The following is a 57,671-nucleotide window of genomic DNA, read 5'->3' on the forward strand; positions in this document are numbered from 1 at the left end:
GAGATTCAATCGTCAACGCGTCACCCAAAAAGGCAGAAGTAAACGCGAGACTCAGACAGTTTACAAGTGCCGCTTCAAGTCCTTGAATGTAAACACTTTTCCGGGGCGCCAGGATCGCTTCGGTGGGTCAACGATGTGTATAACCGCATGACCTTCACCCCCCCACCGCCAAAACCCGATCCCCAGCAATCGTAGTCCGATGCAACTCCCGATCAAACCCATCATAGTCATTCATCGCCAGATGCTGCGTACACCGGTTATCCCACACCGCCAACGCCCCCCGCGTCCACCGGAACCGGCAAGTAAACTCCGGCCGCACCGCATGGCAGTAAAGGAACTGCAGCAACGGCGCACTCTCCTCCTCGGTCATGCCTTCGAAACGCAGCGTATAGGTGCTATTGACATAGAGCGCCTTCTTCCCGGTGGCGGGGTGGATGCGCACCACCGGATGCATGACCTCGCTACTGGCGCGCTCGTCGGTGCGTACATCCATCTTGTGCGCGGGATCGCCATTGTTGACGACCGCGCCGCCGGCGCCGTATGAACGCACCGGGCTATGCACGGCACGCAGCTTGTCCAGAACCTGCTTCATGCCGTCCGACAGCGCATCGTAGGCGCGATACATATTGGTCCACATGGTGTCGCCCCCATAGGGCGGAATCACGCGGGCGTACAGCGCGGACCCCAGCGGCGGGATTTCCGCATAGCTCATGTCGGTGTGCCACAGCCCGCCAAAATTGCGTTTGGTCTGCTCGGTCCTGCCCTTCATCACCGGCAGGATCTCGGGATGCCCTTGCAGCGCGCGGATGAACGGCACTTCCAGCAGATCGCCAAAGCGCGCGCTGAATGCCTTGTGCTGCTCGGGCGTCAGTTCCTGGTCGCGAAAGAAGATCACCAGGTTGTCGTGCAGCGCCGAGCGGATCTCGGCGAAGGTCTCGTCGGACAGCGGCCGGGCAAGGTCGACGCCGCGGATTTCCGCGCCGAGCGCGCCGGCAATGGGGTGGATATCGATAAGGCGGTATTGCGACATGGCTTGTCTCCTTGGTGGTGGATGGGTTGTGGCTTTACTGGACCGTGATATTCGCGCTGCGCACCAGCGTGCTCCACTTGCGCGATTCCGCTTCGATATAGCGGCCGAAAGCCTGCGGCCCGGCGCCGGAGACGATGCCGCCCATCTCGTCGAGCTTCTTGCGCACGTCGGGCATCTTCAGCACGGCCTCCAGTTCGGTGTCGAGCCGGGCGACGATGGCCTTGGGCGTGGCCGCCGGCACCAGTACGCCAAACCATCCGGCGATCTCGTAACCCCGCAGGCCGGCTTCCGCCATGGTGGGCACATCGGGCAGCTGCGCGGAGCGTTGGGCGCTGGTGATGGCCAGCGCGCGCAGCTTGCCCGCCTTCACCAGCGGCAGCGCGGAGGGCATGTTGTCGAACATCACCGGCACATGCCCGGCCATGGTGTCGTTCAGTCCCGGCGCGCTGCCCTTGTAGGGGATGTGGGTCATCTTCACGCCCGAGGTGGTGGCGAAGAGCTCACCCGCCAGGTGCAGCGAGGTGCCGGCGCCCGGCGTCGCGTAGCCCAGCGGGGCTGGCTGCCGCCTGCCGTAGTCGATCAGGTCGCGCACCGAATGCACCGGCAGCGCTGGATTGACCACCAGCAGGTTAGGCACCGCCATCAGCATGGTCACCGGGGCCAGGTCCTTGAGCGGGTTGTAGGGCAGGTCCGGATACAGCGAAGGGTTGATGGCGATGGGGCCGATATTGCCCATTACGATGGTGTAGCCATCGGCCGGTTGCTTGGCCACGTAGTCCGTGCCCACGTTGCCGCCGGCACCCGCCTTGTTTTCCACCACCACCGGCTGGCCGAGCCGCTCTCCCAGCTTCTGGCCGACGATGCGCGCGAGCATGTCGGTCGAGCCGCCGGGCGGATATGGCACGACCCATTTGATCGGCTTGGCTGGCCAGGCATCGGCGGYCTGTGCGGCCGGGGCCAGCAGCGCGAGGGCGAGGATGGACGCAAGTGCGGGGGCGATGGTCTTCATCTTGTCTCCTGTGTGAGCGGTGAGGCGCGGTGCTTGCCGCCGCCTTCTTTCTGCTTTAGTATGTTCACCTAATGAACGAAGCGTGCTCTAGGTGAACGAAATAGCGGATGAAGAATAATAGATCGATCCAGCGGTGTCTAGCGATCCTGCAAGCGTTCCGCCACAACGGCCGGCCAACGCTGGCGGAGCTATCGCGCGCGGTGGACCTGCCGCACCCCACCGTGCTGCGGTTCCTGCTGACCTTGGAAGAGGATGCGTATGTGGCGCGGGAAGGCAATCGCTGGCGTCTCACCACGCGTATCTTCGAGATCGGCTTTGCCGCGCTGGAAAGCCTGGGCGTCACCGATGCCGTGCAGGAGGGGCTGCAGAAACTGGCCGACGCCTACTCCGGCACGGCCAACCTTGGCGAGGCCAATCCGGAGGGCGTGATCATCATCGGCCGGGCGATGGCGCCGGCCGAGCGGCGCCGGCTGGTGGTCATGAACCTGCGGGTGGGCAGCGTGCTGCCGGCGGGCAGCGCGCTGGCGACGGCCTTGCCCTTGCCGCCCGGCGAGTGGAGCGTGCTGGCCTACCCGGAGAGCAATCAGGTATCGGTTGCGGTGCCTCTGCCGGCAGCTGGCTCGCGGACATTGTCGCTGGGCATTTCCACCTCGGCGGGCGAAGCCACGCCAGAGCGCATCCCCGCCGAGATCGTGCCCGCGTTGCAGCAGGCCGCGGCCAATATCAGCCGGCTGATCGGGCTGGCCCCGGTATGACGGGGTTAGAATCCACCTTTGTTTTTCCTATGCAGCGGAGTCCACGTGCTGGCTGAGCAGCGGCAAAAATTCATTCTCGACCAGCTCGCCGCCAGCGGCGCGCTGGCGATCAGCGAACTGGTGAGCGAACTCGATGTCTCGCGCGAGACCGTCCGCCGCGACCTCAATGCGCTGGCGGCGCGCGGCCTGCTGATCCTCACCCACGGCGGCGCGCTCACACCCGAGCGGGCCGAGCCCGACACCCAGACCCGCGCCGCGGTCAATGCCGAAGGCAAGCGCGCCATCGGCATGCGCGCGGCGGAGCTGGTGCCCGACGGCGCCTCGCTGATCCTCGACTACGGCACCACCACCCACACCGTGGCCCAGGCCCTGCATGGCCACCATAACCTGCTGGTCTACACCAACGACATCACCATCGCCATGCTGCTCGGACGGCGCAACGGCAATCGTGTAGTGGTGCTTGGCGGGGAACTGCAGGATAACGAGGACGCTACCCACGGCTGGGACACCATCGAACAGCTGTCGCGCTACCACGCCGACTTCGCCTTTATCGGCACCGGCGGCATCACCGCCGATGGCCAGATGAGCGATTTCTCGCGCTCGGCCGCCGAGTTGCGCAGCCGCATGCTGCTGGCCGCCAGCGTGGCCTGCGTGGTGGCCGATCACACCAAGTTCGGCCGCAACGCCGGCGTGCTGGTCAAGCATTTCGACAAGGCCGCCTACCTGATCTCCGATATGGCGCCGGAACCTGAACTGGCGGCGGCGCTGAAGGAACGCGGGCCGGTGCTGCGGATCGCCTGAACGGGCGCGCCTAGGTGAGGCCGGCCACAAGCCCGAGGGCTGCCTCTTCCATTGCCTCAAGCGGCATGGGCGCGGCGGGAAAGCCCCGGCGCTTGCGCAGCCCGGCAATTTCATAGTCGATGCCGTGGCAATCCACGCCCAGCACGCGAACGCCGGCCGGGGCGGCCAGGGACATCGCTTGCACGAGTCCAGCCTCGGTGTCCGGCGGCACCTGCGGCAATGCCCGCCATGCATCGTCCCCGATCCAGCCCATGCGCGCGACGCCGCCGATAAACCGGATGGTTTTCGGGCTGATGCGGAAGAAGTGGAAATCCAGGGCCAGCAGAGGCTCGGCAGCCGGTTCATAGCGCAGGTATCGCGCCAACTCGGCTGGCCCCGGCTCGAAGCGGGCCGCATCGCCTGCCAGCGTCAGCCGGCGCGCGTTCTGCACGTCCGTGGCGCCCGGTTGCAGCACGGACAGGCTCACTCGCGGATCGGCCAGCAGATTCCGGGTGTGCTCGGCCAGCGCGCTGACGCAGATAACGGGTGCGTTGGCGTGGTCGGCCACGAAGGGCACGACCGTGGCATAGGGGTAGCCGGGCAGGGCGGCAGCGTTGGTGGCCAGGGTGCCGTAGGCCGCCTCGTGGATAAGACTGACCGCCTGATCGATGGGAATTTCCACGCGCTTGAGCCTCGTCCGGGAGCAATCCGCCGATTGTACGGCGCGCGGCTTCCCGCTGCGATCCGCTCCATGTGGCCGTTGATCGCACAAAAATACATGCAAGCGGCCTTTATATGTCTCCTCATCAAAGGTGTTTTGACTGTCGTGCGTGGCCGCGCCAATGCTAAGCTTCGCCCCTGGCGATACATCCAGTCCCAATCCTGAATGTATTGACATGCTCCGGCGGCGGCTGCCGCCGGACTTTGCCGCGTTTGCGCGCCCGAGCCGTTCCGGGCGCACCGTGGCATCCCTCGGCACGCCCGCCGGACAGGTATCCGTGGCGGCCGTCTCCTGCCAAGCACCAGCACATCGAATCGAAGAGACACTTGTGACATCCGCTTCCCTTGAAACATTCCTGGCCGGCGTTGCCCGGCGCGACCCCGATCAGCCCGAATTCCTCCAGGCCGTGAAGGAAGTCATGATGACGCTGTGGCCCTTCGTCGAGCAGCATCCGCGCTACGGCGAGCAAGCGCTGCTGGAGCGGCTGGTGGAACCCGAGCGCGTGATCCAGTTCCGCGTGGCATGGACCGACGACCGCGGCCAGGTCCAGGTCAACCGCGGCTTCCGCGTGCAGCACAGCTCCGCCATCGGCCCCTACAAGGGCGGCATGCGCCTGCACCCCACCGTGAACCTCTCGGTGCTCAAGTTCCTCGGCTTCGAGCAGACCTTCAAGAACGCGCTGACCACGCTACCCATGGGCGGCGGCAAGGGCGGCTCCGACTTCGACCCCAAGGGCAAGTCCGACGGCGAAGTCATGCGCTTCTGCCAGGCCCTGATGACCGAGCTGTACCGCCACCTTGGCCCGGATACCGACGTGCCCGCCGGCGATATCGGCGTGGGCGCGCGCGAGGTGGGCTTCATGGCCGGCATGATGAAGAAACTGTCCAACAGCTCCGCCAGCGTCTTCACGGGCAAGGGCATGGCCTTCGGCGGCAGCCTGATGCGGCCCGAAGCCACCGGCTACGGCACGGTGTATTTCGCGCAGGAAATGCTCCATCGCCGGGGGCGCGGCTTCAGCGGCCTGCGCGTTCTGCTCTCCGGCTCGGGCAACGTGGCCCAGTACGCCGCCGAGAAAGCCATCGAACTCGGTGCCAAGGTACTCACGGTATCGGACTCCGGCGGCGTGCTGCACTACCCCAAGGGCATGAACAGCGAGCAACTCGCCGCGCTGATGGCCTTCAAGAACGAATCGCGCGGGCGCCTGGCCGATTTTGCCGCGCAGCAAGACCTGCACTTCGAAGCCGGCCGTACACCCTGGCACGTACCGGCTGACGTGGCGCTGCCCTGCGCCACGCAAAACGAGCTGGACGGCAACGATGCCGAACGCCTGCTCGCCAACGGCGTGTTCTGCGTGGCCGAAGGCGCCAACATGCCCTCCACGCTGGACGCCGTCGACCGCTTCCTCGCCGCGCGCATCCTCTACGCGCCGGGCAAGGCCAGCAACGCCGGCGGCGTCGCCACCTCGGGCCTGGAAATGTCGCAGAACGCCATGCGCCTGTCGTGGCACCATGCGGAGGTCGACGAGAAACTGCACGCCATCATGAAAGACATCCACGGCAACTGCATCCACTACGGGCAGAAGGCGGACGGGTATATCAATTACGTGGAAGGGGCCAACGTCGCCGGGTTTGTGAAGGTGGCGGACGCGATGCTGGCGCAGGGGGTGGTTTGAACGCGGGCTTCCGCGGGTAAGCCGGGGAGCCTGGTGGTAAGCGAAGCGGGATGGGCGGTGGTGCCATCCCGCTTTTTATTGGGTGTATCGCCGAATCGCAGGATGGGCAGCGTCACGCTGACGGCCAGGGCGGGTCCTCCCAAGTCGAGACGCCGTGCGCATTAGAGGAACGGCAAAATGTTCGCCATCGCGCGCGTCACGTAGGTCTCCTTTTCCCCCACTGGCGCGTTGAAACCTTCAAAGGTCAGGATGGCGATGTGCATGGGAGGCCTCGTGCGAGTGGAGACGTTGTATTGCGCCGTCGTGGAACCGATAATCAATACATTCAAATAATTGTCATGGATACGTTCAGGCATGCCTCAGCCCCGCTACAAGCAACTGGTCGACCGTCTCGCGGCCGATATCCGTGCGCGGCGGCTGCGTCCCGGGACGCAACTGCCAACGCACCGCGAGCTCGCGGCTCGCGAAGGACTGGCGCTGGTCACGGCCACGCGCGTCTACGCGGAGCTGCAAGCGATGGGGTTGGTGAGCGGGGAGACCGGTCGCGGCACGTTCGTCAAGGAGGCGCTCCCTCGCGGACAAGGCATTGACTTGCATGCCTGGAGCGCTGACACGGTGGACCTGAGCTTCAACTATCCCTCGTTGCCGGATCAGGCAGACCTTCTCCGTGCAGCGCTGCGCCAGCTCGCTGCCGCAGGCGATCTGGAGGCCCTGCTTCGATACCAGCCCCACGGCGGGCGCGAGCACGAGCGGGCGACCGTGGCGCGCCACCTGGCTAGCCGGGGGCTGGCGGCATCGGCCGAAACCGTATTGCTCGTGAGCGGCGCGCAGCACGGGCTGACGACAACCGCCATGGCCTTGCTCGAGCCCGGCGACGTGGTGGCCGTGGACGCGCTGACGTACCCGGGATTCAAGCTCGCCGCCGAAGTCAATCGGCTGGAACTCGCCCCAATTCCCGCCGCAGGACATGGCCCGGATCTGGACGCATTGGCGGCGCTGTGCAGGCGACGGCGCGTACGCGCCGTGTACGCGATGCCGACGCTCCATAACCCGCTCGGCTGGGTGATGAGCGCAAGGCGGCGTCGGGAACTGGTCGCCATGGCTCGTCAGCATGGACTGATGCTCATCGAGGACGCGGCCTACGCGTTCCTGGCGGAAGGCGCCCCACCGCCTTTGGCATCGCTGGCCCCGGAGACGACGGTCTATGTGTCCAGCTTCTCGAAGAGTGTCGCCACCGGGCTGCGCGTCGGCTTCGTCTGTGCCCCGCGCGAATGGGTTCCCAGGCTGGAACGGGCCATCCGGGCCACGACCTGGAACACCCCGGCAACCATGACGGCTATCGCCTGCGGCTGGATCGAGGACGGCACCGTGGCCAGGCTCGAAGCCGAAAAACGGCGGGATGCCACGCTGCGGCAGGGCCTTGCCACTGAAGTCCTGGGCGGGCTGAAAAGGATCAGCCATCCCGCGTCGTACTTCGTCTGGCTTCCTCTGCCACAGGAAGTTCGGGCAGACGCGATCGCGATGGCGTTGATGCGCGAGCATATTTCCGTGTCGACGGCCCATCCGTTCGCGACGGCAGCGCATGTGCCTCATGCCATCCGGTTGGCACTCGGCTCCGTCGACCTGTCCACGTTAAAGCAGTCCCTGGAAACGGTGGCCCGTGTTGTTGCCGATCAGGCCTACTGACCCACGGATGCGGCGATGAAATCCGACAGGCAGGATTCGCTGGCCAAATCTCTTCGGGAGGCTGTCTGGCAGGTTCCGCACCAGGCGGCCGGGAGCGGCCATTCGAGGCCGCTCCTGCAACCGTGCCGCGTAATCGTACGGGGCCGCGTTCGGTAGTCCGGCCGATGGGGTGTTTTCCCTGTGTCTTGCATGTTGCGGCAGGCGATACACTCTGGCATTTCGGACGCCTTGACCGGACCTGATCCATGCCAAAACTTCTCTCGCTCTATCCCGCTATCGAACCCTATGAAACCGGCACGGTGGATGTCGGTGACGGCCACGTGGTCTACTACGAACGCGTTGGAACGCCCGGCGCCAAGCCGGCGGTATTCCTGCATGGTGGTCCTGGTGGCGGCATATCGGCCGATCACCGCCGCCTGTTCGATCCGGCGCGCTACGACGTCATGCTGTTCGACCAGCGCGGCTGCGGCCGGTCCACGCCGCATGCGGAGCTGGAAGCCAATACCACGTGGCATCTGGTGGATGACATCGAGCGCCTGCGCAAGCTGGCCAACGCCGACCGCTGGCTGGTCTTTGGCGGCTCGTGGGGTTCGACGCTCGCGCTGGCCTATGCGCAGAAGTATCCGGAGCGGACCAGCGAACTGGTGCTGCGCGGGGTATATACCGTCTCCCAGGCGGAGCTGGATTGGTATTACCAATACGGCGTCTCGGAGGTGTTTCCCGAGAAATGGGCCCGATTCCAGGCTCCCGTTCCGGAAGCCGAACGCGGCAACATGATGGCCGCCTATCGCAAGCTGCTGACCGGCAGCGATATGGAGAAGCGGCTGGAGGCGGCCCGCGCGTGGAGTGTATGGGAGGGGGAGACGATCACGTTGCTGCCCGATCCGGCCAACAGCGCGAAGCATGCCGACAGTCATTTCGCGCTGGCGTTCGCGCGGTTGGAGAACCACTACTTCACGCATCGCTGCTGGCTGGAAGACGGGCAGTTGTTGCGCGACGCGCCTCGCCTTGCCGGCATTCCGGGTGTCATCGTGCACGGCCGCTACGACATGCCGTGCCCGGCTCGCTATGCCTATGCGCTGCACCAGGCGTGGCCGGATGCCGATCTGCATCTGATCGAAGGCGCCGGGCACGCATGGACCGAGCCCGGCATCCTTGATCAGCTGGTTGCCGCTACCGACAGGTTTGCGGCGGCGGGGGCATAGCCGGGCGCTGGCAGCCTTGGGGCGCGGAGGCTGGTAACTCGCCACGACCGCGCCGCTCCCTTTCAGTTGCTGCTCACGGAGACCGTGTGGCGTGCGTCGCAGTGCTGCCGGCGCAGATTCTCCGTGGTTTCGCCAGTGCCGTCCGCACGCCAGCCCGGCGGCATCATCACGTAGTTGATCGCGGTCCACACATTGCCCGCCGACGCGATATCCCGGGCGAGGCTGACCCAGTGTTCGAACTGGTTGACGAGCGGATTGCGCGAGTGCGTCGGCGTCACGAGGCCGTAGCGGCAAGGTTCGTCGGCGCGTTCTTCGATATAGGTGCCGAACAGGCGGTCGAACACGATCAGCACGCCACCGTAGTTCGCGTCGAGGTAGTCGACGTTCGACGCATGGTGCACCCGATGCGCGGACGGCGTGTTGAATACGTATTCGAGCCAGCCGAGCTTGGGCATCCACGTGTTGTGCAGCCAGAACTGGTACAGGAGGTTGAACATCAGCGTCGCGAGCACGACCTCCGGGCGCACGCCGAGCCAGACGAGCGGGGCGAAGAACATCGCCGTGCCGGTCAGCTTGCCGGTCCAGCCGAGCCGGTAAGCAGACGACAGCGTCAACTGGTTCGGCGAATGATGGACCGCATGTGTCGCCCAGAAGAACCGGATGCGATGCGAGGCGCGGTGGTACCAGTAGTAGCAGAACTCCTGGCCGACAAACAGCAGCAGTACCATCAGCGCGCTGTTGATCGAGACCGTGAAGAGGCGATGTTCCCAGACGAAAGAGAAGATCGGCGTCGCCAGCGAAAGCGGCAGCAGCGCGAACAACTTGCGGCCGGCGAGATCGGCCAGCGACAGCCATGTTTCACTCCAGTCGAACGGCGTGCCGCTGTTGCGGTGCTTTCGCGTGAGCACGCAGGCCTCGACCAGCGAGACGGCGACGATGAACAACGTGACATAGAGCGTGATTTTTCCGGTAGTAAGCATGATGAGCACAGGTAAGGTCGGGGGGAAGGCGCGCCGTCTGCGGGAATGACCGCCGTCGCGCCGGATGAGCCAACTCTAGTGGGCGGGCGCGGCCAGGAACAGGCGGAAAGTATTTCGCCCGATGTCACCGAATCGGTCCGCCAGCGGGGGAGGCTTGCGGGCGCGGCGGATGGCAATCGGCGCGCACCGTCTCTGCGGTCCGGTGTAACACCGCGACATTTTTTCCAAGGCGATTAACTGGCGATGTCGTCCTATAGTTCGTCCCGTTGCCACGCCGCGGTGCGTGACCTGACCCGAACCGAACCAGAAGGACATCCGATGAAACCCCGTTACCTCCTCACAGCGACCGCCTCGCTGATCTTCCTCGCCAGCACCCCGGCCTTCGCGGGCTGGTCCGGCCACGGCACGGCCTATACGCCGCACGGCGTCTATAACGGCGCGCACTATGGATCATGCGGAGGCGGAAGCTGCTCGCATGCCGGCGGCGTCGTCGGTCCCTACGGCGGGCTCGCGACAAACACCGGCACGGTGTCCCGTACGGCGCCGGGGCAGTTTTCGAACTCCGGCACGGCAACCGGACCGAACGGCCGATCGGTTCAGCACGCTGGCGACACCAGTTGCTCGGGCGGTACGTGCTCGCATACGGGCAACCTCACCGGGGCCAACGGACAGACCGCTTCCACGGCGGGCAGCGTGACACGCGATGCGCCGGGGCAGTACTCGTCATCCGGCACGATCACCGGTTCGAACGGCAACACCGTCAGCCACGCGGCATCGACCAGCTGCGCCGGCGCTACGTGCGACCGCTCGGGGACCGCGACCGGTGCTTACGGCGAAACCGTCACGCACTCGGGCTCCGCGACCCGCGTTGCGCCGGGTGTCGTGACGACCGCGGGCGGCACGACGGTCGTGCATGGCGGGACCGTGACGACTGGTGGCACGGTGACGACCGTAGGTGCCACGGTTGCGGTCGGTGCCGCGCCGGTGGTCATCGCGCCTGCGCCGGTGGCTTATGTGCCGCCTCCGCCGGTAGCGTATGTGCCGCCCCCGCCGGTGGTCTATGTGCCGCCGCCCCCGCCGCCGAAGACGGTCTACGTCGCCCCGCCGCCGCCCAGGGTGGTGTACGTCGCGCCGCCGCTGCCGCCGAAGGTTGTGTACGCGCCGCGTCCCGTCTACGTGACGCGGGCGCCAGCTCCTGCGGTAATGGTGCCGGGACACTGGGTCGGCCGCGTCTGGGTGCCCGCGCACTGGGCGTGACCGCAGTATCGGATCGATCACCCACGCCGCCGGCGAGGGTCGGCTAAACCACGGAGAAAGCCATGAAGAAGATGATCGCGATGCTTATTTTGTGTATTGTTTCAGCAGGTGCGTCCGCCCAGAGCGTCGCGCCGCCCGCAGGAAACAGCGCAAGGGTTGAGCGTGCGATGCAGCAATTGCAGACGCGCTTCGCCACTGCCAACACGACGCACGACGGCAAGCTGACCCGAGACCAGGCAGCGGCCGGCATGCCGATGGTCGCCAGCCGCTTCGACGAAATCGACACGCAGCGGGCCGGCTACGTCACGTTGCCGCAGATCGAGCAATACCTGAGTCAGAAAATGATGGCCCGCTGATTCCCGGCCATCGCCGGAGACGCGCCATGGAGCAGGTGAACAGGATTATCGTGCTCGATGATGAAGCCGAGTTGCGCAACATGCTGCAGCGGTTCCTGACCGGGCACGGTTTCCAGGTGCGCGTGATCGCCGACGGCAAGCAGCTCGACCGCTATCTGCAACGCGAGCCATACGACCTGCTGGTGCTGGACCTGATGATGGAGCCGGAAGACGGCCTGACCATCTGCCGCCGGCTGCGCGCCACGGGACAGACGCTGCCGATCCTGATGCTGACCGCGAAGGGCGATCCGGTCGACAGGGTGGCCGGGCTCGAGACCGGCGCCGACGACTATCTCGCCAAGCCGTTCGTGCCGGACGAACTGGTGGCACGGATCCGCGCACTGCTGCGCCGCCAGAAAATGGCGGCGGGCGATCCGACCGTGACCTCGCAGACCCTGCGCTTCGGCGAATTCGAGTTCGATGTCGGCAAGCAGGCGCTGCTGCGCCGCGGCGAACCGGTCGAGGTGCATTCCGCGCAGATGCTGCTGCTGCATGCGCTGGGCTCGTCGCCGAACCGGGCGGTGAGCCGCGATAACCTGCTTGCGCGGGCCCGCGGCCGCGATCACGACGCGCTCGACCGCAGCATCGACGTACAGATCCTGCGGCTGCGCCAGATCGTCGAAGACGATCCTTCCAAGCCGCGCTTCATCAAGACCGTGTGGGGTGTCGGCTACATGCTGGTGGCCGGCATCGAGTCGTAATGCGGCTCGCGCTGCCCCGTTCGCTGCTCGCGCGCAACATCGCCTTGCTGGTGGGGCTGGTCATGCTCACGCAGGTCTGTTCGCTCATTGTCTTGCTGCATTTCGTGCAGCGCCCGCACATCGAACGCGCGGCGAACATCTTTTCCGATTACGTGAAGCTGCTCGACGGCGTGTTTGCCGCCATGCCGCCCGATGAGGGCCGCGCGGCAGCCGCGCGGCTCGGTGGGCAGGCGCAGCCGCCGGAGCATGTGGTACAGGATCCGCACCCCAGTCCGATCCGTATTTTTCGTACGTATCAGCGCGACGTCTTCGTCGATGCATTGCAACGCTATCTGCCCCCGGACATGCCGGTGCGATGGCAGACGGGCGACGGGGAGCGGCTATGGATTCGCGTGCACGTCGCCGGCACGCCCAGCTGGATCGCCTTGCCGGTGGCCGAAGACGCACAGGCGAGCGGCATCACCGCCGCGCTCGTGCTTTCAGTGGCCTTCGCGTTGCTCGCGGCGCTGACGGGCTATCTGATCCAGCTGCATATCAACCGTCCGCTGCAGGACCTGGCGCGGGCCGCGCGTCACCTCAGCGCCGGCGAAGCCCCGGTGCCGCTGCCCACCGACGGACCGACGGAAATCGCCCAGGTAAGCAGCGCGTTCAACCAGATGACGCAGGCATTGCAGCAGGCCGATGCGACGCGCACGCTGATGCTGGCCGGCGTGTCGCACGACATCCGCACGCCGCTGACCAAGCTGCGTCTCGCGATGGCGATGGCGATTCCGCGCGGCGCCGACGAACCCTTCGTGGCATCGGTGGAAGGCTATCTCGATCAGATCGACACGATCCTTCAGCAGTTCATGGACTACGCGGGCAGCGGCGAACGCGAGGTGCCGGAGCCTGGCGATCTCAATGCGCTCGTCAGTCAGCTGGCGGCGGATTTTGCGGGGCTCGGGCATGAATTCGAGCTGTCGCTCGGCGACATACCGGCGATTTCGTTCAGGCCGGTGAGCCTGATGCGCCTGCTGATGAACCTGATGCAGAACGCGGTCGTCTACGGCCGAACCGGCCTTTTCATCCATACCTGGGCCGAAGGCAAGTCGGCGTATGTGGCCGTATGCGACCGGGGCAGCGGCCTCGGCGCGGAGGAGCTTGAGCAGCTCAAGGCACCCTTCAGCCGCGGCAGGAACGCGCGCGGCCATTCGGGCGGCACCGGCCTCGGGCTCGCGATCGTCGAACGCATCGCGCGCCTGCACGGCGGCTCACTGCAGTTCCGTGCACGCGACGGTGGCGGTCTCGAAGCGGTCGTGGCATTGCCGCTTGACCGGCATTTCGCGTAAGGCCGAGCTCACGCATCCACGCATCGACGCAGCCATGCGTCCCATATGCCCGAGCGCAAGGCAAGGGTGACATCGGGCGACATAATTGCCGCATGGGGGGCGTAGCCGGTTTCTCCCATACTGGCTTCAGCGGGTTGCGGCTGACTCCGATAGCCAATGAGCCGCACCCTGGCAGGCGTGATCTCCGATGGCTTGTGATCCTGCGGATCGAATGATTGTCGGCGACATTCTTACGGCTTTACGGCTTTACGGCAATTGACGGCACGATGGTGCCGAGGACGGATCGACATGCAGACTTCATTCAAATCCCTCGCAGACCGCGCCACGCGCGTGGCGGTTGCAGCTTTCGCGACGGCATCGCTCTTGACGGCGGGCTGTGCCTGGGGCGATACAGGTGTGAATCAAGGCGTGAATCAAGGCGTGAGCCAGGCCAGCGTCCAGGCGCAGGTGCGCGCGGACGTCATCTATGTGTATTCGTTCGATGCGAGCCCGGATCAGGTGAAACTGGACAGCGGCATGGGCCAGAAGCTGAAGACGATGGCCGCTGGCGGTTCGGCCGCCAGCGAGCAGTCCCAGAAGGCGCGCGAAGCGCGTGAGCAGGTGTCTGACGAAATCGTGCGCAAACTGCAGTCGATGGGGCTGCACGTGGTACGCGCGGACGGCCCCGTGCCCGCGGACAGCAATGCGCTGATCGTCGAGGGAGGCTTCCAGAAGATCGATGAGGGTACGCGCCGGCGTCGCTTGCTGGTCGGTCTTGGCGCCGGCAAGAGCGAGGTTCGCGCATCGGTCCAGATCATGTACAAGCCCGCGAACGGTTCGCCGGTGCTGCTGCGAAGCTTCTCCGCCGATGCGGACAGCGGCCACATGCCGGGCGTGGCCGAGACTGCCGGCGTCGGCGCGGCCGCGGGCCATCTCGCGGAGTCCGCCGCGGCGGACTCGGGCCTGCATGGCATGTCCGAGGCGAAGCGCGACAGCATTTCCGCGGATGCCGCGCGGTTGGGCGATTCGATTGCGAAACAGGTGGCGGCCGCGATCTCTGCGAACGGATGGATGCCGGTCGGGCAGGCGGATTGAGGGGAGCATGCGAGCAATGCGCGGCCGCTGCCTGGACCAAATGGCTGATCCCGGATACGGATTTGATCTGGGCGACTTGTCTGGTCTTGTGACTTGTTGAGGCGGCAGGCCGCGCTATGTCGCTGTTTGTTGTCTGGCATGCATGACCGCTGGCCAGCTGCCATCCGCAATCAGGGCATGCACGGTTTCCACCAGCAGTTCCTGCACCGCGGACGCCGCAATCGACAGCGGCATGGTGGCCGAGCGGCACAGGTAGACCGGGCGTGAAACGGCTGGCTGACCGATGCGTGCTGCCGACAGCAGACCTTGGAGCACTTCGGAGGAGACCGACGCGTAGGAGAGCACCGTGTAGCCGATACCCGCCGACGCCAGTGCAATCAGCTCCGGGATGGTATTGACTTCGGCCAGGATGCGCAGGTCGACTTCGTGTGCCCGCAGATAGCCGTCGAGGAGGGCGCGAAGTCCGTGCTCACCGGCAGGCAGGATCATTGGATACTTGCTCAGGTCCCGGAAGCGGACAGTCCTGGTCAGCGGCATGGCGCTTTTGCCGCCGCTGGCGAACTGCCCCGCTGGCGCCACAAGGACAAGATCCTCGTCTACCAGATGGCTGCACAGCAGGCCGGAATCGGTCTTGTTCTGGAACGTCAGGCCGATGTCGATATGTCCGGTCAGCAGGTGGCTGGGGATGTAGCCCGTGCTGAGTTCAATGACTTGCAGCCGCACCTTGGGCCAGCGCCGGATGGTCTCCCGGACCAGCGGAACCGTCAGGATCTTGGCCATCGATTGCGGCAGGCCGATCGCCACCCGGCCCTCGGGATCGTTCATCACGTCACGCACGTGCTCGCAGGCAATGTCGAGTCGCCTCAGGATGTCGCGGGCGTGAATCGCCAGGCGCTGGCCAGCCGCGGTCGGCACCACGCCCTTGTGACTGCGCGTGAACAACGCCACGCCCAGCGCTTCTTCCAGATGCCTGATCTGGATACTCAGGGCGGGTTGCGCGATGTGCAGGACTTCCGCCGCACGAGAGATCGAGCCTGCCGTCGCCACGGCAAGGAAGCACTGCAACCCACGCAGATCTACCGGCATTCCCAATGCTGTCTCCCATCATCGCTGCCGGTGCTATGCCGGCGCGTGCGACTGCGCCAGTCCAGTCTCGCAACCCCCCGGTTCCGAGGGTATATCGCGAAATGATAGCCGGCATAAAGAATATATCTTGGACATATATCCCGCGGAAAGCAATAGTGCGGTCCTGGGCCCGCCGCGCGGCGTACGCGGATCGGCGCCGACATTGATGGGAGATGTGATGAGAATCACTCGCCGTACTTTTTTGGCAGGCACAGGTGTCGCGCTGTTGTCGCGCCCGCTCCTGGCGAGCCAGTGGCCCTCGCGGCCAATCCGGCTGGTCGTGCCATTTGCGGCCGGCGGGCCCGGTGATTTCGTGGCGCGGCAGATCGCCTTGCCGCTGGCACAGAGGCTTGGCCAGCCGGTCGTGGTGGAGAACAAGCCCGGAGCCGGCGGCAACCTGGGTACGCAAAGCGTCCTGGATGCGAGCGCCGATGGCTATAYGATCCTCCTCAACACCGTAGGCATGCATGCCGTCAACCCGCTGATGTTTCCCGACCTGCGCTTCCAGCCACGGCGCGACCTGACGGCCGTCGGCGTGATCGCCACCGTGCCGAACGTGCTGGTGGTACACCCCACCAAGCTCGATGTCAGCGGCCTGGGCGACCTGGTCCGGCTTGGCCGGCAGCGGCCGGACCGCCTCAGCTACGCTACCTATGGCGCCGGCAGCTCCCCGCACATCTATGGCGCCCTGCTGTTGAAGGAGGCCGGATTCAGCGCCGTGCCGGTGCCCTACAAGGGCAGCGCGCCAGCCAGCAGCGATGTCATGGCGGGCAATGTGGACTTTCTCTTTGACAGCATGACCACATGCATCGGCCAGATCAAGGGCGGCAAGCTCAAGGCGTTGGCAATCACCTCGGCCGCCCGTTCCCCCCTGCTGCCGGATGTGCCGACTCTGCAGGAAGCTGGCTACCCGGCGCTGGACCTCAAGTTCTGGCTTTCGCTGCAAGTCTCGGCCAGGACACCGGGCACTGTCGTGAGGGCGCTGCGCGAGGCCGTTGCCGAATGCACCCAGGATGCCGCCTTCGGCAAGGCCCTGGTTGCGCGCGGCGCCGAACCGTTCCAACTGGCGCCGGCGGACGTCCAGGACTTTGTCAACCGCGATTCCGCACGCTGGACGGCGCTGGCGCGTTCCATCGACATCAAGCCCGAATAGGGTAGCCCGCGGGGCCGCGATCCGGCCCCGTACGTTGGCACCATGCCGCGCGCGGTACGGTGCCGGCATCGAACCGCTCCGGATGGATACACATGACTGGACTACAGGGAATTCGCGTACTGGACCTGAGCAAGGTGCTCGCCGGCCCGCTGTGCGGCCAATACCTGGGAGAGCTGGGTGCCGAAGTCATCAAGGTCGAGCCGGTGGGCCGCGGTGATGACACGCGCGCGTGGTTGCCACAGGACCGCGGCGAGTCTGCCACCTTCCTGGCCGTCAACCACAACAAGCGCAGCCTGGCGGTTGACCTGAAGACCGGGGAGGGCAGGCAGATCGTGCAAACGCTGGCGGCCCGCGCCGACATCGTGCTGCAGGGCTTCGGCAGCGGAGCCGCCGCCCGGCTGGGCGTGGACTACGAGACGCTGTCGGCGCGGAACCCGGCGCTGATCTACTGCGAAATCTCAGGCTACGGGCGTGCGGGGCCGTTAGGCAAGGAGCCTGGCTACGATGTGATGCTGCAAGCGTTCAGCGGAATGGTCAGCACCATGGGCGAATCCGGCGGCAAGCTCGCGCGCGCGAGCTTCTCGCCAGTGGACCTGGGTACCGGCATGCACGCTCTGAGCGGCATCCTGGCCGCGCTGCTCGAGCGCCAGAAGACCGGCAAGGGCATGCTGCTGGAGGTGTCGTTGCTGGACACGGCCATGGGGTTCATGGGCTATCTGGCGCAGAACTACTGGTGCAGCGGGAAGCTGCCACGGCCCATGGGAACAGCGCATCCAGCCATGGCGCCCTATCAGGTGTTCGAGGCCGCCGACGGGCCGGTCATGATCGGCGTCGGCAACGATGCCCAGTGGCGGCGTTTCTGCGCGGTTGCCGGGCTGCATGACGCCGTCGACGCACCCCGGTTTGCCACCAACGCGGCACGCGTCGCGCACTTCGACGAAACCGTGGCCATGGTGCAGGCGCGAATCGTCACGCAGCCGGTTGCGTACTGGCTGGATGCGCTGCGCAAAGCCGGCGTGGCTTGTGCCCCGATTCATACGCTGGGTGAGGCGCTGGCGCATCCGCAGCTGGATGCGCGCGGCCTGATTGTCGAGTCCGAGCACCCGGTGCTCGGCAAGATCCGCAACATCGGCCTGCCAGTCCGCTTTCGCGGTGAAGACCGCAAGGCAAACCGTCCGCCCCCCCTGCTCGGCGAGCACACCGATGAGGTGTTGCGCCAGGCTGGCTATGGACCCGGCACCATTGCCGAACTCAAGGCCAGCGGCGTGGTCGCTGCCGCCAACGCCCCCGAAGCCAGCCTCGGGCCCACAGCTTTGCCACTTACGGACCAGTGACTGCCATGTCTTCCGTTTCCTATGAGGTTCGCGACCGCGTCGCGGAAATCCTGCTCGACAGCCCACCCGTCAACGCGCTGAATGAAGAGATGATTGACGCCTTGCTGCAGGCGCTGTACCGCGCGGCCGAAGACAGCGCGGTACGCGCGGTGATCCTTGGCAGCGCGGTGCCACGGCGATTCTGCGCCGGGCTGCAGCTGGGCGAATTGGTTGGCGCTTCGCCAGCACGCAGCTACGCGCTGGTCGACAAGCTGTACAACGGCTTGTGCGATGCGCAATTCCGCCTTGGCAAGCCGTCCATTGCAGCGGTTGGCGGCACCGCGCGCGGCGGTGGCATGACATTGGCCATTCACTGCGACATGATTGTCGCCGCCGATACGGCTTCCTTCGGCTATCCGGAAATCGATGTCGGGCTGACGCCGGCCATTCACTACACACATCTGCCTCGCATCGTTGGCCGGCACCGCGCCTTTGACCTGCTGTTCACGGGGCGCACCTTTGACGCAGAGGAAGCCATGTCATTGGGGCTGGTCAGCCGCGTGGTTCCCGAGCAGGACGTCATGGAAGAGGCGCGCGCACTGGCGCAGGTCCTGTGCCGGAAGTCGCCGGAGATCATGCGGATGGGGCGGCTGGCATTCATGCGTGCGAACGACTCCGACTACCGTCGCGGCGTGGCTACCGCTGTCGAGTCGTTTGGCAACGTCATCGCGACCGAAGATGCAAGAGAGGGCCTCGCGGCGTTCGTGGAAAAGCGCAAGCCCCGCTGGCAAACCTGATATCCGGCAATCGGCAATCGGCATTCGGCAATCGCCGATAAGCGCCACGCGGACCCTGTTGCCCGAATCGAACCTCCATGAAGGAACAGAAGATGTCGCACCTGTCAGACACCGGATCGGTTCAACGCACTGACGAGGCATTCCGCAAGGAAATCCGCGCCTTCCTGCGGGACGCGGTGCCGCCCGATATCCGCGCTGCGACGCGCGCCCATTGCCTTGTCACCCGGGAGCAGGCGGCCCGATGGCATCGCATTCTGCATGCGCGCGGCTGGGCGGCGCCGGGTTGGCCGGCCGGGCACGGCGGGCCGGGATGGTCGCTGGTGCAACAGGCCATCTTCCGGGAGGAGCTGGCGGCCAGCGATGCGCCATATATCGAAAACCTCGGCATCGATACCATCGGCCCAACCTTGATCCGCCACGGCACACAGGAGCAATGCCGCCGATTCCTGCCCGGGATGCTCTCCTTTGACGATTTCTGGGCACAGGGCTATTCGGAGCCCGACGCCGGCTCGGACCTGGCCGCGCTGCGCACCACGGCACGCCGCGATGGCGACGCATGGATCGTGAATGGCTCCAAGATCTGGCAAAGCCTGGGGCATTGGGCCAACTGGGCCCTGGTGCTGGTACGCACCGATCCGACCGCGTTGCGCAAGCAGGATGGCATCTCCGTGCTGCTGATCGACTTGCGCTCACCCGGCGTGACGGTACGGCCGATCCGCTATATCAACGGCGCGTTGTTCCACGTCCAGATGTTCTTTGACGATGTGAGGGTGCCTGAAGCCAACCTGGTCGGCAAAGCGGACGGCGGATGGGCCATCGCCAAGGGACTGCTGGTGATCGAACGCCTGTTCGTGGCTCGGGTGGCTGAGTGCAAGGCGGAGTTGGCCCGCGCCGCGGAACTGGTCCGGGCGCGGCGCAATGAGGAAGGCCAGCCTGGGAACATGGAGCACGCCATTGAGCATGCCCTGGTCGCGCGCCGCCACGCCGCGTTGGACATTCGCCTGCGCGCGCTCGATGCGGCGTGGTGGCCGGCCGTGCGGCAGGCAGCGGACGGGGGCAGTCCCGACCTCGAAGCGTCCCTGCTGAAACTCGAAGGCATTCAGTTGCTGCAGGATCTTCATCTGTTCCGCATGGATGCGCATGGTGCCGCCTCCATGCCGTTCGATCCTGAAGCGTTGGAAGGCCGGCCGCAAGCCGGGCAGGAGCCCTCGGCCCACGCAGGCAACACGACTCTGCATATGTGGCGCTATCGTGGCAGCTCGCTGGCGGGCGGTTCCTCGGAGATCCAGCGCCAGATCGTTGCAAAGGCAATATTTGCCGGGCAGACCGAGCTCGACCGGCCGCGCAACGATCATCTCGGCGAAGAGCAGGCCATGATGGCCGATACCGTGCGCCGCTGGCTGGATGGCCACTACAGCTTCGAGCGCCGGCAGAAGATCATCGGCATGCAGGGCGGCTTCGACAATGAGGCCTGGGCAGGTCTCATCGGTCTGGGCTTGACCAACCTGGCAATGCCGGAAGCGTTTGGCGGCCTGGGCCGGTCCATGGAAGACCTGTTGCCTCTAATGGAAGCACTGGGGGAAGCGCTCGTGCTGGAACCTCTTCCGTGGAGCGCGGTACTCGGGGTCCAGGCCCTTCTCGCGCTGCCGGCCAGCACCACGCGCGATGCGCGGCTGGCGGCGCTGGCCAGTGGCGATGCGCGTTGCGCGGTGGCCTGCGGCGATGAGCCCGTCGCGGGGCGGGCGCTGCGCCCGACGATCACCGCGCGGCGGGTTGGTGGAGGCTGGCAGCTCGATGGTCTCAATCCACTGGTAATGGGTGGCGCCCAGGCGCACCACTTCATCGTCGCCGCGAAGCTGGAAGACGGCAGTCTTGGGGTATTCGACGTGCCGGCGGAAGCCGGTGGTGTCGTGGTACGCGCTTATCAGCTCCACGACGCGCGCGGCGCGGCTGACGTGCGGCTGGACGGCCTTGCGCTGGCGGCCGGCGCCTTGATCGGCCGGGGGGACGACGCGTTGGCGGCAATGGAGCATGCCATGGCACTGGCCACCATCGCCCTGTGCGCTGAAAGCGTCGGTGCCATGCGGCGCGTGCTGGGCATCACCGTCGAGTACCTGCGCACACGCAAGCAGTTCGGACGCACCCTGGCGGAACAGCAAGTCTTGCAGCATCGCGTGGTCGATCACTATCGCGCCTGGAGCGGTGCACGTCATCTGGTGCGGCGGGCATTGATCGGCTGGCATGCCGCGCTCCCCGGCGAACGCAGGCGCCGGGTCAGCGCGGCCAAGTACCTGTCCGGCATGGCTGGTCGCGCTATCGCGTTTGATGTCTTGCAGCTGCATGGCGCTGTCGGACTGCAACACGAGACGCCGGTCAGCCATTACAGCAAACGGCTCATCGGCAATGAGCTGCTGCTCGGCAATGCCGCCATGCACCTTGGCCGCTTCGCCGAGGCCGCGGATGCGGCACCCGTGCCCTGACATGGATCGGTCGGAGAATCCGAAGCAGTACATCCAGGAGACAAACAGTATGAGAGCACTCTGTCCATCGGGACGTCCGGTAGTGTCCTTCGCCTGCGGCCTTGTGGCGCTGGCGTTTTCCGCTGTCGCGGGTGCGCAGTCCGAGACCGCCTGGCCGACACGACCGGTCACGATCGTCGTACCGGGTGCGCCTGGCGGTACGATCGACATTCCCATCCGCCTGCTGGCATCAAAGCTCGGTGCACGCCTGGGCCAGCCCATCGTCGTCGACAACCGACCCGGCAGTGGCGGCATCATCGGTACGCAAGCCGCCTTGCGTGCGCCGGCCGACGGCTATATCCTCCTGGCCGGCAACGTTGGCCCGCAAGCCATCAACTACAGCGCCTACAAGCGCCTCACGTACCAACCATCGGATTTGACGCCGATTACCGATGTCATTGCCTTTCCCAATGTCCTGGTGGTCAATGCCCAGTCGCCGGTCAAGAGCGTGGCTGATCTTGTCGCCCAGATGAAGCAACACCCCGGCAAGCTGTCCTTCGGCTCCGCGGGCATCGGCCAGACCAGCCACCTGGTGGGCGAACTCTTCAAGATACGCACCGGCACGGATGCCATTCACGTGCCATACAAAGGCTCCACGCCTGCCACGACCGCCTTGCTTGCGGGGGAAACGACGTTCCAGTTCGACAATCTGACGCAGGCGCTGCCATATATCCGCTCCGGCAAGCTGCGCGCACTAGCGGTGGCCGCGGCGCAGCGCGTGCCGAGCCTGCCCGATGTGCCGACCATGGAGCAGGCCGGATTTGCCAATTTCGTCTCGACGGCATGGATTGGCATCTTCGTCGCTGCAAAAACGCCTCCCGCCGTCGTCAGCCAGCTGGAACACCACCTCGCGGCAGCCATGCGCGATCCCGACCTCCTGTCACAGCTGCGGCAAATGGGTGGGATTCCGGGCGGGCAGTCACCGGCAACGTTTTCCGCCTTTGTGGCTGGCGAGCGGGAAAGGTGGGGAGAAGTCATTCGCGCATCGAACATGACGCTTGATTGACGAATATGTCTACCGCCGACTCCCCGACCCCGCCGTAGCCGGGCAGGGCGCGCGGAAGCCGTGGCTACGCCGAACGCGGGCCAGGGAAGTCGGGTTTGTGCTTCTCCATGAAGGCGCGCGCCCCTTCGCGGGATTCCCCGGCGCCGTCATGCAGGCTGTGCGCCTCGGATAGAATTTGATGCGCCGCCATGGCGCCGGTGCTGACCGGCCGGGTGCCGCCGGGTAGCTGACAGCCATATCAACTTTCGAAATCCAGCATGAACATTGCGCTTGAAAGCCCGACGCAAGCAGAGGTGATCCGGCTTATCGACGAACTCGACGCGTACCAGAAGCCCCTATATCCGCCGGAGAGCCATCACGGCATCGATATCGAGGCGCTGTCGCAACCCAACGTGCTGTTTGCCGTGGTGCGGGACGGGCAGGGCGTTGCCGTCGGTTGCGGCGCGATCGTCTTGCAGCCGGAGTTCGGGGAAATCAAGCGCATGTACGTGCGCCCGGAACATCGCGGCGGCGGCATTGCGCTGGCCCTGCTGACCCGGCTCGAAGGCGAAGCTATCGCCAGGGACTGCCCGCGCTTCGTGCTGGAGACCGGCGTGAGCCAGCCCGAGGCACTCGCCCTGTACGGCCGGGCGGGTTACGTCCGGTGCGGGCCGTTCGGAACCTACGCCGACGACCCCCTCAGCGTGTTCATGCAAAAGGACGCGGCCCGGCCGGCCGGCCAGACCGCGGCCACACGGAGCAAATAGCCCTGGCGGTGACGCGCGGGCCGGGTATCATCTGCCTCGCTCGTCACTTTGTCCAGTCAGGATGTTCCGTACTCCCCCCATCATTTGTTCCCGACAAGGCCGCCGCGTTGCCCGGCTTTCCCGCGTGCTCGGCGCCGTGGCACTGGCGTTCGCCTGCACCGCCGGCATGCCGCCTGCCGCGCTGGCCTACGATATCGGCGAAGTCATCGACGCCATGCGCCTGGGCCGGTATCCCCTGAACGCGCCGGAGCGGCGCGTGTGGGGCACCGAGAACGCGCGCGATGCGCTGCTGGTCGGGCAGGTCGAGAACCGCTTGTTTTTCTATCGCTACCTGCGCGAAGGCGGGACATACGCGCTGGCGTTCCGCTCGCCGGCGCTGGTGATCGATCCGGACGCATGGCGTGCGTCGCGCGAGGAGAGGGTGACGGTGGCCCAGCCCAGGGGCGAACAGGTTTTCTACTGGGTGGCCTATGCCTACAGCGAATCCGATGGCAAGCAGGTGAACGGCTACCTTGTCGACGCCACGGGCGAGGCCGCCACGGTGCGCGCCGATGCCGGCACGGCCACGGTGACGAGCACGCGGCCCTGGGACGCGGCACGACAGGCCCAGGCCATGGCGACCTTGCGCGGCGCCCTGGTGAGCTATCCGAGCCGGCTTGCGGCCGTGCCGCCCGATGTGCGCTTCGTGCAGCAGGCGCCCGCCGATACGCTGGCGGCCTTCCGCGCGCTGCACCAGGCGGCGCGTGCCATACCCCGCGCGAAGACGGCGGAATTCGGCCGCGCGCTGGCGCAGCTGCGTACCTTCGTCATGGAGCACGACTACCGCGAGATCGATCCCGGGGGCGAAAGCGCCGGCACGCTGCTCGCCTTGAACGACTATGCATTCTGGCTGGCCGAGACAGGCGACGCGGCCCAGGCCGACCTGATCCTGGGCGAGGTGCTGCGCCGGGACCCGTCACGTACCGCCGCCTACCTGAACCGCGCGGATGCCCGCTGGCAGCAAAGCGGACGCGAACGCGAGCCGCAAAGGCGCGACTATTACCTGGCGCTGGCGCGCGAGGACTACCGCCAGTACTGCACCCTGCGGATGGCGTCGAATACGGCCATCCCGTCTAACGTGGCAGCCCGCATCGGCGCCGCGCTGGGCGAGCCGGCGTTGACGCCGGCCACGTGCCGGCCGCGGCTGGAGATTTTCGCGGCGATCAAGGCGGGCGACCTGGAAGCGGTGCGCGCGCAGCTTGCGCGTGGCCAGGATCCGGACGGGGTCAACGAATATGGCGTGTCGGCGCTGGGCTCGGCGGTGTACCACAAGCAGGCGGAGATCGTCCGCACCTTGCTGGCAGCCGGCGCCAAGGCGGACGGGCCGGGCACGGGCCGGGCCATGCTGGCCGGCGCCATGCCGGTYGGGCGCGATACGCGTCCCCCGGCGCAGCGCTACGCCATCGCCGACATGCTGCTGGCGGCGGGCGCCTCGGTGGAGGCGCCCGACCACAACGGCACGCCCTTGCTGATCACGCGTACGTCCTACTACGGCGACGATCGCGACACGCTGGAGTACCTGCTGTCCCACGGCGCCAACCCGAACGCGCGCGACAAGCAGGGTCGCAGCGTGCTGCACGCAGCCATCTCCAACTACCGTACCCGCTGGTTCGCCGAACAGTTGCTGGCCAGGGGCGCCGACATCAACGCGGCGTACATCCGCATGTATTACGGCGCTAGCCCCCAGTGGGAAACGCCCTTGCTGGAGGCGCTGCGCGCGTCGTACGCCGAGTTGAAGCCGGGCGCGGCCCTTGCCGTGCCGGAACGCGTGGCCTTTGCGCTCGATCATGGCGCGGATGCTTCGGTGGGCGGCTACGGCGTCAAGACCGGGGTGGCGCGCAACGGCATGGACGAAGCGCTGAGCCTGTCCGCGCGCTACCTGCAGCCGGCGCTGGTCGACCGGCTGGCGCAGGCTTCGCGCAAGCCGGCGGCGCCGCTCACCAGCGAGCCCATGTCGGCGCTGTTGCGTACGTGGAGCGAACTGGAGTTGCGCGCGGCCGCCAGCAAGGAGAGTCCTGCCTGGGACGGACTGCRGGCCAGCGCGCGTGCCGTGGGCGAGCGGATGGTTGCCGCCGGCGTCAGCCTGAAGTACCTGGACAGCGCGCAAGGCATGAAGAACAACGGCATCGCGCCGCTGAGCTTGCCGTGGCTGCCGGACGACCTGTACCTGGCATGGCTGAAGGCAGGTGCCGACCAGACCGACCGCACCGATGCGGGCGTGCGTATCGCAGGGGTGGACCAGCCCGATGCCTTGCCGCTGGTGACCATGATGATGATGGGCCAGCAAGCCAAGGTGAAGATGCTGCTTGCACACGACGGCGCGCTGTATCGCGACCCGCGGCGCTGCGGCATGGCGGTGGCGGACTTGTTGTCGTGGCGGTTGGGCCGTGGCGCCGAGGCCAGTCCGGAGCTGGCGGGCGCGGTTAGCCAGGTGATGGATGGCGCTGCCAGGGCCRGCAACTGCGATATGAGCATGACGGCGCGCGCCAGGCCTTTTGCCGGCGAGCGGGCCGACGAGCTGGCGCGGCGCGTGGCCGGGAGCGTTGCCGTCCGGTAGACGCGGCGCGGTCGCGGAACTAGCCGGGCTTTGCCGTACGCCGTCTGCCTGGCCGGTGTGCTGCCATGCCATTCATCAGCACATCGATGACCTGTTCCGCATGCTGGTCCGCCTGCGCGGGCGTCATGGGCCCCACGCCATAAAGCCGCTTCAGCAGATGGGTAGCCGATTGCACCGCCGTCAGCATGGCGGTCATCATGACGCTGGCATGCTCAGCCGGGTAGGGCTTCAGCAATTCCGCCGCATGGCACTCCGCAATCAGCGCATCGAGCTTCTCATGAAACGGCTTCATGTAGTTGTCCACCAGCCAGTCCAGTCGTGGACCGTCCTGCGCGACTTCCATGAGGACAAGGGAGTGCGCTGCCGGATGCAGGATATTGCTCACCGCGAAGGCCCTTAGCGCGGCTTGCAAGCGGGCGAGCGGATCCGAGCGATCGAGCGCATCCGCCGCTTGCCTGGATGCGGCAAGGGATCCCGCGTACGCATTCTCCACTACCGCGCGCCAGAGCCCTTCCTTGCTGCCAAAGTGGTAGTTCAGCAGCGGTTGCTTCACGCCCGCGCGGTTGGCGATGGACAGGACCGAGGCGCCGTCGAATCCTTTTTGCGTGAACTCGCTCTCGGCGGCTTCGATCAGACGCTGTCGCCCCGATACCTCGACCGCGGGGGAGGCGGGTGTCGTGGCGGCGGATGCTTCGGTGGCGCGCTTTCGGGCGGGAGTCTTGGTGTGCCGGCTATCGACAGGGGGCATGGTGGCTCAGGACGCGTTTCGCTCACGGTAACGATCCCGGCATTCTCCCACATGCCTGGGGCTTGCCCCCTGGCATCTGCCTGGGTGGCAGCTTCGCCGGGCTCTCCCTTCGCGTCCTCATCGAAGTCTCACTGATATAAGTATAAGTACCAGTGTGATCTTGACTTATACTTGTATAAATTCACGTCCCAAGGCGGCCGTGAGGCGGCCAGCAACATTGGGAGGCAGGGATGCGCGAGTTGGATGTTCCGGTATTGATCGTAGGTGCTGGCCCGGTCGGCATGCTGATGGCGGCGCTGCTGGCGGACCAGGGCATCGAGTCGCTGCTGGTCGAGCAGCGCGATGACCTGCATCTCGCGCCGCAGGCGCATGTCATCAACACCCGGACGCAGGAGATCCTGGCCGGTATCGGCGTCACCGACGAGGCACTGGCGGGTATCACGACCCATGCCGCCGAAGCGCGCTTCGTGACATGGCGGCAAAACCTTGCCGAAGGGGACCTGGCCCGCATCGATATCGGCAGCGCCGGCTACCTCGCCAGCATGGAGGCCGCCAGCAGCAAGCGCACGGCGAATATTCCCCAGCATCATCTTGAGCGCCTGCTGTTTGCCCAGGTGTCGCGCCGCGTTCGCTGCCAGACGCGCTTCGGCCATGCCTGGCAGGGCGCGGAGCACAGCGGGCACGGCGCCGTTTCGTCGGTGAAGGATGTCGCGACCGGCGAGACGTACCGGGTGCGCAGCGACTGGCTGATCGCGGCCGACGGTGCCGGCAGCCCGGTACGCCGCAGCCTGGGGTTGCCCATGGTCGGGGAGACCAACCTGGCGCATCTCATCACCATCAATTTCGAGGCGGATATCCGGCATCTGGTCAAGGACAGTCCGTCGATCCTCTTCTGGGTCCTGTCGGCCGCGGCGCCCGGCACCTTCATCGTGCACGATGCGGCGCGCTACTCGGTTTTCATGACACCGTACTTTCCGCAGTACGAATCGCCGGCCGACTTTCCGCCGGACCGCTGCGAGCGCATTCTCCGGGCAGCGCTCGGCGACCGCCATTTGCCGTTGCGCATCACGTCGCTGTCGAACTGGACGATGCAGGCTCACATTGCCGCGCCATACAGCCAGGGGCGCACCTTCCTTGTGGGCGATGCCGCGCACCGCTTCCCGCCCACCGGCGGGCTCGGGCTGAACACGGGCGCCGCCGACGCGCACAACCTGGCGTGGAAGCTGGCCTGCGTGATGAAGGGGTGGGCGGGCCCGGGGCTGCTCGATACCTATGGCGACGAGCGCAAGCCTGTCGCCGAGACGAACAGCCGCGTCAGCGTGGCAAACCACCGCAAGATGCGGCAGGTCACCGCGGCATTGGGCCTTGATGAGGACAAGCTGCCGACGCTGGCGCGGCTGCGCGCCAGCGCGCCGGCCCGCGCGCTGCCCGCCGCGCTGCGCTCCGCCGTGAAGCGCCTGCTGGTCGCACCGATCGACTCGCGGACCCGGAAAGTGCAACGGGCGGCTACGCCCGGGTTCGCGGGCATCCGGCGAAACGTGCAATTGGCCGCCGAGGCGCAGATGGAGCATTTCAACACGCTCGGCCTGGACCTGGGCTACGTGTACCGGAGCGCGGCGGTCTGCGGTGGCGGCGCGGCGGCCCCGATGGCGTCAAATCCCGTACTCGAAGTGGCGCAGTCGCTCACGCCGGGCGCGCGGCTGCCGCATTTCCGGCTGCAAGGCGTGCCGGGGTCGCCCGCCACTTCGCACGATCTGGTTGGCCATGGGCACTTCCTGCTCGCCGGCTTTGGGCGCCATGGCAAGGCGTGCGCCGGACTTGCCGAGTCAGCGAGCCAGCAGCTTGGCGGCGTAGCCGTGCACGGCGTGGACCTCGACGCCGTCACGCATCACGCCGACAGGCCGCAACTATCCGCATGGAACCTTGGGCTGCCCGACGCCGCCATCCTGGTGCGCCCCGATGGGCACATCGCCTGGCGGCATGCGGCGGCGACGGACGCGCGGTTGGAGGACGTGCTCGGCGCCCTTTGCCGGGTGCTTCAAGTCCCCGTCCCGTCACGCGAACCGCTGCCATCCGGCGCACGGCCTGTCGCGCCTGTCTCGTAAGCGCGTCCGGTCCGGGCCAAGGCTCCCGGCTGTCGCCGCGCCCCGCCGCGCAGGCACTCATCAACACTCTCGCGAAGGTTTACCTGTGACACACGATCCCGAAGCCGCGCCGCTCGGCCAGGGTGGGCATCCCACCCCCGTTGCAATCGTCGGCGCCGGCACGGCAGGCTCCGTGCTGGCCCTGCTCCTCGCCAGCCGCGGCATCCGCAGCGTGCTGATCGAGCGCCAGCCGAATGCGGATACGCATCCGCGCGGACACGTCTGGTCTGCCCGCGCGATGGAGGTGATCCGCTCCATCGATGCCGAACTTGCCGAGGCGCTGCGCGAGATCAGTTCGGCGCCGCTCAAGCTTCGCTACATCACGTGGTGCACGTCGCTGGCGGGGGTGGATCTCGGGCGCTGCGTGCCGATCGGCAACGACCCGGTGCATACCGCGCGCCTGCTGGGCAGCGGGCCTTGCCGCCCGCTGCACCTGTCCCAGAACGTGACCGATCCGATCTTGCGGCAGCGCGTTGCGGGCAGCGAGCGGATCGAGTTCCTGGCGGGATACGAGCTGGAGGCGCTGTCGCAAGACGATGACGGATGCGTGTTGACGCTGCGCGAACTGCGCAGCGGCCGGCGCGTGCGGCGCACCGCGCGCTTCGTCGCGGGTGCGGACGGCGCGCAGAGCACCGTGCGGCGCCTGCTCGGGGTGCGGTCGGCCGAGACGCCGTTGCAGGCGGTCGCGCAGATCCATTTCCGTGCGCGGCTGGACAGGCTGAACACGTCGCGGCCAAGCCCGCTGTACTGGATCCTCAACCCCCGGGTGGTGGGCACGCTTACGGCCCACACCGCCGACGACGAGGACTGGGTCCTGTCGACGGCGGTGCTGCCGGAGATCGAGCCGGCTGGCGAGATGCCGGCCGCGCGGGCGCGGGCGCTGGTGCGGGCGGCGATCGGCGATGACAGCATCGACGTCAAGGTCCAGTCGGTCCGGCCATGGGCCATGGCGCTGCGGCGCGCCGAGACCTGCCGGGTGGGCCGGGTAATGCTGTTAGGCGACGCTGCCGCCGGATTCTCCGCCATCGGGGGCTTTGGCATGAACCATGGCATCGAGGATGCGGCGAGCCTGGCGTGGCGGCTGCAGATCCTGCTGGGCGGCTTCGTCCGCGGCGACCTCGCGCAAGGGCTGTTGTCCAGTTATGCCGCCGAGCGGACCGCGAGCGCGGATGCCCATGCGCGCCGCACGCTGCAACTGAGCGAACTGTCCGACGCGGTGTTGCGTGCGGCTGGCGTGGAGCCTGCGGGCTTCAAGACGTTGTCCGCGCTTTCCCGGTCCGCGTGGGTGCGCATGCTGCCCAGGCGCGCGGCACGAGGGCTGTTCCGTACCGTGACGGGCGCCGGCCTGAAGCCGCTGGGCCATCTGGCGGCCGCGGAGCCCGGCGGCGCCGAGGCCCGGGAAAAAGTGCGAAGGGCGATCGACAAGCAGCGCGAAGTGTTCGTGACGCTGGGCACCGATCTCGGCTACGCGCATTCGGTCGGATTCGTCTGCCGCGAGCCGCATCCGCACCCTCAGTCTCCCCATGCCGGCGCCGAATACTGGCCGAGCACAAGTCCCGGCTCGCTGGTTCCCCATCTCTGGAGCGAACGCGATGGCGAGTCACTCTCGACGCGGGACCTGGCGCGGCGCGCACCGATGACGCTGCTGGTCAACGAAAAGGAGCGCGTGCGCTGGCAGGCGGCCCTGTCGCAACTGCATTCCGACTGGGGCATCGAGGTGGCGTGTCCGCTTGTCGGCAGCGGCGACGCCGCGCAGTTTCGCATCAACCCGTCGGCATTCGCCGCGGCGCTGGAGATCGACGAGTCCGGCGCCGTGCTGCTGCGCGGCGACGGCATCGTGGCCTGGCGCAGCCGGCGTCAGTGCGCCGATCCCCGGGCGGCGTTGCGGGACGTTGTCACCCGCCTGGTTTCCCAGTCCGTCACCACCATCACCACCATCACCACCAGCGCCGCAAGCGCGGCACACCTCACGAAGGAGAGGCAATGAGCGACATCATGGACCAGTTTCCTATCCCCTGCCCGGACCCGGACGCGCGTCCCCCGGCGAAGCTCGCCCATATCGTGCTCACCACGCGGCGCTTTGACGAGGCGATCCATTGGTGGAGCATCGTGCTGGGCGCGCGCGTGATGTTCCGCAATGCCTTGCTTTGCTTCCTGTCCTACGACGAAGAGCACCATCGCCTGGCGCTGATCAACGCCGCGAATTTCGAGCCCAAGCGGCGCGAGAGTACGGGCCTGGACCATGTGGCATTCACCTTCGGCTCGCTCGGCGACCTGCTTCACACCTATGAACGCCTGAAGGCGCACGCCCTCAAGCCGGAATGGTGCATCAACCATGGGCCGACCACGTCGCTGTACTACCGCGACCCCGACGGCATACAGGCTGAACTCCAGGTTGACAACTTCGCGGCGCCGGAAGACCTGCAGGCCTGGTTCCGCTCGGGCGCCTTCGCCGAAAACTCGATCGGCGTCGAGTTCGATCCGGAGCATTTGCTCGAACGCTACAAGGCGGGCGAACCCGACAGCCTGCTGATGCGGCCCGGCGAGGTGACCAGCCGCCAGTTCCTGACGTTGCGCTGAGGGAGTCAAGGCCGTGAGACTGTGTACGTTTTCCTCGGCGGACGTGGCGAGCCATGTGGGGCTCTCGCTTTCGGGCGGCCGCGTGCTGGACGTGACCGCTTCCTTTTCAGGGGACGCGCGCTTCGCTTCCCTGCTGGCGCTGATCGAGCATCAGGATGAGACGCTGCCGGCCATTCGGAAACTGGCGGCGGAAGGCGCCGGGGCGGGCCGCGCGCCGGGGGTCCATGCGCTGGGGGAGGTCCGGCTCCAGGTTCCTTACCGTCCCCCGCAGATCCGTTGCTTCAGCGTGTACGAGCAGCATCTCAGCAATGCATTCCGGCAGGTCATGGCGCATGGCGTCAGCCCGCTGACAGGTTTGCTGATGCGCATGCTGGGCGCGGGCAAAGTCCCGAAGGCCTTCTTTGAGACGCCCATGTACTACAAAGGCGCGCGCCTCAATCTTTCCGGTCACGGGGACAGGGTGCGCCGGCCCGCGCCGGGCACCAGGCTGGACTACGAGGCCGAGCTTGGGGTCATCGTCGGGCGTCCGGGCAAGAACATCGACAGCGCGGCGGCGATGTCGCACGTGTTCGGCTACGTGATCTTCAACGACTTCTCCGAACGCGCGCAGCTGATGAAGGAGATGCGCGCCCGGCCCAGCGCGGGCCCGGCCAAGGGCAAGGACTTCGATGGCAGCAACAGTCTCGGCGCCTGGGTCGTCACCGCGGATGAGATCGGCGACCCGCATGCGCTCGACGTCATCGTGCGCGTCAACGGTGAGGTGCGCGGCAAAGGCAGCACCTCGGGGATGACCCATCGCATCGACCGCATCGTCAGCTATGCATCGTCCAACGAGACCCTGCACGGTGGCGAGCTGCTCGCCRCCGGATGCGTGCCGAACTGCGCCGGCATCGAGCAGTGGCGCTTCCTGCACGACGGCGATCGGGTCGAGGTTGAAATCGCCGGACTTGGCGTCCTGACCAATCTGATCACCGGCCACTGATCGCATCAAGCCCCCCCGCGAGGAGGCAGAGACATTCCCGCGGCCATAACAATGACAATGGAGACAGCAGTGAATTCGAAACAGTGGATCGTCACGTCCGCGGCAGCACTGTGCCCCGCGCTTGCGCTTGCCGACAACGGCTACTTCCAGATTGGCTACGGCGCCGAAGCGCGCGGCGTGGCCGGTGCCGCCGCCGCATCGACGCGCGATGCGTTTGGTGGCGCCAGCAATCCCGCTACCACGGTATGGGCCGGCAACCGCTTCGACGGCAACCTGATCGCCACCAACGGCCGGACCAGCATGAGCCGCTCGGCGGGCCTGCCGCCGCCATTGACCGGCGTGCTCGACACCCGCGCGGATAGCGCGAACCGCTGGGTGCCGCTTGCCGACATGGCGGTCAGCAAGATGATCGGTCCCGACCTGTCGCTGAGCCTCGTCGGCTATAGCAATGGCGCGGGCACCTACTTCACGGGCAGCGCCACAACCTGCCTCGCACCGCCGCCGGCGGCGCCCGGCGCCACCTACCGTGGCAATGTGCTATGCGGCAACGGCAGGGCCACCACCACCATCCAGCAGTTGACGATAGCGCCAACGGTATCCGCACGGGTTTCCGATACGGTCTCGGTCGGCTTCTCGCTATTGATCGCGGCCCAGTTGTTCAGTGCCGAGGGTTTGCAGGCGCTGGCCCCGCAATCGGCGGCGCCGGACCACCTGACCAACCAGGGCACGGCGTCCTCGTTCGGCGTGGGGATGCGCATCGGTTCCTACTGGCGTGCCAGCGATACGCTCAGCTTCGGCGCGGCGTACTCGCCCCGTATCCGGATGGGACGGCTCACGGAATATGAGGGCTTGCTGGCGGACCAGGGCCGCCTGGATATTCCGGAGAACATGCTGGCCGGCATGCAGTGGTCGCCCACGCCCGACCTGTCCTTTCTCTTCGACTACCAGCGCATCAACTATTCGGGAACGTCCGGGCTCGGCAATCGCCCCTTCGACGGCACCGCCTTGCGCGGCAGCGGCGGCGGCCCGGGCAATGGGTGGAAGGACATGAATGTCTTCAAGCTCGGTGTGCGCTACCAGGTGACCCCCGCCTTGCACGTGTCGGGGGGCGTTTCACTAAACAGTGCGGCCTACGCGGATGAGGACACGGCCAGCAACGTCACCTCGCCTGCCACGTTCCGCCGGCACTACACGCTCGGACTTGGCTATGCGACCGGGCCGAACAGCAAATGGTCGGTCTTCTACTCCTTGTCTCCCGGCTACACCACCACCGGCAGCTCGGCACTGGGTTCGGCCGTTGCCACACAACTTTCAGGCAATCCCACGGTAGCCGGCCGGGAAACCCTGTCGACGCGGCAGCAGAGCATCGGCGTGCAGTACTCGCAGCGCTTCTGATTGCCATCGATACCTTAATCATTCATCACGGAGTTCGTTTCGATGACGGCTTGTCTTATTCCGCGTGCCAGCGGTAACCGGGTACTCACAGGCGGTCAGCCATGAACGCGCGCACGGAGCCAACGGCGTTGCCGTCGCCCCGGCTGGACGACCGCTTCGAGCAACTCGCCGGCAAGGTCTTCCTCACCGGCAACCAGGCGATCCTGCGCATCGCGCTGGACCAGCGCCGCATCGATGCGCGCCTGGGCAAGAATACCGGGGGCTTTATCTCCGGCTACCGCGGATCGCCGCTGGGGCGGCTCGACATGGAGCTGTGGCGCATCCAGCCGTTGCTGCAGGCAATGAACGTGCGCTTCCAGCCCGGCGTCAACGAGGACCTGGCCGCCACTGCCATCTGGGGCACGCAATACGTCGGCACTTTTCCCGGCGCCACGGTGGAAGGCGTGTTTGGCATCTGGTACGGCAAGGGGCCGGGCGTCGATCGCAGCGGCGATCCGCTGAAGCACGGCAACCTGGCCGGCACCAGTGCCGCCGGCGGCGTGCTGGTCCTGGCGGGCGACGACCATAGCGCGAAGTCGTCGACCACCGCGCACCAGTCTGACTTCTCGCTGATCGCGGCAGGCATTCCGGTGCTGTACCCGGCGAACGTCCAGGACATCATCGACTTCGGCTTGCGGGGGATCGAGATGTCGCGCCACAGCGGATGCTGGGTGGGCATGAAGCTTGTGACCGACGTGGTGGAATCCGCCAGCGAAGTCGAGGTGGGGCAGCACGGCCCGATCGGTGCATTGCCCGCTGTCAACGGGCCCCTGCATATTCGCGCCTTCGAAATGGCGCCGGTCGCGGAAGAGCGGCTGTACGTGCACAAGCTGCCGGCAGCCGTCCAGTTCGCCAGGGCGGCGGGGCTCAACCGGCTCGTGTGGCCTGCCCCGGCCGCGCGCGTGGGCATCGTCACCGCCGGCAAATCCTACGCCGATACGATGCAAGCCTTGCAGCGGCTCGGCATCGACGCTGCCAGTCCGCACGGCGCGTCGCTGCGCGTATTGAAGATCGGCATGGTATGGCCGCTCGAAGACGAAATCGTGCGCGCCTTCGCCCAGGGTCTCGACACCATCCTGGTGATCGAGGAGAAGCGGCCGCTGCTCGAGTCGCAACTGAAATCCATCCTCTTCGATGCGCGCATGGCGCGGGCGCCCGTGGTGCGTGGCAAGTTCGACGGGGCGCCTGAGTGGTCCGCGTCGCGGGGCGCCCCGGTGCTGCCCATCTGCAATGAACTGACGGTGCTCCAGATCGCCGAAGCCATCCACCGGCTGCTGGGATTGCCGGCGCAGGCCGTGGCGGATGCGAATGCGCCATTGACGAGCGCGGCGGAACCTGCCGCGCCGCTGCGCCGGCCGAGCTTTTGCGCGGGTTGCCCGCATAACACGTCCACCAGGCTGCCGGACGGCAGCAGGGCGCTGGCAGGCATCGGCTGCCACACCATTGCCATGCTGAACGACCCGAAGAAGACGCACACCGTCTCGCACATGGGTGGCGAGGGGATGATGTGGATGGGGCAGGCGCCGTTCACGAACGAGCCCCATGTCTTCGCCAACATGGGCGACGGGACTTACTTCCATTCCGGCTATCTGGCGATCCGCCAGGCGCTGGCAGCCAATCTGCGGATGACCTATAAGCTGTTGTTCAACGGCTTTGTCTCCATGACGGGCGGCCAGCCGGTCGACGGTGAGCTGAGCGTCGACAAGGCTGTCGCCCAGTTGCGCGCGGAGGGGATCAGGAAGCTCGTCGTGGTCACGGATGACGTGACGGCTTACGACCAGCGCCGCCGCGCAGCGCTGGACGTGCCGGTATACGACCGCGCGGCGCTGGAGGCCGTGCAGCGCGAGCTGCGCGAATACGCCGGGCTGTCGGTGCTCATCTACGACCAGGCCTGCGCCACGGAGGCGCGGCGGCTGCGCAAGCGCGGCAAGCTGCCCGACCCGCCGGTGCGGACCTATATCGACCCCGAAGTCTGCGAGGGCTGCGGCGATTGCGGCGACCAGTCCGGATGCCTGGCCATCGAGCCGCTGGAGACGGCGCTGGGCCGCAAGCGGCAGATCAACCAGTCGTCGTGCAACAAGGACATGTCGTGCGTGCGCGGCTTTTGCCCGAGCTTCGTGACGCTCGACGGGGCAAAGCCGCGCCGGCCTGAAGCCAAGGGCGGCACGCCAGGCGAACTGAAGATTCCCGTGCTGCCGGACCCCGCCATCCCGGGCGATTTCGAACCGGCGTCGATCCTGGTGGCGGGCATCGGCGGCACCGGCGTCGTGACCATTGGCGCCGTGCTGACCATGGCGGCGCACCTGGATGGCAAGGCCGGCAGTTCACTGGACATCACCGGACTATCCCAGAAGTACGGTGCGGTCGGGTCGCATATCCGGATTGCCCCCAGCGCGGAACTGCTGCACGCCGCGCGCATCGGCAGCGGCGAAGCCGATGTCCTGCTGGGATGCGACCTGATCGTCGCGGCCGGCGCCGACGCCCTGTCGCGGTTGCGTCCGGGGCTGGCGCGCGCCTTCGTCAATACCGAGATCGTTCCCACCAGTGACTTCACCAGCCAGCCGGACTGGTCGGCCAATGAGACAGGTCTCAGGCAGCGGCTGACCGCGGCACTGGGCGGGCGAACCGAATTTATCGACGTGGCGGCGCTGGCGCGGCAACTCCTTGGCGATGCCATTCTCTCGAACATGCTTTTGCTTGGCTACGCCTGGCAGAAGGGCGCGATCCCGGTGCGGCGGCCCGCGATGGAGAAGGCCATCGAACTCAACGGGGTGGCGGCCGCCACCAACCAGAAGGCGTTCGCGCTAGGCCGGTGGCTCGCGCATGACAACGCGGCGGTACTGCGGCTGCTGGCGCCCGTGCAGGTGGTCCGGATGCAGATGACGGCGGGCGGATCGCTGGCCGGGCTGATCGAGGACCGGGCCCGGCGACTTGTCGGCTATCAGAACACGGCGCTTGCCGATCGCTACCGCAAGCGGATCGCGGCGGTCCAGCGCACGCTGGCAGGCCGCAGCGACGCCGAGGCCCTGGTCCGTCAGGTGGCGACGCAGTACTTTCGCGTGCTTGCGGTCAAGGACGAGTTCGAGGTGGCGCGCTTGTATGCCAGGCCCGAGTTCCTGCAGTCCCTGCGCGATGCGTTCGAAGGCGAGTTCAAGATTGGCTTCCATCTGGCGGGCGGCCCCTTCGGCAAGCTGGACAAACTTACCGGAAAGGTCGGCAAGACACGCGTTGGCGGCTGGATACGTCCCATGTTCCGCATGCTGGCCGGCGTGCGCTTCCTGCGTGGCAGCTGGCTCGACCCGTTCGCACGCGGCGCGGAGGCGGTACTGAATCGCCGCGTGCGCGATGCCTACGAAGAAGACCTCGACGCGATTGAACAGGTGGCGGTGCAATGGCCCGCCGAGCGCTTGCGGGAACTGCTGGCCTGGCCCGCCAGCGTGCGCGGGTATGGGCATGTCCGGGAACGGCAGGCGCAGTCCGGCTTCGCCAGGCGGGACAAGGCCCGCTCGAACCCATTTCCCGACGAGGAAGCATCTTGAACAAAGTCATCATCACCTGCGCCATTACCGGGTCCATCCACACGCCATCCATGTCGCCCCATCTGCCTGTCACGCCTGAGGACATTGCAGCGAGCGCGATTGGCGCCGCGCAGGCCGGCGCCGCCATCGTTCACCTCCACGCGCGCGATCCCGGCGATGGACGTCCTTCGCAGGACCCGGCGCTATTTCGCCGGTTCGCACCGGCCATCAAGGCGGCTTCGGATGTGGTGATCAACCTGACCACGGGCGGCGCGCCGACGATGAGCGTCGAGGAGCGGCTGCAGCCCGCGCCGCAGTTGCGGCCGGAACTCGCGTCCCTCAATATGGGCACGATGAACTTCGGCCTGTACGAATTGCTGGACCGCTTCAAGGACCTCAGGCACGAGTGGGAGCGTCCCTACCTGGAGCGAAGCTACGACGGCATCTTCAGGAACACGTTCAAGGACATCGCATACATTCTCCAGTCCTGCAGTGAAAACCAGACGCGGTTCGAGATCGAGTGCTACGACATCGGGCACCTCTACACGGCGGCCCACTTCCTCGATCGCGCGCTCCTGACGCCACCGCTGCTGATTCAGTCCGTGTTCGGGCTGCGGGGCGGCATCGGTGCGCATGTGGAGGACCTGATGCACATGCGCCGTACCGCGGACCGGCTGTTCGGCAGTGACTACGTCTGGTCGGTGCTGGGCGCCGGACGGCATCAGATGCCGCTGGCGGCGATTTCCGCGTCGGTCGGCGGCAATGTGCGCGTCGGGCTGGAGGATTCCCTGTGGGATGGCCCCGGCAGGCTCGCGCACAGCAATGCCGCGCAGGTACTGCGGGCGCGCAGTGTGATCGAGGCGCTGTCGCTCGAGGTCGCCACGCCGGAAGAAGCGCGGTCGCTGCTGAAACTGAAGGGGCGCAATAACGTCGGCTTCTGAAGCGGAAGGTGGTCCGGATCAACGCGTGCCGGGCCTCGTTCGAAGCTTGCAAGCAAGGGTATGGAAGGGGGTGGACAAAGGATCCACCTTCTCCAATTTCATCGGAATCCTGGTTTGTGCTCAATCCGTCTCATCGATATAATTCACCGGCAATGCCGCCCGACCGGGGCATTTCATTCTTATATCCATTGAGCTGGAGCATTTAATGTTGTTGATTTGGCAAGGTTTAGGTTTTCTCGTTGTCATCGTTCCGCTTGCCGTCATGCTTGTCATGAGCCTGCTGGGCTCGGTGCTGAATCTTTCCAACGTGGCGACGATTGTCGTTGCACTGATGTTGTCCGCCGTGGCCGTCTTCTATCTCGGGCGCCGCCTCAACTCCCGCCCCGGGCGCATCCTGGTCGATCCCAAGACCCAGGAACCCGTCGAGCTTCGCAAGCGCCATACGCTGTTCTGGATCCCCATGCAGTATTGGGCGGTTCCTATCCTGATCATTGCCGGCATCGCCGCGATGGCGCTGTTTACCGCTGGCGCATAGTCTCCACGGGCGGGCCGCTTATCTTGTCAGCCCGTTCCCGCGTCGCCGGACGCCTGTCCGGCCCTGTTTTGCAAGCCGCCAACACCAATGCCGGCGGCAGATGATCGGGAGGCCGCGTAGAATATCGCTCTTTCAACCTGAACGGCGGCCCGCCATGCAAGCTTCGGGCACGCAGGGCGCGCAGGCACTTTCAAGAGTCGGCCCCGCCAAAGGTTGATGGTTTTCGTCAAGAGATTTCAAGTTGAAAAATCCGGTCAGTTACTGGCGCAATCGCCGGTTCTCCTCCGCGTTGCCTGAGGAGAGTGCATTGCATGGCGCCGGTACGGCGGCCCGGCGTGCCCGGCGCGGTATTGTCCTGCTGACCTTCGCCTTTGCGCTAAGCCAGTTCTATCGCAGCTGCCTGGCCGTGATGGCGCCCGAACTCCAGCATGACTTTGGCTTGACCGCCGCGGGTTTCGGCAGCTTGTCCTCCTGCTTCTTCCTGGCATTCGCGGTCGCGCAGATTCCCGTCGGGATCGCCTTCGACCGATATGGCGTGGGCAAGCCCACGGCCCTTCTTCTTGCCGTCGGCGCGGTGTCTTCCTTGCTGTTTACGGCCGCGCCCAACGGCACGGTCGCCATGCTTGCCCAGGCGGGGCTTGGACTGGCCTGCGCACCGGTCTTCATGGGGCTGCTGCATTTCGCTTCCGAGCAGCTCTCCGAAAGGAACTACACCAGGGTTGTCAGCCAGTCCAACGCCACGGGCATGATTGGCGCACTGTGCGCAACGGCGCCGCTCGGGTGGGCCATGCACCTGCTCGGCTGGCGTGTTGCCATGTCCTTCGCGGCGCTTTGCATGGTTGTCGCCTGCTACGGCGTCTGGCGTTTCGTCCGGGACGAAGGGCACGCCGAGGCCCGCCATGTTCCGCTGTGGCCCATGCTCTCGCAGAGCGCGAAGCTGCTGGCCATCGCGCCCTTGTGGACCCTCATCCCGATGTGCGTCGCCATGTCGGCGGGCACGGCGTTCCGCAATGCGTGGAGCGGGCCCTATCTGGCCAATGTGTATGGCCTCGACTCCGGCGCCCGTGGCGTCGCGCTGGCCTTGCTCAGCGTCAGCGGGTTCCTGACCGCATTCTTCCTGCCTGTGCTGGTGCGGCGCAGCTCGCTCAAGACGACCATCGCGGCATGGTCCTGTTTCGCGATGACGGGTGCGATCTTGCTGACCATCTGGCCTGCGAGCGGCATGGTTTCCGGCGTGGGCCTGATGGCGTTGCTGTCGACCATCGGCATGCTGCATCCGCTGGTCATGGCGCAGGGGCGTGGCCTGGTTCCGCCGTCTTCGCGCGGGAGAGGTCTCGGCGTGCTCAACACGTTCGTCTTCCTCGGCTCGGCGCTGACCTCGTGGGGGTTCGGCATGATTGCCCGGATGGGCGACCTGCAGCGCTGGCCGGTCTCGAAGACCTACGCCGCGATTTTCCTCACCGCGGCGGTGGTGGTAGCGCTGGCGGTGGTGCCGTATCTCTTCAGTCCGGCGCCGAAAAGAAGCTGAGCCGCGCGCCGGCGCAAACGCATTTCACCCGACCCTGGCTATCCTTTCGGAGGCACGGTTCGAAGCGAGCCTGGAAAACAATGAAAAAACGGATTCGCCTTGTTTGCTTCGCCGTGGCGGTCGCCGCCCTGGCTTATCCATCGTATCTTTACCTGTACTACGGCGTGCCTCATGGGGCCAGGGTATATAGCCCGAACCAGGCGTTCTACTATCAGAAGTACAAACTGTTCAGTTGGATGAACCTGATCCCGACAATGTCCACCCCTGGGCAGGGATCGGACAAGCTCTACTATGTGAACGGCTATGTCCGGGTGTATTCAGCCAATGGCATGCAGGTCGGCGAGACCCCTGCGTCCGGCGTGCCGGTGGCGGAAGTGCACTGGGCAGGCGATGCGGTGGTGGTGATGGACGGCCACGACGGCGGCATCATCGAACTGCCGGGGAAGTCCGAATAACCGGGGTCAGAGCGGGGCGGATATCAGGCTGGCGCGCGTACGGAACGCGCCGCGCCCCTCGCCCCCGTTCGCCAGGCAGGCGGCGATGTGGTCGACAAGACGCGGCACCCGGATCTGGCATGGCGTTCCCGGTGGGGATCAACCCACGATCAGTTTCAACCCGGCGGGCAGGGACTCGCCAAACACGCGCCCCTCGTCGGCCTCATCGAGTTCCACCGTTTCGCGCACCATGGCGATCCAGCTTTGCGGTGCGTGGGCGGCTTCCAGCCGCCGGACCACGCTCGCGCGGATCTCGGGGGACAGGTCCCTGGAGCGGTCGCCCGTCATGCGGGCGATCTGGACGGCGGCGAACGCGGCCGGCTCGACCTTCTTCCAGTCGAGCGCAAGAATCGCTTCCAGCCATTGCGCGGCGACCTCGGCTGGCACGACGCTGTGCGCGCTGCCATAGAACGGCCGGCGTGCCCCGATGCGGCCCACGGCCCACCAGCCCTGGCTGTTTTCCGAGGGCTTGCGCAGCCGGGCCAGCAGCCATTCGGCGAGTTCGATCTTGCGCTCGGCCGGGATGCGCTCAAGGGACCCGGCAAGGCGCACCATGTCGGCGTAGCCGGCCCTCGCGGGGCCGGCAGGCCGTTTATATCGCGTGCTGCCGGGCGGCTGCAGATAGAAGGCCATGTCATCCAGCAAGCGCAGTTGCGCGCTCTCGTCCAGGCCGCCCGCCGCCCGCCGCCAGAGTGTCCACCACTCCGACCAGATCTGGCTTTCGTTGACGTACTGGATCCCTTGCTCGTACAGCGACCAGAGCTGTTCGACGCGCCAGTCGTCTAGCGGGTAGCCGAACCCCGGCCGCACGCAGTAGCCGGCCAGGTTCAGCCACAGGCGTTCATGGTCGGCCGTGCGCCGCCGCCGCCGCACGCGCTCCCAGAACGTGCCGAACAGTTCGCGAAGCAGGGCGCTGTCCCAGCGCTCGCGCGTGCCCAGGAGTTGTTCCAGTTGCGCCCGCATCCGCTTGACCTCCTTGGGGCCGACGTCTTGCGAGCGCGCGCCGAAGGTACGGTCGATGGCTTCGACCGCTTGCGGCAAGGCTGCGTTTGGCATATCCGGCGTTTCAGCGGGCGTGGGCGCTGCCGTGCCGTTGGCGCGCAGCTGGAATTCGAGCAGCCATCGCTGCGAGGCATCCGCCATGTCGATGCAGTGCACCTCCAGCGTGCCGACCTCGGTCAGCGACGTGGTGAGCTGCACCGGCGTTTCCCGGGGCCCGCTCGCGCCGCGCGGCTGCACCACGGTGGCAATCGGCGGCAGGCGAACGAAGTCGCCCTTCGACAGATCGGTCAGCTCGCCCGGCCGATAGGCCGTGTCGGCGACGGAGGAAACCAGGTGGAAGCGCACCGGATGCCCGAGCCGCAGGGCGAAGGCGCGATCCTCCAGATGGATCTCGTGGCCTTCTTCCGTGCCTCGCGGCAACAGGCAGATGCCTTGCTGCCCCTGCGCGCCATCGTCGAGAACGAGGAAGTAGCTGCGCGGCGATCCCCCGCCGATGCGCGGCGCCTGGCCGGTACGGGCGCGCGCGTACGCTACCGCGCCACGGGCAACGGCTACGTCGGGGTTGTCGTTGTGCAGTACCTGCACGGGCGCACCGCGCCAGGTGCCCAGGGTGCCGGCAACGCGCCCCGCCAGCGCATCGGCGCGGAACACCCCGCCGTTGAGCAGCAGGGTATCGGGCATCGCCAGCGCACCATCAAGCGTCTGCGCCGCGCCCAGTGCCGTTTGCGACTGCGCGGCGTGCTGGCTCAGGAAGGCCGCAACGTGCCGCGTGACCGCCGGGTCGGCCGCATAGGGCAGGCCAAACTCGACAATGGCGCCCCGTGCGCGGCCGGGCCGTTCACTGGACGACACTGCGGGGAAGAATCCATCGACGATGAGCTGTTGGATTTCCTGCCGCGTCACTTCCACCGAGCGCGCCGCGCCGATCAGCCGGGAGCCCGCGCCCAGCAGCGTCACCGTGACCGAGTCCGGCGGCTGCGCGCCGAGGAGCTGCTCCTTGGCGGCGCGGCAGCGCGCGACGAGCTGCGACAGGCTGGCCGCCGACAGCCGTGTCTCCGCCGTGGCGAGACGCGCTTCGACAAGATGCGCCAGGGCGAGGTCCATATTGTCGCCGCCGAGCATCAGGTGATTGCCCACGCCGATGCGGGTCAGTTGCGGCTGCCCGTCCTGCATCTCCACCTTGATGAGGGTCAGGTCGGTGGTGCCGCCGCCGACGTCGCAGATCAGCACCAGGCGCGTTTGCGCAAGGTCCGCTTCCAGTGTCTGGCGATGATGGAACAGCCAGTCGTAGAACGCAGCCTGCGGCTCTTCGAGCAGGCGCAGGGCGGGCAGCCCGCCCATGCGCGCCGCTTCCAGCGTCAGCGCGCGCGCGCCTTCGTCGAAGGAGGCGGGCACGGTAAGCACCACGTCCTGTTCTTCGAGCGGAGCCTGCGGGAAACGGTGATTCCATGCCGCGCGCACGTAGGCCAGATAGCTGGCGCTGGCCGCCACCGGCGAGATCTTGCCGACCTCTTCGTCCGCCCCCCACGGCAGGATCGGCGCGGTCCGGTCGACCGAGGCATGCGACAGCCAGCTTTTCGCGCTGGCCACGAGCCTGCCGGGCACCTGCGCGCCCAGCGTAGCCGCGAGGCGGCCGATCACGGTCCGGCGCGCTCCGGCGCTCGCGGCATGTTGCCACGGCAACTGCAGGTCGGCCCCGTTGAGTTCGCCGGGCGCCGCGTGGTAGCGCACGGATGGCAGGAGAGGCCGCGCGGCGACCTCTCCCAGGCTGACCAGCTGATCGATATCGAAGACGCGGATCTGCTCGGACCCCGCCTCCGCATAGGCGACGACCGTGTTGCTGGTGCCAAGGTCAATGCCGACGATGTACGGCTTCATCTCAGTCAGGCATTGGGGTTGCCGCGCACGTCGAACTCGACCTTCCAGCGCTCGCCGGCGCCGCGGGGCACGGCTTCCAGTTCCAGCGTCCCGGCCTCGGTGACCCGCGCGTGCAGTTTCACCGGGACCACTTCGCCGGGCGTGCGCCCTTCGGGCGGCAGCGTGGCCTGGATTTCATCGAGTTCCTGCAGTTCCTCGGGCGACCAGGAGTCGAGCAGGGTGCCGACCTGATCCTGGCGGCGCACCGACGAGCCGAAGAAGCGGAAGTGGACGGGCTCGCCCACCACCAGGCCGAATTCCTGCGGCGGCAACGCGGCCTCGGTCCCTTCTTCCATGCCGAACGGCGCCACGCACAGCGCCTGTATGGGCGGCTCGAAGCCAGGCACGGCGGGCATCGACGATTCCACGGCGATATAGTAGGCACGCGCGGTGCCGCCACGGATGCGCACGCCCTTGCCGCGCCGCACGTAGCCGTAATACGCAGCGCCGCGCGCCACGGCCAGGTCCAGGTCGGCGCCTTCCAGCAGGCGCGCAGGCGCCGCGCCTTCCGCCGCAAGCCAGCCATTGAGCGTCTGCAGGATGCGCTCCACCAGCAAGCCCGACTTGAACACGCCGCCATTGAAGAGGACGGCGGTGGGGTGCAGGAACGTCGCGCCTTCCGGCTGCGCGCTCTGGAAGCCTTCGAGTTCCGCGAGCGCCGCCACCTGGCGGCCCAGGAACGCGGCCAGATGCCGCGTGATGGCCGCATCCTGCGCATACGGCAGGCCGAGTTGCGTGAGCCCGCCGCGCGCCCGGCTTACCGGGCGGGCCGAGCCCTCCACTTGCGGGAAGAAGCCTTCCAGGATGGTCTGGGTGAGCTCGGCGCGGGTCAGCTCCGTGCGGATCGAGCCGCCGATCAGCTTGGACCCCCGGCTCGGCACGACCAGCGGCACGGCATCCGTGGCCGGATCGGTGAGCAGCGTTTCCTTGGCCGAGCGGCAGGCATAGGTGAGCGCGCGCAGTTGCCACGGATCGGCCTGCGTGCCCTGGCCAGCCAGCTTGCGCGCCACCACATGGGCCAGCGCGAGATCCATATTGTCGCCACCGAGCAGGATGTGCTCGCCCACGGCAACGCGGTGCAGCTCCAGGTTGCCATCGCGCTCGACCACGGCGATCAGCGAAAGGTCGGTGGTGCCGCCGCCGACGTCCACGACGAGGATGATGTCGCCGACCCTTACCTGCTTGCGCCAGTGGCCGTCGCTCTTCTGGATCCAGCTATAGAGCGCGGCCTGGGGCTCTTCCAGCAGGGTCATGCGTGCATACCCGGCCGCTTCGGCCGCTTCGGCGGTCAGCTCCCGCGCGGCGGGGTCGAACGAGGCGGGAATCGTGACGGTGATTTCCTGCTCGCCGAACGGGGCTTCGGGATGCGCGTGATCCCACGCCTCACGCAGGTGCGTGAGATAGCGCACGGAGGTCTCGAGCGGCGAGACGCGCGTCACTTCAGGCGGCGCGTCGTTCGGCAGGATCGCCGCCCGGCGATCCACGCCGGGGTGGCACAGCCAGCTTTTCGCACTCGACACCAGCCGGATCGGCGTGGCTGCGCCGCGGGTGCGCGCCAGTTCGCCGACCGCGAAGTCGCGCGTGGCGTTCCACGGCAAGCCCAGGTCGCCCGGGGCGAGTTCGCTCGGGTGCGGCAGGTAGAGGAAGGAGGGCAGCAGATCGAGGTCTTCGATGGCACCCGGCGCGGTGAGTTGCGTGACCGGCAGGACACCCTGGCTGGTCTTCTCGCCGTCGCTGGCGGTAAGGTCGACGTAGGAGAGGGCGCTATGCGTGGTGCCCAGGTCGATGCCGATGGAATAGCGTGCTGCGCTCATAGTTCCACCTCGGCCGGGGCGATCACGGTGGCGTCATGGCGTTCGGCCAGCCGGGGCAGGCGGACTTCCGCGACTTTCCAGCCGCGGTGGCTGATGCTGCCGCTGAACGGCGCGCTGCCTACCACGTTGCCGGTCAGCCGGACGGCGGTGGCGTCGAAGCCGTCGGCCAGCGTCACGCGGCTGCCCTCGTCTTCCTCGCGCACCGGCTTGATGGTGAAGTGTTCACGCAGCACCGCGCGGCAGCCATCGTGCACGAGGCGGGCGGCGGCACCGATTTCCGTGTCGGAATAGGCCGCGATGTCTTCCTCGACAAAGTCCACGAAACGCGCGTCGCGCTGGAGCAGTCCCAGCAACTGGAGTGCCGCGGCCGGGCTCGCTTCCTTCAGCGCGGGGGCGGCAGGCCGCGGCGCCGGTGCGGCAGCTTGCGGCACCGGGGCTGCGGCTGCAGCGCCTTCGCCGCTGCGCAGGCGGCGCACGCCGGCGGCGAAATCGCGGTCGCCCAGGATGGTGAAGAAGGTGCCGACGGCAAGAGAGACCCTGCCGAAGAAAGATAGGTTCGAGTCGGTCATTAAATGCTCCTGGTGTGCTCTGTTAAAGGACGAGCTGTCCCCTCGCGACGCTGGACAAGCCCCGGAGGCTCATGCGATTCCGGACACCTGGGCACGAGCCGGGCGTCAGCGTCTTGTGTTTTTTGGCCCTGCCGGGCCTCTCAGGTGCGTATTTTGCCCTATTGCGCCTGCGAACCGGCCCCGCCGGTTATACAGCATCGCGGTGTGTTTCATATGGCGTTGGCGCAGGCCTGTGCTTTTCAGGCAGCCACGAAGCCTTGGCGGCATGCCGCAACCAGCTCGCGCGCCGTCTGTTCCCGCCGTGTGCGCTCAAGCGCCTGCGCCTGGCCAATGCCATCGGCAAGCGCTTGCACCGCCACAGTGCACGGGGCCTCCGGCGGCGCCCAGGTGGCGGCGAACGCGGCCTGTTTGCTGGTCCCCGGATCCAGCCCCGGCCGTGTGATGTTCACGCTCGGCACGGCAAATGCCATGGCCACGATGCGGCCGTGGAGGCTGCTGCCGGCAAAGCCGCGGCTGTGCGCGATCACGGCGCAGATGTCCCAGATATCGAGGGACCGGACGATGCCCGGCGCGGGCGTGCCCATGCGTTGCGCCAGCCGCCGGTAGCAGGACAGGTCGTCATGCCAGGGCGCGGCACCGGCGCGGAACAGCACCACGCCGTATCCGGTTGACCGCGCGGCGCGGTCGAGCTGGCTGGCGATCTCGCCGAGGGTTTGGTCGTCGCCGAAGTCCGCGCTGAACTGCACGGCAAGATAACCCTGCGGGAAGGCGTCGGTCATGCGCGCCGGCTCACCGTGGCGGACCCGCTGGCGGATGCGCTCGCCGAACAGCGCCGCGACCATCACCGCGGGATCCGGGACAAGGCTGGCCGCGATGCCGTTGGCCCGCAGGATCTGCCTGGTCCGGCCATCCCTCACGCTGACATGGGCCGCGGCCCTCAGCTTGCCCAGCACTTCCGCCCGCATGGCAGGGTCGCGCTGGTCCAGGCCGACGCCGCCCACGGCGTTGTAGATCACGGCCCGCGCCTGGGGAAACAGGCCCTGCGGCAGCACGTAAGGCGCCCGGTCCTCCACGCCCAGCACGCTGCGCGCCCATGCCTGGCGCTCCCGCTGCCGGTCGTCGAGCCGCGCGATCAGCACGTCTGCCTTGCCCGGTGGCTGCAGCATCACAGCCGCCTCCCACGCTTCGCAGCAAAGAATCTCGCCACCCACGTGGATGATGCCGGGCGCTTGCAGGTCCGGCCGCGCCGCCAGATGCAGCAGGGAATCGACCCGGTGGCCGCCGTGCGGCAGCAGGTTGCGCCGCGCCAGCCCGGCATAGCGCAGCGGCTGGTCTTTCAGCAGGCAGGTGAGGACATGGGGCAACAGCAGATCGCCGAAGTTATGGCGATCGAAGGCACCAAACAGGATGACGGGGCAACCGGCGTCGGGGGCAGGGGGCACGGGGAGGGTGAGCCAGGGATCTCATCCAAGCATAGGCGGCCCGTGGCGGGTCTCTCCTATATTAGTGAGTGTCAGCGAGCGCGCCGCCGCCATCCGGCGCCCGGGTTCAGGCATCGAGCGGCATCGCGCTGGTGCACTTGATCTCATCCAGGCAAACGCTGGACTTGACCCCGCTCACGCCAGGGATGCGCATCAACGTGTCGAGCAGGAAATCGGAAAGCGATTTGAGATCGCGCGCCACCACCTTCAGCACGTAGTCGATATCCCCGGTGACGGAGAAGCATTCCTGGATCTGCGCCAGCTCGGCGACAAGTCCCTTGAAGTTCGACAGATCCCGGATGTGGCCCCGCTCCATCGTGACATGGATAAAGGCGACGACGCCAAAGCCCAGGCTGGCGGAGTCCAGCCGGGCTTCGTAGCGCTTGATGATGCCGGCCTCTTCCAGCCGGCGGTGCCGGCGCAGTGTCTGCGCCGGCGACAGGCGGATAGCCTCGGCCAGTTCGAGGTTGGAGGCGCGTCCATTTTCCTGCAGCGCCGCCAGCAAGCGGCGGTCTATGCGATCAAGCTCAGGATTGTGCACTTTTGTTTCCCTTGTTCCTGCAATGATGAAATTTTATCTCATGATCTAGGGTTTGCCTGCGTGGATAACGAAATCCTATTTACCGGAGCGGAATATAAACTCATTGCCAGATTGACGGTACGGACAGGGAGTTGAGAGCCCACGCCRTACGTGTCTGGCGCTGCGCACCAACGCGTTGGCGCACAGCTGCCGCAATAATATTTCTCTCGTCCCCCCAACTTCCTGTTGAGCACACCATGGCCGATCTGTTTGAAAACCCGATGCAGTTGATGGGCTTCGAATTCGTGGAATTCGCCTCGCCCACTCCCAACCTCCTGGAGCCGCTGTTCGAACAGATGGGCTTCAGCCTGGTCGCGCGCCACCGCTCCAAGGACGTGGTGCTGTACCGCCAGGGCGATGTCAACTTCATCGTCAACCGCGAGCCGAACAGCCCGGCGGCGTACTTCGCGGCCGAGCACGGCCCGAGCGCCTGCGGCATGGCATTCCGCGTGAAGGACTCGCACAAGGCTTATGCGCGCGCCCTGGAACTCGGCGCCCAGCCGGTGGAAATCGCCACCGGCCCGATGGAACTGCGCCTGCCGGCGATCAAGGGCATCGGCGGCGCGCCGCTGTACCTGATCGATCGCTTCGAGGAAGGCAAGTCCATCTATGACATCGACTTCGAATTCATCGAAGGCGTGGACCGCCACCCGGTGGGCCATGGCCTGCGCCTGATCGACCACCTGACGCACAACGTCTACCGTGGCCGCATGGCTTACTGGGCTAATTTCTATGAAAAGCTGTTCAATTTCCGTGAAATCCGCTACTTCGACATCCAGGGCGAATACACCGGCCTGACCTCGAAGGCCATKACCGCCCCCGACGGCAAGATCCGCATCCCGCTGAACGAGGAATCGTCCAAGGGTGCCGGCCAGATCGAGGAATTCCTGATGGCCTTCAACGGCGAGGGCATCCAGCACATCGCCTTCCTGACGGACAACCTGATCGAAGTCATCGACAGCCTGCAGATGGCCGGCGTGCCCCTGATGACCGCGCCCAACGATTACTACTACGAAGGCCTGGAAAAGCGCCTGCCGGGCCACGGCCTGCCGGTGGACCAGCTGAAGGCGCGCGGCATCCTGGTGGACGGCACGACCGAAGGCGGCAAGCCGCGCCTGCTGCTGCAGATCTTCTCCAAGACCGCGCTCGGCCCGGTGTTCTTCGAGTTCATCCAGCGCAAGGGCGACGAAGGCTTCGGCGAAGGCAACTTCAAGGCGCTCTTCGAATCGCTGGAGCGCGACCAGATCGAACGCGGCACGCTCAAGGTCTGAAGCCCATAAGGCAGCTAGACACCGGGGCACCGAGCCGCGGACTGCAACAACACCGCCCGGCGCCCGCAGCAAGACTGCGCGCCGGCGGTGCCTGGCCAAAGCGCCCGCAACACGCGAGAGGCGCAGGCCCACATTCCAAAAGAGTGGGTAGAGACACAATATGGTTCCCAATTCCAAGAACACGGAAGAGACACTCCAGCGCGGCTTGAAAAACCGGCATATCCAGCTGATCGCGCTGGGCGGTGCCATCGGCACCGGGCTGTTCCTGGGCATTGCCCAGACCATCAAGATGGCAGGCCCTTCGGTCCTGCTCGGCTACGCGGTGGCCGGGATCATCGCCTTCTTCATCATGCGCCAACTCGGCGAAATGGTGGTCGACGAACCCGTCGCCGGCTCCTTCAGCCACTTCGCCAACAAGTATTGCGGCAGCTTTGCCGGCTTCATGTCAGGCTGGAACTACTGGGTGCTCTATATCCTGGTCAGCATGGCGGAACTGTCGGCGGTGGGCATCTATGTCCAGTACTGGTGGCCGCACATTCCCACCTGGGTATCCGCGCTGGCGTTCTTCCTGCTGATCAACGCCATCAACCTGTCGAGCGTCAAGTCCTTCGGCGAGATGGAGTTCTGGTTCTCCATCGTCAAGGTCCTGGCCATCGTCGGCATGATCGTGTTCGGCGGCTATCTGCTGGCGTCCGGCACGGCCGGCCCGCAAGCGAGCGTGGCCAACCTGTGGCAGCACGGCGGCTTCTTCCCGAACGGCATCAGCGGCCTGGTCATGGCCATGGCGGTGATCATGTTCTCGTTCGGCGGCCTGGAACTGGTGGGCATTACCGCGGCAGAGGCGGATGCGCCGGAAAAGACCATCCCCAAGGCCACCAACCAGGTGATCTACCGCATCCTGATCTTCTACGTTGGCGCGCTGGGCGTACTGCTCTCGCTCTACCCGTGGGAAAAGGTCGTGACCGGCGGCAGCCCGTTCGTGCTGATCTTCCATGCGATGAACAGTGACATCGTGGCCACGGTGCTGAATGCCGTGGTGCTGACCGCCGCGCTGTCCGTCTACAACAGCGGCGTGTACTGCAACAGCCGCATGCTGTACGGCCTGGCCAAGCAGGGCAATGCGCCGCAAGCGCTGCTGAAGGTCAACAAGCGCGGGATTCCGCTGGCCGCGCTGGGAGTTTCGGCACTGGCCACGGCCGCCTGCGTTGTGATCAACTACTTCATGCCGGGCGAAGCCTTCGAACTGCTGATGGGCCTGGTGGTCTCGGCGCTCATCATCAACTGGGCGATGATCAGCATCATTCACCTCAAGTTCCGCCGCGACAAGCGCATCGCCGGGCAGGAGACGCGCTTCAGGAGCCTGGGCTATCCGTTCACGAACTACCTGTGCCTGGTCTTCCTGGCGGGTATCCTGTACGTGATGTACCTCACGCCGGGGCTGCGCATTTCGGTGTACCTGATTCCGGCATGGATGGCCGTGCTGGGCGTGAGCTACCGATTGCGGCAAAAGAACGCGGCGCCGGCCCTGCAGCAGAGCGTATCGGCATAATGATGACCCTGGCGGCCCTCCGGCCGCCGGCCACAACCCATTCCAGCCAGAGTATCCAATGTTCGAACATATCGATGCCTATCCCGGCGACCCGATCCTTTCGCTCAACGAAAGCTTTCAACTAGATCCGAGGACCGACAAGGTCAACCTGAGCATCGGCATCTACTTCGACGGCGATGGCAAGCTGCCCGTGATGCAGGCGGTGGCGGAAGCCGAAGGCGCGCTGATGGCCGACATGGGCCCGCGTCCCTACCTGCCCATGGCCGGCTTCGCGGCCTACCGTGACGCCGTGCAGGCGCTGGTTTTCGGCGCGCAATGCAAGGCGCGCGCGGAAGGCCGCATCGCCACCGTGCAGACCCTGGGCGGTTCGGGCGCGCTGCGGGTAGGCGCCGATTTCCTGAAGCGATATTTCCCGGAGGCGCAAGTCTGGATCAGCGACCCGAGCTGGGAAAACCATCGCGTGATCTTCGAGCGCACCGGCTTCACCGTCAACACGTATCCGTACTACGACGACGCCACCGGCGGCCTCAGGTTCGATGCGATGATGGACGCGCTGCGGCTGATCCCGAAGCGCAGCATCGTGCTGCTGCACGCCTGCTGCCACAACCCCACCGGCGTGGACCTGAACCAGGACCAGTGGCGCAAGCTCATTGCCCTGCTGAAGGCGAACGAGTTGCTGCCCTTCGTCGACATGGCCTACCAGGGCTTCGGCGCCGGCCTGGACGACGATGCGTTCGCGGTGCGCGAGCTGGTGGCGCAAGGCGTGCCGTGCCTGGTGGCGAATTCGTTCTCGAAGAATTTTTCGCTGTACGGCGAACGCTGCGGCGGGCTGAGCGTGGTCTGCGACAGCGCGGAAGAAACCGGCCGGGTCCTGGGCCAGCTGACGGGCGCGGTACGCGCCAACTACAGCAACCCGCCGACCCACGGCGCACGGGTGGTGGCTAAGGTACTGACCACGCCGGCCCTGCGCGTGACCTGGGAGCGCGAGCTGGCGCAGAAGTGCGATCGCATCGCCAGGATGCGCGCGGCGATCCACGACAGCCTGCGCGACCATGTCAGCGGCGAGGCGCTGTCGCGCTACCTGACCCAGCGCGGCATGTTCACCTATACCGGCCTGACGGCCGACCAGGTGGACCGCCTGCGCGCGGAGCACGGCGTGTACCTGCTGCGCTCGGGGCGGATGTGCGTGGCTGGCCTGAACGAGGGCAACGTGAAGCAGGTGGCGGGGGCTATTGCCAGCGTGCTGGCACCGGCTGCGTAAGGGTTGTTTGTCCGGCGTCAGCCGGAGCCCGCCGGTGGGCCAATGCCGCCTGCAATGACGGCTGCTGAATCCGTTGATTCTTGTGTGTGGCCCTCGGCGGGCCACACCACCCCGCCATGCGCAGCGAGCCGTGAAGGTGTTCCAGGCCGTATGGGGCGCTTCGTGATCTGGGAAAAGAGCGGAAAAGAGGGGGCCATGTTTGAGTCTTGCCTGAAAAATCCGTTTCGCGACCCAGGAATACCATCGCCGCTGGCACGGTTTGGACCTCAGCTGAGTAATCCCGTTCTCTAGCCGGTTGAGGGGCCATTCGCCCCTCAACCGGCGTCACGCGCCGTACCCAAACAGCGCTCTGCGAGCCAGCCAGAGATGGCTCAGTGCAACCGGTGTGTTCAGTAGCGCCGATTCCTCGCTCGCCGCTCGGTAGCGCACCTAGGTAGCGCACTTTGGTTGCGCCGATCCCTGTACGCACCTGCCCCGAATCCGCATCCATGCCAGCACGTGCCTTCATGCCGAAGTCATACTGCTTGCCCTTTCGCGTTGAATGCATCTCGGGATCGTGCCCAATGCTGCTGTTCTTCGTCGAGGTGGGCGCGCTGTTCAGCTTGGCCTTGGTGTGCCATGTGCAATACAGCCTTGATCTCGACGGCCTCCTGTGCGAGTTGCACCCGCAGCAGAGCATTCCAGTGCCGCTTATGAATGCGATACCGCTTAAGTTGGCTGCAGTCCGGATCGCGGCGCAGGACGGCGCTATCGTTAGAGGCTATTTGAGCGTACTTCCCACGGGAGCTGCAGCCCGTGGATAGGGCGTCGATCCTGGACGGGAACGTGGCGCTTCCCTGACTATCTCGCTAAAGAATTTTCCGCCTCCGCCCCGTATTCGGATTTGTCCGATATCACTGCCACCGTATATTTGTTAAAAACGATATTTTGATGGGTGGAGAGATTTTGTGGAAAATTTGGATACGCGGATACCGTTTTTTGAACCGAGATTTATCAAGCCGTTGTGGGCGTTAAGGCGTGAGCAGCAAGGTTGCACCGTTGAGGATATAGAAGAGTTCCACATTTCTACCGAGCGCCCGGCGCCGCCTCTGCGAGACCAGTCGCCGGTGCGTCTCGGGGTAGGGCGCGGCTTTCAGTATCTTGGTCATTGGAATAAATATGGTTTTATCATTGTTCCAAGTGCCACGGCAATTGGAGAGGTATCGACCGGTAGTCGGCATCTGGGACCGGTTGCGCGGCGAGGAATGATTTCAGAGCATGATGTTTACTATCCGGTGCGAAACGTTGACTATCGCACTTGGCAGATCAACCACAAGCAGGGCGGTGACTTGATTCTATATTCCGATAGAATCGAGGTTAGGCTTGTCAAGCCTATTTTTGTGGAGTTTGATTTATGATATTACATGGAGCGATAATAAAAAGGGTCAAAATTTTCATTAAAATATTTTTAATTTTTTTGGTTGCGATATTTGCAGTGCCGTATAGTTGCGATGCAATCAACAGATCGGCAGCGCACGAATGCGAGCGTGACTCCGTAGGGGGCTATATTGGTGAAACCTGCCTTCTAACGGGCGATTATGGAACGTTATTCCGTCTCTATGATGCACGTACCGGCGAATTGCTGGCGGAGTGCACATACCTTAGCCCCGAAGCACGGCGGGTATTCCGGTCAAAAGATGATGTGGTCTATGACGTTGGCGCTAGCGATGGCTCGGGCCACATAGCATTGCCGCCGACCCGATGGGACTGGCTACGGGCTAGACTCCCGTAAGGGCGATGAGGAGTCCGAGGACGTGGCGCTCCCTGATGGGGTGATAGAGCGATGGCTACGGTCCGTCGCTTGATGATTGTTGCACCACGTGGGAGCCCGATGCCCGATGCCCGGTACCAGACCGGCTATTTGCGCTCGCACTGATTGTGCCGGGATGCAGATCAGCGTCCGGGATGTGCACTCGATTATGTGTGGCTATTACGTTACTATGGAAACGTTCTCCATGTTCTGCAAATAGCCAGTTGCGGGATTTGCTCCAGTCGACAGACGTTTGCAGCGCAATGCTCCCCGCTCTTCCACCGTCCCACATAAGGATTGCTTTCATGTCACCCCGTCTTTTTCTTCGAAGCACGCTGCTCTGCGCGGTCACGCTTGTTCCGGCCGCGCCGGCTCTTGCATATTTCGACACGTTCATCAATGGCACCGTGATCGGGAGCATGAACCAAAAGGAATCGGCCGCGCTATCCAAGGCTGTTGGCAATACGCTGAACGACGGCACCGACGGAGCGGCGGTGCCATGGACCTACCCGGCGTCGGGAAAGCGCAAGCCGATCGAGGGTAATCTGACTCCGATGAACGCCAAGACCGACAAAGGCCAGTCCTGCCGCCAGTTGAGGGTTCAGCTGAAACGCGCCGACCATGAAGACAACTGGACCGGCTGGTTCTGCAAGCAGAGCGACGGGCACTGGCGCTCGCGCAAGGTCAGCGAGGGTTGAACGCCTGCAGTACATGACTCGGCTTTCTTCCTTTTGCGCTAATCCGCAAGGGCAAAGCGCGCGCGGCAAGCGCAAAAACATCAGGAAACCGCCCTGGACGAGTACACATCAATAACACCGTAGCGCGAACACGTCACCGGGCATGGGGTCCCTGGAATTGGCCTCCCGGATGCACGTCACGCGCAGGAGCCTCGGACGTGCAGATCATCAAGCCTCGGCGTGAGCAATACTGGCACCTGGCAATCGTGCTGGCAGCCATGCTGATTCCCGCGCTCGTCATGGTGCCGCTGGTGTTCTTGCAGGGAAGGCAACGCGCCGACGGCGAAGCGTTGGTCACGGCGGTGGCGATCCAGAAGCAGATGGACAACATCCTCAGGGTGGTCACCGCCAATGTCGACAAATCCATGGCGCTGCTCGGCAAGCCATGCCAGGAGGTGATCGGCGAACTCACGCGGACGAGCACCCTGAGTCCGTATTTCCGCTCGCTCATCCTGGTCCATCAAGAGAAACTCTACTGCTCTCCGGTCCTGGGCAAACTCAACGACATCCCCCTCGCCCTGGCATTCGACGCGATGACCAGCTTGCCGCCAGGGCAGCGGATCACCCCGAGCGCTGGCACCTCCATGGTCCCGGACCGGCCCGCGGTTATCGTCTCGCACGGTATTGGCGACGGTTCGGGCGTGCTGGCTGTCATTGACGGGCAGTACCTGCTGGACATCCAGGCGGCCGCCTCGTACCGCGGCCAGTTCCAGGTCCAGATCCTGCTCAGCGACTCGCTACGCCAGTTGCCGACCGGCGCGCCGTTGACGACGCCGACCGGCCCGCGCTACCGGAACAGCATGAAACTGGCCAGGTCCGCCGTCTTTCCCATCGAGGTGCGCGTCGCGGTGGCCCCTGCGCTCATCACCGCTTACCGCCATGAGCTGTGGCGTCACTACGCACCGTTCCTGGTACTGGCGGCGCTGCTCTCAGGATACCTGGCGCATCTGTTCTGCCGGCGCCGGCTGTCCCTGGTCAACGAGATCTACCGCGGCATGCGACAGCGCGAATTTCACATGGTCTACCAGCCGGTCATCCGGCTGGCCACGGGAGAGTGCAGCGGGCTCGAGGCCCTCGTGCGCTGGCACCGGCCGGGCCAGGGCCATATCCGGCCGGACATCTTTATCCCGCTGGCGGAAGACAATGGCCTCATCGGCGACCTGACGCGGCATATCTTCGACCTGGTGGCCGCCGACTTGCCGCGCCTGGGACTGGGACCGCGCGACCACATCGGCGTCAACGTCAGCGCTTCCCACCTGGCGACCCCCGGATTCGTCGATGATGTGCAGCGACTCCTGGGCAAGTTCGGCCCCGGCGGCCCGCTGCTGGTCCTGGAAGTCACCGAACGCGAAGCGCTGCCGAATGACGAGCAGGTGCAACGCAACATCGAGCGGCTGCGTTCGCGGGGCGTGCTCTGGGCGCTCGATGATTTCGGCACGGGACAGAGTTCGCTGTCCTACCTTGAACAGCTCCACGCCGATTTCCTCAAGATCGATCGCTCGTTCGTCATGGGCATTGGGACGGACTCCGTCAATGCCGTGGTGCTCGACACCATCATCAGCCTGGGCCAGCGGCTGCATCTGGACCTGACCGCCGAGGGGATCGAGAACGAGGAGCAGGCCGCCTACCTGCGACAGCACGGCGTGCATTGGGCGCAAGGCTATCTGTTCGCCGCGCCGTTGGGGGCGGGCGAGCTGGCGGCGTGGCGCCACCACCGTCCCGGTGCCACTTCGGCCACCCTGGAAGAGCAGGCCATGCCCGGCTAACTGACCGGGCCCTGGCCATGGCCTGGTCATTCAGCGCGGATTACGGCGTCACGATATTGAAATCAGGCCTGAATGTGTCGAGCATGCCTGCTAGTTCGCCCATGAACTTATTGGTGTTCACAGAAAGGGTGTCGGCTCACTACCACGCGTGGTTGTAGTTGATGGAGAGCACTCTCACATCCGCGGCGCCTGCCGGCATGCTGAGATGTTTGACTTCAAGGTCAACTTCAAAGGCTTAAAGTCAAAGGCGGTTTCACCACCCCTGCGGGGCGGCGACCTACTTTTTTGTCTTGCCAAAAAAGTAGGCAAAAAAGGTACACCGGGGTACGGCTCGCTTCGCATCGCGCTGGGGTGTGGCCCGCCCTTGGGGGCGCTCCACACGGCTACACCGAAGCTCATTCGGGCGGCAGCTGTTATTCGCGGTCCTCGAAGATCGAATGTTGGGGCTTCCGAGGGCTCTGATTCTGCGGTCGCGGCTCAATGGGACATGATGTGCTCAATAGCGGAAACCGCACCGGCCACGCCGTTTTCCTCCCGCATGCTGGCACCTAGTGCCTGGGCACGGGAACGCGCTTCGGTGCTCTCGGCAAACGCGATGCCACGCGCCAGCGCAGCGGCTTGCAGGTGCTTTCCGTTCACGGCGCCGGCGGCAATGCCTGCGCGCCTGAGCCGGTCGGCCCAGAAGAACTGGTCGCCCGCGAACGGCACCACCACCGATGGCACGCCGGCCCGCGCCGCGGAATGGGTTGTGCCGGAGCCGCCATGATGGATGACCAGCGAGGTCCTGGGAAACAGCCAGTCATGGGGTGTGTCGCCCATGACATGAAAATTCGCCGGCAGCACGGTGGCGTCCGCACCACTCCAGCCCGGATAGAACAACGCCCGGCGGCCCGCGGCGGCGGCGATCATCGCTTCCAGCGTTTTCTGCCGGTCAAAACCCGCCATGCTGCCAAAGCCGATGTAGATCGGTGCCTCCCCGGCCGCGAGGAAGTCGCGTAACGACTGCGGCGCGGACCAGTCCGGCGACGGCGGGATCCATTGCCCGCAGACATGCGTGTTGCCGGGCCAGTCGCCGGGGCGGGGCAGCAGGCTGGGCGATATCCCGTACAGCATCGGGTGCCGGGTCCAGAGTTCCCGCCGTGGCGGCAGCCCGCATACGGCCGCGCGCGCCGCGTTGGTCTGC

47 protein-coding genes and 1 pseudogene (1 of these 48 running past the window's edge) are annotated in these 57,671 nt (G+C 66.0%); 34 read left to right on the top strand and 14 right to left on the bottom strand.

Features of this window, described 5'->3' with window-relative positions:
- Nucleotides 1–154: 154 nt before the first annotated feature.
- Nucleotides 155–1,030 carry a TauD/TfdA dioxygenase family protein gene (locus tag AC1DT6_RS25480; RefSeq protein WP_441628300.1) on the bottom strand — a complete coding sequence of 292 codons (876 nt, stop codon included), beginning with the start codon at nt 1,028–1,030 and terminating at the stop codon, nt 155–157.
- Between the two features lie 34 nt (nt 1,031–1,064).
- On the bottom strand, nt 1,065–2,039 hold the full coding sequence (locus AC1DT6_RS25485; RefSeq protein WP_477114991.1) for a Bug family tripartite tricarboxylate transporter substrate binding protein: 975 nt from the start codon (nt 2,037–2,039) through the stop codon (nt 1,065–1,067).
- 107 nt (nt 2,040–2,146) lie between these two features.
- Here AC1DT6_RS25485 and AC1DT6_RS25490 point away from each other — a divergent pair, with 107 nt between their 5' ends.
- Together AC1DT6_RS25490 and AC1DT6_RS25495 are read left to right on the top strand one after the other, a co-directional pair.
- A complete protein-coding gene (locus tag AC1DT6_RS25490; RefSeq protein ID WP_441628304.1) occupies nt 2,147–2,794 on the top strand; it encodes an IclR family transcriptional regulator in 648 nt (215 codons plus the stop codon).
- A gap of 45 nt (nt 2,795–2,839) precedes the next feature.
- Nucleotides 2,840–3,595 carry a DeoR/GlpR family DNA-binding transcription regulator gene (locus tag AC1DT6_RS25495; protein WP_441628306.1) on the top strand — a complete coding sequence of 252 codons (756 nt, stop codon included), beginning with the start codon at nt 2,840–2,842 and terminating at the stop codon, nt 3,593–3,595.
- Between the two features lie 10 nt (nt 3,596–3,605).
- Here AC1DT6_RS25495 and AC1DT6_RS25500 read toward each other — a convergent pair whose 3' ends face one another.
- Complete coding sequence (locus tag AC1DT6_RS25500; protein ID WP_441628308.1) at nt 3,606–4,256, bottom strand: HugZ family pyridoxamine 5'-phosphate oxidase; 651 nt, start codon at nt 4,254–4,256, stop codon at nt 3,606–3,608.
- A 367-nt stretch (nt 4,257–4,623) separates the two neighbouring features.
- Between AC1DT6_RS25500 and gdhA the strand changes: the two genes are divergently transcribed.
- On the top strand, nt 4,624–5,967 hold the full coding sequence (gene gdhA, locus AC1DT6_RS25505; protein WP_477103059.1) for an NADP-specific glutamate dehydrogenase: 1,344 nt from the start codon (nt 4,624–4,626) through the stop codon (nt 5,965–5,967).
- A gap of 161 nt (nt 5,968–6,128) precedes the next feature.
- On the opposite strand, the gene AC1DT6_RS25510 is transcribed toward gdhA, so the two are convergent.
- The gene (locus tag AC1DT6_RS25510; RefSeq protein ID WP_441628312.1) at nt 6,129–6,323 is read right to left on the bottom strand and encodes a hypothetical protein; all 195 of its coding nucleotides are present in this window, start codon (nt 6,321–6,323) and stop codon (nt 6,129–6,131) included.
- Here AC1DT6_RS25510 and AC1DT6_RS25515 point away from each other — a divergent pair.
- A complete protein-coding gene (locus AC1DT6_RS25515; RefSeq protein ID WP_441628314.1) occupies nt 6,322–7,653 on the top strand; it encodes an aminotransferase-like domain-containing protein in 1,332 nt (443 codons plus the stop codon). The genes AC1DT6_RS25510 and AC1DT6_RS25515 overlap by 2 nt on opposite strands.
- Nucleotides 7,654–7,898: 245 nt before the next feature.
- Nucleotides 7,899–8,858, top strand: a complete 960-nt coding sequence (gene pip, locus AC1DT6_RS25520; RefSeq protein WP_441628316.1) for a prolyl aminopeptidase — start codon at nt 7,899–7,901, stop codon at nt 8,856–8,858.
- A 62-nt stretch (nt 8,859–8,920) separates the two neighbouring features.
- Here pip and AC1DT6_RS25525 read toward each other — a convergent pair whose 3' ends face one another.
- Nucleotides 8,921–9,838 carry a sterol desaturase family protein gene (locus AC1DT6_RS25525; protein ID WP_441628318.1) on the bottom strand — a complete coding sequence of 306 codons (918 nt, stop codon included), beginning with the start codon at nt 9,836–9,838 and terminating at the stop codon, nt 8,921–8,923.
- A gap of 318 nt (nt 9,839–10,156) precedes the next feature.
- Here AC1DT6_RS25525 and AC1DT6_RS25530 point away from each other — a divergent pair, with 318 nt between their 5' ends.
- From AC1DT6_RS25530 to AC1DT6_RS25550, 5 genes are all read left to right on the top strand, one after another.
- Nucleotides 10,157–11,095: a hypothetical protein gene (locus AC1DT6_RS25530; protein WP_441628320.1), complete on the top strand. Its 939-nt coding sequence runs from the start codon at nt 10,157–10,159 to the stop codon at nt 11,093–11,095.
- A gap of 62 nt (nt 11,096–11,157) precedes the next feature.
- The gene (locus AC1DT6_RS25535) at nt 11,158–11,451 is read left to right on the top strand and encodes an EF-hand domain-containing protein (protein ID WP_441628322.1); all 294 of its coding nucleotides are present in this window, start codon (nt 11,158–11,160) and stop codon (nt 11,449–11,451) included.
- A gap of 26 nt (nt 11,452–11,477) precedes the next feature.
- Entirely contained in the window at nt 11,478–12,191 is a 714-nt protein-coding gene (locus tag AC1DT6_RS25540; protein WP_441628324.1) for a response regulator, read from the top strand.
- Nucleotides 12,191–13,519 (top strand): ATP-binding protein, encoded by a 1,329-nt coding sequence (locus tag AC1DT6_RS25545; RefSeq protein WP_441628326.1) that lies wholly within the window; start codon nt 12,191–12,193, stop codon nt 13,517–13,519. Before AC1DT6_RS25540 ends, AC1DT6_RS25545 begins: the two co-directional genes overlap by 1 nt.
- A gap of 288 nt (nt 13,520–13,807) precedes the next feature.
- Nucleotides 13,808–14,593, top strand: a complete 786-nt coding sequence (locus AC1DT6_RS25550) for a DUF4410 domain-containing protein (protein WP_441628328.1) — start codon at nt 13,808–13,810, stop codon at nt 14,591–14,593.
- Between the two features lie 114 nt (nt 14,594–14,707).
- Here the strand turns inward: AC1DT6_RS25550 and AC1DT6_RS25555 are convergent, their stop codons facing one another.
- Nucleotides 14,708–15,679 carry a LysR family transcriptional regulator gene (locus tag AC1DT6_RS25555; RefSeq protein WP_441628330.1) on the bottom strand — a complete coding sequence of 324 codons (972 nt, stop codon included), beginning with the start codon at nt 15,677–15,679 and terminating at the stop codon, nt 14,708–14,710.
- Nucleotides 15,680–15,896: 217 nt separating this feature from the next.
- Between AC1DT6_RS25555 and AC1DT6_RS25560 the strand changes: the two genes are divergently transcribed.
- The 7 genes from AC1DT6_RS25560 to AC1DT6_RS25590 all read left to right on the top strand — a co-directional run bounded on the left by AC1DT6_RS25560 (nt 15,897) and on the right by AC1DT6_RS25590 (nt 25,848).
- Nucleotides 15,897–16,871, top strand: a complete 975-nt coding sequence (locus AC1DT6_RS25560; protein ID WP_477114992.1) for a Bug family tripartite tricarboxylate transporter substrate binding protein — start codon at nt 15,897–15,899, stop codon at nt 16,869–16,871.
- A gap of 92 nt (nt 16,872–16,963) precedes the next feature.
- Complete coding sequence (locus tag AC1DT6_RS25565; RefSeq protein ID WP_441628334.1) at nt 16,964–18,205, top strand: CaiB/BaiF CoA transferase family protein; 1,242 nt, start codon at nt 16,964–16,966, stop codon at nt 18,203–18,205.
- Nucleotides 18,206–18,210: 5 nt separating this feature from the next.
- Nucleotides 18,211–18,981 carry an enoyl-CoA hydratase/isomerase family protein gene (locus tag AC1DT6_RS25570; protein WP_441628336.1) on the top strand — a complete coding sequence of 257 codons (771 nt, stop codon included), beginning with the start codon at nt 18,211–18,213 and terminating at the stop codon, nt 18,979–18,981.
- A 92-nt stretch (nt 18,982–19,073) separates the two neighbouring features.
- The gene (locus tag AC1DT6_RS25575) at nt 19,074–21,461 is read left to right on the top strand and encodes an acyl-CoA dehydrogenase family protein (protein WP_441628338.1); all 2,388 of its coding nucleotides are present in this window, start codon (nt 19,074–19,076) and stop codon (nt 21,459–21,461) included.
- A 49-nt stretch (nt 21,462–21,510) separates the two neighbouring features.
- Nucleotides 21,511–22,506: a Bug family tripartite tricarboxylate transporter substrate binding protein gene (locus AC1DT6_RS25580; RefSeq protein ID WP_441628340.1), complete on the top strand. Its 996-nt coding sequence runs from the start codon at nt 21,511–21,513 to the stop codon at nt 22,504–22,506.
- Nucleotides 22,507–22,763: 257 nt separating this feature from the next.
- Nucleotides 22,764–23,252: a GNAT family N-acetyltransferase gene (locus AC1DT6_RS25585; RefSeq protein WP_441628342.1), complete on the top strand. Its 489-nt coding sequence runs from the start codon at nt 22,764–22,766 to the stop codon at nt 23,250–23,252.
- A gap of 61 nt (nt 23,253–23,313) precedes the next feature.
- On the top strand, nt 23,314–25,848 hold the full coding sequence (locus tag AC1DT6_RS25590; RefSeq protein ID WP_477114993.1) for an ankyrin repeat domain-containing protein: 2,535 nt from the start codon (nt 23,314–23,316) through the stop codon (nt 25,846–25,848).
- Between the two features lie 19 nt (nt 25,849–25,867).
- Here the strand turns inward: AC1DT6_RS25590 and AC1DT6_RS25595 are convergent, their stop codons facing one another.
- Entirely contained in the window at nt 25,868–26,596 is a 729-nt protein-coding gene (locus AC1DT6_RS25595) for a TetR/AcrR family transcriptional regulator (protein WP_441628346.1), read from the bottom strand.
- 230 nt (nt 26,597–26,826) lie between these two features.
- Between AC1DT6_RS25595 and AC1DT6_RS25600 the strand changes: the two genes are divergently transcribed.
- The 10 genes from AC1DT6_RS25600 (at nt 26,827) to AC1DT6_RS25645 (ending at nt 40,713) form a co-directional block, all read left to right on the top strand.
- Nucleotides 26,827–28,701, top strand: a complete 1,875-nt coding sequence (locus AC1DT6_RS25600; RefSeq protein WP_441628348.1) for an FAD-dependent monooxygenase — start codon at nt 26,827–26,829, stop codon at nt 28,699–28,701.
- An 85-nt stretch (nt 28,702–28,786) separates the two neighbouring features.
- Entirely contained in the window at nt 28,787–30,727 is a 1,941-nt protein-coding gene (locus AC1DT6_RS25605) for an FAD-dependent monooxygenase (RefSeq protein WP_441628350.1), read from the top strand.
- A complete protein-coding gene (locus AC1DT6_RS25610) occupies nt 30,724–31,320 on the top strand; it encodes a VOC family protein (RefSeq protein WP_045240902.1) in 597 nt (198 codons plus the stop codon). Before AC1DT6_RS25605 ends, AC1DT6_RS25610 begins: the two co-directional genes overlap by 4 nt.
- 13 nt (nt 31,321–31,333) lie before the next feature.
- On the top strand, nt 31,334–32,302 hold the full coding sequence (locus AC1DT6_RS25615) for a fumarylacetoacetate hydrolase family protein (RefSeq protein ID WP_477114994.1): 969 nt from the start codon (nt 31,334–31,336) through the stop codon (nt 32,300–32,302).
- Nucleotides 32,303–32,371: 69 nt separating this feature from the next.
- Nucleotides 32,372–33,697: an OmpP1/FadL family transporter gene (locus AC1DT6_RS25620; RefSeq protein ID WP_441628354.1), complete on the top strand. Its 1,326-nt coding sequence runs from the start codon at nt 32,372–32,374 to the stop codon at nt 33,695–33,697.
- A 101-nt stretch (nt 33,698–33,798) separates the two neighbouring features.
- Nucleotides 33,799–37,275, top strand: coding sequence for an indolepyruvate ferredoxin oxidoreductase family protein (locus tag AC1DT6_RS25625; RefSeq protein WP_441628356.1), 3,477 nt, complete (start codon nt 33,799–33,801; stop codon nt 37,273–37,275).
- Nucleotides 37,272–38,195, top strand: a complete 924-nt coding sequence (gene kce / locus AC1DT6_RS25630) for a 3,5-dioxohexanoate:acetyl-CoA acetone transferase (RefSeq protein WP_441628358.1) — start codon at nt 37,272–37,274, stop codon at nt 38,193–38,195. Before AC1DT6_RS25625 ends, kce begins: the two co-directional genes overlap by 4 nt.
- Nucleotides 38,196–38,400: 205 nt before the next feature.
- Nucleotides 38,401–38,730 carry a hypothetical protein gene (locus AC1DT6_RS25635; RefSeq protein WP_441628360.1) on the top strand — a complete coding sequence of 110 codons (330 nt, stop codon included), beginning with the start codon at nt 38,401–38,403 and terminating at the stop codon, nt 38,728–38,730.
- Between the two features lie 289 nt (nt 38,731–39,019).
- Nucleotides 39,020–40,258, top strand: a complete 1,239-nt coding sequence (locus AC1DT6_RS25640; RefSeq protein WP_441628426.1) for an MFS transporter — start codon at nt 39,020–39,022, stop codon at nt 40,256–40,258.
- Between the two features lie 80 nt (nt 40,259–40,338).
- Nucleotides 40,339–40,713, top strand: a complete 375-nt coding sequence (locus tag AC1DT6_RS25645) for a hypothetical protein (RefSeq protein WP_441628362.1) — start codon at nt 40,339–40,341, stop codon at nt 40,711–40,713.
- Between the two features lie 138 nt (nt 40,714–40,851).
- On the opposite strand, the gene AC1DT6_RS25650 is transcribed toward AC1DT6_RS25645, so the two are convergent.
- From AC1DT6_RS25650 to AC1DT6_RS25670, 5 genes are all read right to left on the bottom strand, one after another.
- Nucleotides 40,852–43,632, bottom strand: coding sequence for an Hsp70 family protein (locus AC1DT6_RS25650; protein WP_441628364.1), 2,781 nt, complete (start codon nt 43,630–43,632; stop codon nt 40,852–40,854).
- Nucleotides 43,633–43,637: 5 nt separating this feature from the next.
- Nucleotides 43,638–45,485 carry an Hsp70 family protein gene (locus AC1DT6_RS25655; protein WP_276288285.1) on the bottom strand — a complete coding sequence of 616 codons (1,848 nt, stop codon included), beginning with the start codon at nt 45,483–45,485 and terminating at the stop codon, nt 43,638–43,640.
- Nucleotides 45,482–46,054 (bottom strand): DUF2760 domain-containing protein, encoded by a 573-nt coding sequence (locus AC1DT6_RS25660; RefSeq protein ID WP_477114995.1) that lies wholly within the window; start codon nt 46,052–46,054, stop codon nt 45,482–45,484. Before AC1DT6_RS25660 ends, AC1DT6_RS25655 begins: the two co-directional genes overlap by 4 nt.
- A 239-nt stretch (nt 46,055–46,293) precedes the next feature.
- On the bottom strand, nt 46,294–47,496 hold the full coding sequence (locus tag AC1DT6_RS25665) for a polysaccharide pyruvyl transferase family protein (protein WP_441628368.1): 1,203 nt from the start codon (nt 47,494–47,496) through the stop codon (nt 46,294–46,296).
- A gap of 106 nt (nt 47,497–47,602) precedes the next feature.
- Entirely contained in the window at nt 47,603–48,076 is a 474-nt protein-coding gene (locus AC1DT6_RS25670) for an Lrp/AsnC family transcriptional regulator (protein ID WP_045240890.1), read from the bottom strand.
- Between the two features lie 236 nt (nt 48,077–48,312).
- On the opposite strand from AC1DT6_RS25670, the gene hppD reads away from it, so the two are divergent.
- The 3 genes from hppD (at nt 48,313) to AC1DT6_RS25685 (ending at nt 52,196) form a co-directional block, all read left to right on the top strand.
- Nucleotides 48,313–49,386: a 4-hydroxyphenylpyruvate dioxygenase gene (gene hppD / locus AC1DT6_RS25675; protein ID WP_477114996.1), complete on the top strand. Its 1,074-nt coding sequence runs from the start codon at nt 48,313–48,315 to the stop codon at nt 49,384–49,386.
- 160 nt (nt 49,387–49,546) lie between these two features.
- Nucleotides 49,547–50,935 carry an amino acid permease gene (locus AC1DT6_RS25680; protein WP_441628372.1) on the top strand — a complete coding sequence of 463 codons (1,389 nt, stop codon included), beginning with the start codon at nt 49,547–49,549 and terminating at the stop codon, nt 50,933–50,935.
- Nucleotides 50,936–50,993: 58 nt separating this feature from the next.
- A complete protein-coding gene (locus AC1DT6_RS25685) occupies nt 50,994–52,196 on the top strand; it encodes an amino acid aminotransferase (RefSeq protein WP_441628374.1) in 1,203 nt (400 codons plus the stop codon).
- A 451-nt stretch (nt 52,197–52,647) separates the two neighbouring features.
- Here AC1DT6_RS25685 and AC1DT6_RS25690 read toward each other — a convergent pair.
- Nucleotides 52,648–52,803, bottom strand: a pseudogene (locus AC1DT6_RS25690) (IS5/IS1182 family transposase); the annotation flags it as partial.
- Between AC1DT6_RS25690 and AC1DT6_RS25695 the strand changes: the two are divergent.
- The 4 genes from AC1DT6_RS25695 to AC1DT6_RS25710 all read left to right on the top strand — a co-directional run bounded on the left by AC1DT6_RS25695 (nt 52,760) and on the right by AC1DT6_RS25710 (nt 56,488).
- Nucleotides 52,760–52,999: a hypothetical protein gene (locus tag AC1DT6_RS25695; protein WP_441628430.1), complete on the top strand. Its 240-nt coding sequence runs from the start codon at nt 52,760–52,762 to the stop codon at nt 52,997–52,999. The pseudogene AC1DT6_RS25690 and the gene AC1DT6_RS25695 sit on opposite strands and share 44 nt — an antisense overlap.
- Nucleotides 53,000–53,143: 144 nt before the next feature.
- A complete protein-coding gene (locus AC1DT6_RS25700; protein ID WP_441628376.1) occupies nt 53,144–53,593 on the top strand; it encodes a DUF6402 family protein in 450 nt (149 codons plus the stop codon).
- A gap of 697 nt (nt 53,594–54,290) precedes the next feature.
- The gene (locus AC1DT6_RS25705; RefSeq protein WP_441628378.1) at nt 54,291–54,683 is read left to right on the top strand and encodes an RT0821/Lpp0805 family surface protein; all 393 of its coding nucleotides are present in this window, start codon (nt 54,291–54,293) and stop codon (nt 54,681–54,683) included.
- Nucleotides 54,684–54,880: 197 nt separating this feature from the next.
- On the top strand, nt 54,881–56,488 hold the full coding sequence (locus tag AC1DT6_RS25710; RefSeq protein ID WP_441628380.1) for an EAL domain-containing protein: 1,608 nt from the start codon (nt 54,881–54,883) through the stop codon (nt 56,486–56,488).
- Nucleotides 56,489–56,965: 477 nt separating this feature from the next.
- On the opposite strand, the gene AC1DT6_RS25715 is transcribed toward AC1DT6_RS25710, so the two are convergent.
- A protein-coding gene (locus AC1DT6_RS25715; RefSeq protein WP_477114997.1) for a glycosyltransferase crosses the window boundary here: on the bottom strand, nt 56,966–57,671 show its 3' portion. It continues 527 nt past the right edge of the window; 706 of the gene's 1,233 nt are visible here — the last part of the coding sequence; its start codon lies beyond the right edge, outside the window — the gene reads right to left on this strand; it ends in the stop codon at nt 56,966–56,968.

It is taken from the genome of Cupriavidus sp. 01L45, from assembly GCF_056399885.1.

Bases quoted from the DNA above. Each gene is read 5' to 3' on its own strand.
- AC1DT6_RS25515 (WP_441628314.1), top strand. From the start codon at position 6,322: ATGCCTCAGCCCCGCTACAAGCAACTGGTCGACCGTCTCGCGGCCGAT.
- AC1DT6_RS25680 (WP_441628372.1), top strand. From the start codon at position 49,547: ATGGTTCCCAATTCCAAGAACACGGAAGAGACACTCCAGCGCGGCTTG.
- pip (WP_441628316.1), top strand. From the start codon at position 7,899: ATGCCAAAACTTCTCTCGCTCTATCCCGCTATCGAACCCTATGAAACC.
- AC1DT6_RS25600 (WP_441628348.1), top strand. From the start codon at position 26,827: ATGCGCGAGTTGGATGTTCCGGTATTGATCGTAGGTGCTGGCCCGGTC.
- AC1DT6_RS25530 (WP_441628320.1), top strand. From the start codon at position 10,157: ATGAAACCCCGTTACCTCCTCACAGCGACCGCCTCGCTGATCTTCCTC.
- AC1DT6_RS25610 (WP_045240902.1), top strand. From the start codon at position 30,724: ATGAGCGACATCATGGACCAGTTTCCTATCCCCTGCCCGGACCCGGAC.
- AC1DT6_RS25595 (WP_441628346.1), bottom strand. From the start codon at position 26,596: ATGCCCCCTGTCGATAGCCGGCACACCAAGACTCCCGCCCGAAAGCGC.
- AC1DT6_RS25490 (WP_441628304.1), top strand. From the start codon at position 2,147: ATGAAGAATAATAGATCGATCCAGCGGTGTCTAGCGATCCTGCAAGCG.
- AC1DT6_RS25535 (WP_441628322.1), top strand. From the start codon at position 11,158: ATGAAGAAGATGATCGCGATGCTTATTTTGTGTATTGTTTCAGCAGGT.
- AC1DT6_RS25695 (WP_441628430.1), top strand. From the start codon at position 52,760: ATGCTGCTGTTCTTCGTCGAGGTGGGCGCGCTGTTCAGCTTGGCCTTG.
- AC1DT6_RS25570 (WP_441628336.1), top strand. From the start codon at position 18,211: ATGTCTTCCGTTTCCTATGAGGTTCGCGACCGCGTCGCGGAAATCCTG.
- AC1DT6_RS25510 (WP_441628312.1), bottom strand. From the start codon at position 6,323: ATGCCTGAACGTATCCATGACAATTATTTGAATGTATTGATTATCGGT.
- AC1DT6_RS25585 (WP_441628342.1), top strand. From the start codon at position 22,764: ATGAACATTGCGCTTGAAAGCCCGACGCAAGCAGAGGTGATCCGGCTT.
- AC1DT6_RS25685 (WP_441628374.1), top strand. From the start codon at position 50,994: ATGTTCGAACATATCGATGCCTATCCCGGCGACCCGATCCTTTCGCTC.
- AC1DT6_RS25555 (WP_441628330.1), bottom strand. From the start codon at position 15,679: ATGCCGGTAGATCTGCGTGGGTTGCAGTGCTTCCTTGCCGTGGCGACG.
- AC1DT6_RS25575 (WP_441628338.1), top strand. From the start codon at position 19,074: ATGTCGCACCTGTCAGACACCGGATCGGTTCAACGCACTGACGAGGCA.
- AC1DT6_RS25650 (WP_441628364.1), bottom strand. From the start codon at position 43,632: ATGAAGCCGTACATCGTCGGCATTGACCTTGGCACCAGCAACACGGTC.
- AC1DT6_RS25480 (WP_441628300.1), bottom strand. From the start codon at position 1,030: ATGTCGCAATACCGCCTTATCGATATCCACCCCATTGCCGGCGCGCTC.
- AC1DT6_RS25565 (WP_441628334.1), top strand. From the start codon at position 16,964: ATGACTGGACTACAGGGAATTCGCGTACTGGACCTGAGCAAGGTGCTC.
- AC1DT6_RS25625 (WP_441628356.1), top strand. From the start codon at position 33,799: ATGAACGCGCGCACGGAGCCAACGGCGTTGCCGTCGCCCCGGCTGGAC.
- AC1DT6_RS25660 (WP_477114995.1), bottom strand. From the start codon at position 46,054: ATGACCGACTCGAACCTATCTTTCTTCGGCAGGGTCTCTCTTGCCGTC.
- AC1DT6_RS25525 (WP_441628318.1), bottom strand. From the start codon at position 9,838: ATGCTTACTACCGGAAAAATCACGCTCTATGTCACGTTGTTCATCGTC.
- AC1DT6_RS25545 (WP_441628326.1), top strand. From the start codon at position 12,191: ATGCGGCTCGCGCTGCCCCGTTCGCTGCTCGCGCGCAACATCGCCTTG.
- AC1DT6_RS25655 (WP_276288285.1), bottom strand. From the start codon at position 45,485: ATGAGCGCAGCACGCTATTCCATCGGCATCGACCTGGGCACCACGCAT.
- AC1DT6_RS25645 (WP_441628362.1), top strand. From the start codon at position 40,339: ATGAAAAAACGGATTCGCCTTGTTTGCTTCGCCGTGGCGGTCGCCGCC.
- AC1DT6_RS25540 (WP_441628324.1), top strand. From the start codon at position 11,478: ATGGAGCAGGTGAACAGGATTATCGTGCTCGATGATGAAGCCGAGTTG.
- AC1DT6_RS25580 (WP_441628340.1), top strand. From the start codon at position 21,511: ATGAGAGCACTCTGTCCATCGGGACGTCCGGTAGTGTCCTTCGCCTGC.
- AC1DT6_RS25705 (WP_441628378.1), top strand. From the start codon at position 54,291: ATGTCACCCCGTCTTTTTCTTCGAAGCACGCTGCTCTGCGCGGTCACG.
- AC1DT6_RS25550 (WP_441628328.1), top strand. From the start codon at position 13,808: ATGCAGACTTCATTCAAATCCCTCGCAGACCGCGCCACGCGCGTGGCG.
- AC1DT6_RS25635 (WP_441628360.1), top strand. From the start codon at position 38,401: ATGTTGTTGATTTGGCAAGGTTTAGGTTTTCTCGTTGTCATCGTTCCG.